The 53,727-nt window shown below is 62.4% G+C and carries 48 protein-coding genes and 2 pseudogenes; 31 read left to right on the forward strand and 19 right to left on the reverse strand.

Annotation, left to right across the window (positions count from 1 at the left end; genetic code table 11):
• Positions 1 to 103: 103 nt before the first annotated feature.
• Positions 104 to 3,589, reverse strand: coding sequence for an indolepyruvate ferredoxin oxidoreductase family protein (locus tag AC07VF_RS25005; RefSeq protein WP_495010037.1), 3,486 nt, complete (start codon positions 3,587 to 3,589; stop codon positions 104 to 106).
• Between the two features lie 212 nt (positions 3,590 to 3,801).
• Here AC07VF_RS25005 and AC07VF_RS25010 point away from each other — a divergent pair, with 212 nt between their 5' ends.
• The 3 genes from AC07VF_RS25010 to AC07VF_RS25020 all read left to right on the forward strand — a co-directional run bounded on the left by AC07VF_RS25010 (position 3,802) and on the right by AC07VF_RS25020 (position 6,545).
• Complete coding sequence (locus AC07VF_RS25010; RefSeq protein ID WP_065990584.1) at positions 3,802 to 4,269, forward strand: Lrp/AsnC family transcriptional regulator; 468 nt, start codon at positions 3,802 to 3,804, stop codon at positions 4,267 to 4,269.
• Between the two features lie 437 nt (positions 4,270 to 4,706).
• Positions 4,707 to 5,246 carry a FecR/PupR family sigma factor regulator gene (locus AC07VF_RS25015; protein ID WP_495010038.1) on the forward strand — a complete coding sequence of 180 codons (540 nt, stop codon included), beginning with the start codon at positions 4,707 to 4,709 and terminating at the stop codon, positions 5,244 to 5,246.
• A 156-nt stretch (positions 5,247 to 5,402) separates the two neighbouring features.
• Positions 5,403 to 6,545 (forward strand): M14 family metallopeptidase, encoded by a 1,143-nt coding sequence (locus AC07VF_RS25020; protein ID WP_495010039.1) that lies wholly within the window; start codon positions 5,403 to 5,405, stop codon positions 6,543 to 6,545.
• A 112-nt stretch (positions 6,546 to 6,657) separates the two neighbouring features.
• On the opposite strand, the gene AC07VF_RS25025 is transcribed toward AC07VF_RS25020, so the two are convergent.
• The 3 genes from AC07VF_RS25025 to AC07VF_RS25035 all read right to left on the reverse strand — a co-directional run bounded on the left by AC07VF_RS25025 (position 6,658) and on the right by AC07VF_RS25035 (position 10,183).
• Positions 6,658 to 7,203 carry a cytochrome b gene (locus AC07VF_RS25025; protein ID WP_192173918.1) on the reverse strand — a complete coding sequence of 182 codons (546 nt, stop codon included), beginning with the start codon at positions 7,201 to 7,203 and terminating at the stop codon, positions 6,658 to 6,660.
• On the reverse strand, positions 7,200 to 8,285 hold the full coding sequence (locus AC07VF_RS25030; protein ID WP_495010040.1) for a catalase family peroxidase: 1,086 nt from the start codon (positions 8,283 to 8,285) through the stop codon (positions 7,200 to 7,202). The genes AC07VF_RS25025 and AC07VF_RS25030 overlap by 4 nt, the downstream gene beginning before the upstream one ends.
• 302 nt (positions 8,286 to 8,587) lie before the next feature.
• Entirely contained in the window at positions 8,588 to 10,183 is a 1,596-nt protein-coding gene (locus AC07VF_RS25035; RefSeq protein WP_495010041.1) for a lactate dehydrogenase, read from the reverse strand.
• Between the two features lie 580 nt (positions 10,184 to 10,763).
• Here AC07VF_RS25035 and AC07VF_RS25040 point away from each other — a divergent pair.
• From AC07VF_RS25040 to tspO, 6 genes and pseudogenes are all read left to right on the forward strand, one after another.
• Entirely contained in the window at positions 10,764 to 11,198 is a 435-nt protein-coding gene (locus AC07VF_RS25040; protein WP_244656005.1) for a hypothetical protein, read from the forward strand.
• Positions 11,195 to 12,679: a DUF7125 family protein gene (locus AC07VF_RS25045; protein WP_495010042.1), complete on the forward strand. Its 1,485-nt coding sequence runs from the start codon at positions 11,195 to 11,197 to the stop codon at positions 12,677 to 12,679. Before AC07VF_RS25040 ends, AC07VF_RS25045 begins: the two co-directional genes overlap by 4 nt.
• A 10-nt stretch (positions 12,680 to 12,689) precedes the next feature.
• Positions 12,690 to 13,712 carry a sensor histidine kinase gene (locus AC07VF_RS25050; RefSeq protein WP_495010043.1) on the forward strand — a complete coding sequence of 341 codons (1,023 nt, stop codon included), beginning with the start codon at positions 12,690 to 12,692 and terminating at the stop codon, positions 13,710 to 13,712.
• A gap of 86 nt (positions 13,713 to 13,798) precedes the next feature.
• Positions 13,799 to 14,047: a hypothetical protein gene (locus tag AC07VF_RS25055; protein ID WP_282373476.1), complete on the forward strand. Its 249-nt coding sequence runs from the start codon at positions 13,799 to 13,801 to the stop codon at positions 14,045 to 14,047.
• A gap of 65 nt (positions 14,048 to 14,112) precedes the next feature.
• Positions 14,113 to 14,208, forward strand: a pseudogene (locus AC07VF_RS25060) (aromatic alcohol reductase); the annotation flags it as partial.
• A 112-nt stretch (positions 14,209 to 14,320) separates the two neighbouring features.
• Positions 14,321 to 14,761 carry a tryptophan-rich sensory protein TspO gene (gene tspO, locus AC07VF_RS25065; RefSeq protein WP_495010044.1) on the forward strand — a complete coding sequence of 147 codons (441 nt, stop codon included), beginning with the start codon at positions 14,321 to 14,323 and terminating at the stop codon, positions 14,759 to 14,761.
• Positions 14,762 to 14,767: 6 nt separating this feature from the next.
• On the opposite strand, the gene AC07VF_RS25070 is transcribed toward tspO, so the two are convergent.
• On the reverse strand, positions 14,768 to 15,973 hold the full coding sequence (locus AC07VF_RS25070; RefSeq protein WP_495010045.1) for an MFS transporter: 1,206 nt from the start codon (positions 15,971 to 15,973) through the stop codon (positions 14,768 to 14,770).
• 105 nt (positions 15,974 to 16,078) lie between these two features.
• Between AC07VF_RS25070 and AC07VF_RS25075 the strand changes: the two genes are divergently transcribed.
• Positions 16,079 to 16,627: a TetR/AcrR family transcriptional regulator gene (locus AC07VF_RS25075; protein ID WP_192173925.1), complete on the forward strand. Its 549-nt coding sequence runs from the start codon at positions 16,079 to 16,081 to the stop codon at positions 16,625 to 16,627.
• 90 nt (positions 16,628 to 16,717) lie between these two features.
• Entirely contained in the window at positions 16,718 to 18,007 is a 1,290-nt protein-coding gene (locus AC07VF_RS25080) for a leucine-rich repeat-containing protein kinase family protein (RefSeq protein ID WP_495010046.1), read from the forward strand.
• Positions 18,008 to 18,161: 154 nt separating this feature from the next.
• Here AC07VF_RS25080 and AC07VF_RS25085 read toward each other — a convergent pair whose 3' ends face one another.
• The 7 genes from AC07VF_RS25085 to AC07VF_RS25115 form a co-directional block, all read right to left on the reverse strand.
• Positions 18,162 to 18,866 (reverse strand): YebC/PmpR family DNA-binding transcriptional regulator, encoded by a 705-nt coding sequence (locus AC07VF_RS25085; RefSeq protein ID WP_192173927.1) that lies wholly within the window; start codon positions 18,864 to 18,866, stop codon positions 18,162 to 18,164.
• A gap of 192 nt (positions 18,867 to 19,058) precedes the next feature.
• On the reverse strand, positions 19,059 to 19,832 hold the full coding sequence (locus AC07VF_RS25090) for an enoyl-CoA hydratase (protein WP_346630407.1): 774 nt from the start codon (positions 19,830 to 19,832) through the stop codon (positions 19,059 to 19,061).
• A gap of 85 nt (positions 19,833 to 19,917) precedes the next feature.
• Positions 19,918 to 21,108 carry an acetyl-CoA C-acyltransferase gene (locus AC07VF_RS25095; RefSeq protein WP_495010065.1) on the reverse strand — a complete coding sequence of 397 codons (1,191 nt, stop codon included), beginning with the start codon at positions 21,106 to 21,108 and terminating at the stop codon, positions 19,918 to 19,920.
• A gap of 37 nt (positions 21,109 to 21,145) precedes the next feature.
• A complete protein-coding gene (locus AC07VF_RS25100) occupies positions 21,146 to 21,913 on the reverse strand; it encodes a 3-hydroxyacyl-CoA dehydrogenase (RefSeq protein ID WP_495010047.1) in 768 nt (255 codons plus the stop codon).
• 131 nt (positions 21,914 to 22,044) lie between these two features.
• Complete coding sequence (locus AC07VF_RS25105) at positions 22,045 to 23,439, reverse strand: DHA2 family efflux MFS transporter permease subunit (RefSeq protein ID WP_495010048.1); 1,395 nt, start codon at positions 23,437 to 23,439, stop codon at positions 22,045 to 22,047.
• A 40-nt stretch (positions 23,440 to 23,479) separates the two neighbouring features.
• Positions 23,480 to 24,151, reverse strand: a complete 672-nt coding sequence (locus tag AC07VF_RS25110; RefSeq protein WP_495010049.1) for a TetR/AcrR family transcriptional regulator — start codon at positions 24,149 to 24,151, stop codon at positions 23,480 to 23,482.
• An 88-nt stretch (positions 24,152 to 24,239) separates the two neighbouring features.
• Complete coding sequence (locus AC07VF_RS25115) at positions 24,240 to 26,168, reverse strand: bifunctional sugar phosphate isomerase/epimerase/4-hydroxyphenylpyruvate dioxygenase family protein (RefSeq protein ID WP_495010050.1); 1,929 nt, start codon at positions 26,166 to 26,168, stop codon at positions 24,240 to 24,242.
• 202 nt (positions 26,169 to 26,370) lie between these two features.
• Here AC07VF_RS25115 and AC07VF_RS25120 point away from each other — a divergent pair, with 202 nt between their 5' ends.
• A complete protein-coding gene (locus tag AC07VF_RS25120) occupies positions 26,371 to 27,711 on the forward strand; it encodes an MFS transporter (protein ID WP_192173933.1) in 1,341 nt (446 codons plus the stop codon).
• A gap of 11 nt (positions 27,712 to 27,722) precedes the next feature.
• Here AC07VF_RS25120 and AC07VF_RS25125 read toward each other — a convergent pair whose 3' ends face one another.
• Positions 27,723 to 28,610 carry a DMT family transporter gene (locus tag AC07VF_RS25125; protein WP_192173934.1) on the reverse strand — a complete coding sequence of 296 codons (888 nt, stop codon included), beginning with the start codon at positions 28,608 to 28,610 and terminating at the stop codon, positions 27,723 to 27,725.
• Positions 28,611 to 28,832: 222 nt separating this feature from the next.
• Here AC07VF_RS25125 and AC07VF_RS25130 point away from each other — a divergent pair, with 222 nt between their 5' ends.
• Together AC07VF_RS25130 and AC07VF_RS25135 are read left to right on the forward strand one after the other, a co-directional pair.
• Positions 28,833 to 29,744, forward strand: a complete 912-nt coding sequence (locus AC07VF_RS25130) for a LysR family transcriptional regulator (protein WP_495010051.1) — start codon at positions 28,833 to 28,835, stop codon at positions 29,742 to 29,744.
• A 271-nt stretch (positions 29,745 to 30,015) separates the two neighbouring features.
• Positions 30,016 to 30,780: a 2-keto-4-pentenoate hydratase gene (locus AC07VF_RS25135; RefSeq protein WP_495010052.1), complete on the forward strand. Its 765-nt coding sequence runs from the start codon at positions 30,016 to 30,018 to the stop codon at positions 30,778 to 30,780.
• 329 nt (positions 30,781 to 31,109) lie between these two features.
• Here the strand turns inward: AC07VF_RS25135 and AC07VF_RS25140 are convergent, their stop codons facing one another.
• A complete protein-coding gene (locus tag AC07VF_RS25140; protein WP_495010053.1) occupies positions 31,110 to 32,018 on the reverse strand; it encodes a LysR family transcriptional regulator in 909 nt (302 codons plus the stop codon).
• Positions 32,019 to 32,126: 108 nt separating this feature from the next.
• Between AC07VF_RS25140 and gcl the strand changes: the two genes are divergently transcribed.
• The 3 genes from gcl to AC07VF_RS25155 all read left to right on the forward strand — a co-directional run bounded on the left by gcl (position 32,127) and on the right by AC07VF_RS25155 (position 35,812).
• Positions 32,127 to 33,902, forward strand: coding sequence for a glyoxylate carboligase (gcl, locus tag AC07VF_RS25145; protein ID WP_495010054.1), 1,776 nt, complete (start codon positions 32,127 to 32,129; stop codon positions 33,900 to 33,902).
• Between the two features lie 65 nt (positions 33,903 to 33,967).
• On the forward strand, positions 33,968 to 34,750 hold the full coding sequence (gene hyi, locus AC07VF_RS25150; RefSeq protein ID WP_423571288.1) for a hydroxypyruvate isomerase: 783 nt from the start codon (positions 33,968 to 33,970) through the stop codon (positions 34,748 to 34,750).
• A gap of 159 nt (positions 34,751 to 34,909) precedes the next feature.
• Complete coding sequence (locus AC07VF_RS25155) at positions 34,910 to 35,812, forward strand: 2-hydroxy-3-oxopropionate reductase (RefSeq protein ID WP_495010055.1); 903 nt, start codon at positions 34,910 to 34,912, stop codon at positions 35,810 to 35,812.
• Positions 35,813 to 36,029: 217 nt separating this feature from the next.
• Here the strand turns inward: AC07VF_RS25155 and AC07VF_RS25160 are convergent, their stop codons facing one another.
• Positions 36,030 to 37,352, reverse strand: a complete 1,323-nt coding sequence (locus AC07VF_RS25160) for an OprD family porin (RefSeq protein ID WP_282372333.1) — start codon at positions 37,350 to 37,352, stop codon at positions 36,030 to 36,032.
• Between the two features lie 637 nt (positions 37,353 to 37,989).
• Between AC07VF_RS25160 and AC07VF_RS25165 the strand changes: the two are divergent.
• The 5 genes and pseudogenes from AC07VF_RS25165 to ada form a co-directional block, all read left to right on the forward strand.
• Positions 37,990 to 38,499 (forward strand): annotated as a pseudogene (locus AC07VF_RS25165) (MCP four helix bundle domain-containing protein); the annotation flags it as partial.
• A 423-nt stretch (positions 38,500 to 38,922) separates the two neighbouring features.
• Positions 38,923 to 39,627 (forward strand): methyl-accepting chemotaxis protein, encoded by a 705-nt coding sequence (locus AC07VF_RS25170; protein ID WP_442969486.1) that lies wholly within the window; start codon positions 38,923 to 38,925, stop codon positions 39,625 to 39,627.
• Between the two features lie 222 nt (positions 39,628 to 39,849).
• Positions 39,850 to 40,236, forward strand: coding sequence for a copper homeostasis periplasmic binding protein CopC (gene copC / locus AC07VF_RS25175; RefSeq protein WP_192173942.1), 387 nt, complete (start codon positions 39,850 to 39,852; stop codon positions 40,234 to 40,236).
• A 4-nt stretch (positions 40,237 to 40,240) separates the two neighbouring features.
• Positions 40,241 to 41,104: a copper homeostasis membrane protein CopD gene (gene copD / locus AC07VF_RS25180; protein WP_495010056.1), complete on the forward strand. Its 864-nt coding sequence runs from the start codon at positions 40,241 to 40,243 to the stop codon at positions 41,102 to 41,104.
• A gap of 108 nt (positions 41,105 to 41,212) precedes the next feature.
• A complete protein-coding gene (gene ada / locus AC07VF_RS25185) occupies positions 41,213 to 42,310 on the forward strand; it encodes a bifunctional DNA-binding transcriptional regulator/O6-methylguanine-DNA methyltransferase Ada (protein WP_346630422.1) in 1,098 nt (365 codons plus the stop codon).
• A 56-nt stretch (positions 42,311 to 42,366) separates the two neighbouring features.
• On the opposite strand, the gene AC07VF_RS25190 is transcribed toward ada, so the two are convergent.
• Positions 42,367 to 42,642: a type II toxin-antitoxin system RelE/ParE family toxin gene (locus AC07VF_RS25190; RefSeq protein ID WP_495010057.1), complete on the reverse strand. Its 276-nt coding sequence runs from the start codon at positions 42,640 to 42,642 to the stop codon at positions 42,367 to 42,369.
• Positions 42,642 to 42,914 carry a CopG family ribbon-helix-helix protein gene (locus AC07VF_RS25195; protein ID WP_122537276.1) on the reverse strand — a complete coding sequence of 91 codons (273 nt, stop codon included), beginning with the start codon at positions 42,912 to 42,914 and terminating at the stop codon, positions 42,642 to 42,644. Before AC07VF_RS25195 ends, AC07VF_RS25190 begins: the two co-directional genes overlap by 1 nt.
• Before the next feature lie 234 nt (positions 42,915 to 43,148).
• On the opposite strand from AC07VF_RS25195, the gene AC07VF_RS25200 reads away from it, so the two are divergent.
• The gene (locus AC07VF_RS25200) at positions 43,149 to 43,598 is read left to right on the forward strand and encodes an Xre family toxin-antitoxin system antitoxin (protein ID WP_282372338.1); all 450 of its coding nucleotides are present in this window, start codon (positions 43,149 to 43,151) and stop codon (positions 43,596 to 43,598) included.
• A complete protein-coding gene (locus AC07VF_RS25205) occupies positions 43,598 to 44,041 on the forward strand; it encodes an RES family NAD+ phosphorylase (RefSeq protein WP_346630424.1) in 444 nt (147 codons plus the stop codon). The genes AC07VF_RS25200 and AC07VF_RS25205 overlap by 1 nt, the downstream gene beginning before the upstream one ends.
• Here AC07VF_RS25205 and acuI read toward each other — a convergent pair whose 3' ends face one another.
• Together acuI and acuR are read right to left on the reverse strand one after the other, a co-directional pair.
• Positions 44,042 to 45,025, reverse strand: coding sequence for an acrylyl-CoA reductase (NADPH) (acuI, locus tag AC07VF_RS25210; protein WP_495010058.1), 984 nt, complete (start codon positions 45,023 to 45,025; stop codon positions 44,042 to 44,044). It lies immediately after the preceding gene.
• Between the two features lie 48 nt (positions 45,026 to 45,073).
• On the reverse strand, positions 45,074 to 45,712 hold the full coding sequence (gene acuR, locus AC07VF_RS25215) for an acrylate utilization transcriptional regulator AcuR (RefSeq protein WP_495010059.1): 639 nt from the start codon (positions 45,710 to 45,712) through the stop codon (positions 45,074 to 45,076).
• Between the two features lie 92 nt (positions 45,713 to 45,804).
• Here acuR and AC07VF_RS25220 point away from each other — a divergent pair, with 92 nt between their 5' ends.
• From AC07VF_RS25220 to AC07VF_RS25250, 7 genes are all read left to right on the forward strand, one after another.
• The gene (locus AC07VF_RS25220) at positions 45,805 to 46,881 is read left to right on the forward strand and encodes an NAD(P)H-dependent flavin oxidoreductase (protein ID WP_192173951.1); all 1,077 of its coding nucleotides are present in this window, start codon (positions 45,805 to 45,807) and stop codon (positions 46,879 to 46,881) included.
• A gap of 165 nt (positions 46,882 to 47,046) precedes the next feature.
• Entirely contained in the window at positions 47,047 to 47,814 is a 768-nt protein-coding gene (modA, locus tag AC07VF_RS25225) for a molybdate ABC transporter substrate-binding protein (protein WP_495010060.1), read from the forward strand.
• On the forward strand, positions 47,815 to 48,501 hold the full coding sequence (gene modB, locus AC07VF_RS25230) for a molybdate ABC transporter permease subunit (protein ID WP_495010061.1): 687 nt from the start codon (positions 47,815 to 47,817) through the stop codon (positions 48,499 to 48,501).
• Complete coding sequence (gene modC / locus AC07VF_RS25235) at positions 48,498 to 49,586, forward strand: molybdenum ABC transporter ATP-binding protein (RefSeq protein WP_495010062.1); 1,089 nt, start codon at positions 48,498 to 48,500, stop codon at positions 49,584 to 49,586. Before modB ends, modC begins: the two co-directional genes overlap by 4 nt.
• Positions 49,587 to 49,682: 96 nt before the next feature.
• Positions 49,683 to 50,753 carry a DNA topoisomerase IB gene (locus AC07VF_RS25240; RefSeq protein WP_346625954.1) on the forward strand — a complete coding sequence of 357 codons (1,071 nt, stop codon included), beginning with the start codon at positions 49,683 to 49,685 and terminating at the stop codon, positions 50,751 to 50,753.
• Positions 50,750 to 50,923: a hypothetical protein gene (locus AC07VF_RS25245; RefSeq protein ID WP_495010063.1), complete on the forward strand. Its 174-nt coding sequence runs from the start codon at positions 50,750 to 50,752 to the stop codon at positions 50,921 to 50,923. The genes AC07VF_RS25240 and AC07VF_RS25245 overlap by 4 nt, the downstream gene beginning before the upstream one ends.
• 37 nt (positions 50,924 to 50,960) lie before the next feature.
• Positions 50,961 to 53,627, forward strand: a complete 2,667-nt coding sequence (locus AC07VF_RS25250) for an excinuclease ABC subunit UvrA (RefSeq protein ID WP_495010064.1) — start codon at positions 50,961 to 50,963, stop codon at positions 53,625 to 53,627.
• The last annotated feature ends 100 nt before the right edge of the window (positions 53,628 to 53,727 follow it).

Consider the following 53,727-nt stretch of genomic DNA (forward strand, 5'->3'; position numbering starts at 1 on the left):
CTTTCTGGTCATGTAGAACTCCTCGATAAATGTATTTTCCACTTATCGAGGTGTCCGGGGAAATTAGACCACTGCAAAGGCCTGAACGACCTCCTCCCATTCGTCACGCCGCTACTTCATACAACTTCAGCACTTCAACCTCGCCACTGACCAAACTCTGGCGCATCCGCGCGGCTTGCAGGGCCGCCGCCTTCATCGCGCTTTCCTTGACGTGACCATAACCGCGAATGCGTTCCGGAAGCCGTGCCAGACTCAGCGCGGTATGGCGGTTGCTCGCACTGAGGTGGCCAAGGATCAGCTCGATGTCGCCCACATAGGCATCAATCAACTCACGCTCCTGCCGACGCTCGACGCTGCGGCCGAACGGATCGAGCACCGTACCGCGCAGGAATTTGAACCGTGCCAGGACGTCGAAGGCCTTCAACATCCACGGCCCGAAACTGCGTTTGCGCGGGGTGCCGTTGTTCGGGTCGCGCTTGGCCAGCCAGGACGGCGCCAGGTGAAACTCGATGCGGTAATCGCCTTCGAACTGCGCTTCAAGCTGACGGGTGAAGTCGCCATTGCTGTACAGCCGCGCCACTTCGTACTCGTCCTTGTAGGCCAGCAGCTTGAAGTAGTTGAACGCCACCGCCTCGGTCAGCGCAGGCGGCTGGCCGGGGAACAGCCGCGCTTCGGCATCCCGCACCCGATTCACCAGCGTCAGGTAACGCTCGCTCAACGCGCCGTTCTGATAGGCGATCAAACCATGAACGTTGCGTGTGACGCGCTCTTCCAGGGTCAGGTGTTCGGGATCCGGCGCTGGCTGGGTCTGCGGATTGGCCGCTGCTTGCACTGCCGGCAGGTCAAACGCCGCACGACGCCCCCATAGAAACGCTTGCTGGTTCAGATTGACCGCCACACCGTTAAGCTCGATGGCTTTTTCAATGGCAGCAGAGGTCAACGGAATCAGCCCCAGCTGAAAGGCATAACCCAGCATAAAGAGGTTGCTGGCAATGCTGTCGCCCATCAATTTGGTCGCCAGGTCCGTCGCCTGCACAAAGTGCGTTTTCTCGGCGCCGACGGCTTCGCGGATGGTCTGCATCATCGCTTCAGCCGGGAACTCGGCGTCGGGATTGCGAGTGAATTCAGCGGTCGGCGTCTGCTGACTGTTGATCACCGCATGGGTTTTCGCACTGTTGAGCTTGGCGATCGCATCGGGCCCCGACGCCACCAACAGGTCGCAACCGAGCAGCAGATGCGCCTCACCTGCGGCGATGCGCACGGCGAACAGGTCTTCCTGCCGCGCGGCGATACGAATGTGGCTGACCACCGGGCCGAACTTCTGTGCCAGACCGGCCTGGTCTAGCACGCTGCAGCCCTTGCCTTCCAGATTCGCCGCATAACCCAGCATCGCGCCAACGGTGGTCACGCCCGTGCCACCCACACCCGGCAGCAAAATGTTGTACGGCTCAGCAAGGCTCGGCAGCGTCGGCTGCGGCAGTTCAGCGAACGCCTGGGCCTGCTTGGGCAACTGTGGCTTGCGCAGCTTGCCGCCATGCACCGTGACAAAGCTCGGGCAGAAGCCTTCGACGCAGCTGAAGTCCTTGTTGCATGCGCTCTGGTCGATTTCGCGCTTGCGCCCTTCCGGGGTTTCCTTCGGCAGCACCGACAGACAGCCCGACTTGACGCCACAATCGCCGCAGCCCTCGCACACGGCCGGGTTGATGATGGCGCGCTTGTCCAGATCGACCATCGTCCCGCGTTTGCGGCGGCGGCGTTTTTCAGTGGCGCAGGTCTGGTCATAGATGATCACCGACACGCCTTTGAACTCACGCAGTTCGCGCTGCACGGCGTCCAGGTCGCTGCGGTGGTGGAAGGTGGTGATCGGCGCGAACTGCTCGCGGCTCGGGTATTTCTCTGGCTCGTCCGAGACCAGCGCAATGCGCTGCACGCCTTCGTTGAACACCTGACGGCTCAGTTGATCGACGCGCAGAATGCCGTCGATGGGCTGGCCGCCGGTCATGGCGACGGCGTCGTTATAGAGAATCTTGTAAGTGATGTTGACCTTGGAGGCGACCGCCGCCCGCAGCGCCAGATGCCCGGAGTGGAAGTAGGTGCCGTCACCCAGGTTCTGGAACACGTGGGAGGTTTCGGTGAACGGCGCCTGTCCGATCCAGGTCACGCCCTCGCCGCCCATCTGGGTGAACGTCTCGGTTTCCCGGTCCATCCAGATGGTCATGTAATGGCAGCCGATCCCGGCCAGGGCGCGACTGCCCTCCGGTACGCGGGTTGAGGTGTTGTGCGGGCAGCCTGAGCAGAAATGCGGGGTGCGCTGGGTGTTGAACAGCGGCGCGGCAAGGGCCTTTTCCTTGTCGGCCAGAAATTGCAGGCGCGCGTCGATTTTCGGGCTGCTGTAAATCGGCGCAAGGCGTTTGGCGATGACCCGGGCGATCATCGCCGGCGTCAGTTCAGCCAGGTTCGGCAGCAGCGAACGGCCTTCTTCATCGAATTCACCGACCACGCGAGGACGCTGATCCACCGGCCAGTTGTACAGCTGGCCGGTCAGCTGGTCCTCGATCACGCTGCGTTTTTCCTCGACCACCAGGATTTCATCCAGCCCTTCCGCAAAGCCGTGCACCGACACCGGCTCCAGCGGCCAGCTCATGCCGACCTTGAGCACGCGTATACCCACCGACGCGCACAGGTCCTCGTCGATACCCAGTTCTTCCAGGGCCTGACGCACATCGAGGTAAGACTTGCCGGTGGTGATGATGCCCAGACGCGGCTTCGGCGAATCGATCACCACTTTGTTGAGGTTGTTGGCCCGGGCAAACGCGCGGGCGGCGTAGATCTTGTAGGTGTTGAGGCGCGCTTCCTGAGCGAGGGGCGGGTCGGGCCAGCGAATGTGCAGGCCGCCTTCGGGGATCTGGAAGTCTTCGGGGATCTGCGTCTGGATGCGCAGCGGATCGACTTCGACCACGGCCGAGGAATCGACGTTTTCGGCGATGGTCTTCATCGCCACCCAGCACCCGCTGTAGCGCGAAAGCTCCCAGCCGATGATGCCGTAATCGAGGATTTCCTGGACGTTGCTGGGGTTCAGCACCGGAATCATCGAAGCGATGAAGGCGTGTTCGCTCTGGTGCGCGATGGTCGAGGATTTGCAGCCATGGTCGTCGCCGGCGAGGATCAACACGCCGCCCTTTTCGGCGACGCCCGCCGAGTTGCCGTGCTTGAACACGTCGCCGCAGCGGTCAACGCCCGGGCCTTTGCCGTACCAGAGGGCGAAGACGCCGTCGTATTTGCCGTGGGGGAACAGATTGACTTGCTGACTGCCCCAGACCGCCGTCGCGGCGAGCTCTTCGTTGACGCCGGGCTGGAAATGAATGGCGTTCTGCTGGAGATATTCCTTGGCGTCCCACAGGCTCTTGTCGAGGTTGCCCAACGGCGAGCCGCGATAGCCCGAGATGAACCCGGCGGTGTTGAGCCCGCGGGCTTCGTCGCGCTGCTTCTGCAGCATCGGCAGGCGGGTCAGCGCCTGGGTTCCGGTCAGGTACAGATTGCCGGTTGCGAGTCGGTACTTATCGTCCAGACGAATATCAGCCAGGGACATTCAGGCACTCCTTTATTTTTATTAGTGCGTTTTGAATGCGGCGCCAGCGGCATTTTACAGCCTTGCCAGCGCCTCGCCGCCAGGACGGTTCAGCCCAACGGTCACAGACAAAATACTGCCTGCCCGACGCAGGCTTTTTCTTCCTAAATCGGCGCGAATCTGCTCATATCGTGCATGCCCATTCCTGTTCAAGAATAAAAAAGGGTCAATTCATGCAGGTCAAGCTCAGCCCCATCGATCGCAAGATCCTCCGTCTGTTGCAACACGACGCCAATCTCTCCGCTGCCGAGATCGCCGAGCGCGTCGAACTCTCGCAATCGCCCTGTTGGCGGCGCATCAATCGCCTGGAAGAAGAAGGCATCATCGAGCGCAAGGTGGCCCTGCTCAACCCGGCCAAGCTCGGGCTGACCATGACCGTGTTCGTTGACGTCAAGCTGTCCGGACACGGGCGCAAGTACCTGACGGAGTTCGAGGAGGCGATCACCGGATTTCGCGAAGTGCTGGAGTGCTACACCATGGCCGGGGACATGGATTTCTTGCTCAAAGTCGTCGTGCAGGACATCGCCAGCTACGAGCGTTTTCTGCGCGACCACCTGCTGCAGAGCCCCCATGTGCAGGAGGCGCATTCGAACATAGCGATGAGTGTGGTGAAGCGGACAACAGAATTGCCGATTGACTGAGCTGCCGAGGACTGAGGCGGAGGCAAAGATCGCCCACGCAGAAAAACTCTTTTCACCGGCGGGCGAAAAAAGCATTGACTCTCAAATGGGAATGATTATTATTGAGCGCAACCGGTCGCGAGACTGGTTGGTAACCCAGAAGCCTTAGGTCGGCTTCCGGATTATCTCCTCATCAGGCTAATCACGGTTTTTGACCCGGCTTATGGCCGGGTCTTTTTTTTATGCCCTTTTCGGGTCTGGGTTCGGTCGGGTGTTGCGTCTTCAGGCTAATGAAGAGGGTTCGACAGTGATCTGCCTTTTCGATGGCGCGCATCATAGCAAATGGATCGAGCGATGGGCCGTTGAAGCTGTCAAAAACTGACACATTCAGTAAAAACCTCCACATTCACGACGTTGTTTTCCGCGACCGCCGCTATTCAAACAGTGAGCAAGACGCCATGACTCAGCTCCTCGACTCGTTGATGACCGCCTCCCCCGTGTCGCCCTCCCCGGGCGCGAGCGCCGAAACTGATCTTTACCGACGCCGCCTTCAGCGCCTGCCGCGCAGGGTGCTGCAAATATTTCTGCTGAGCCGCCTCGACGACTTTTCCTACACCGATATCGCCCACCTGCTTGACGTGGACATCAGCACAGTCGAACGCTGCATGACCGTTGCGCTTGAGCATTGCGTCAGCGAGCCCGCCGAACATGATCCCGCCCGCGCGATTCTGCTGCAGGCCCTGGGCTGGTACGTGCACCTGCAAAGCCCCCAGGCCACTGCCAGTCAGCGCATCGAGTTTCGTCACTGGCTCGACGCGGATCCTCGACACCTGGCGGCGTTTCAGCACAGCGAGCAGTTCTGGCGCACGTTGCATGCACCCGCCGCGATCCTCGGCGCCAGTGGCTGGCATCGGCACAAACCGCGGGTCTATTTCGGCTGGTTGCTGGTGACGATGTTGCTGTGCGGCCTGCTGGTCACCGCCGAAGCCTATAGCTGAAGCCGCCCCTGACTCTTTGGCGAACTATTCTGTCGCCGTCCCCCTAGCGGTTGCGTGTAAAGTAATTGTCATAACAGCCCAGCGAGGCAATCAGGTCTGGCCTGCTTGCCTCCCCGATGGCTTCGTAATGGCAGATCATGCAATCAGGACGCTCCCGTGACTCAAACCGCCCTTTCCATCTCCGCCGATTTTGACAGCGGCAACATCGTCGTGCTCGACGCCAGTCATCCCAACGCCGTGCAACTGGCGATCCGTCCCGATACCCGCAGCGCGCATTTCCAATGGTTCCATTTCAAGGTTGACGGCCTGCAGATCGGTCAGCCCCACGGCTTCAGCCTGACCAACGCCGGCGAGTCGAGCTATAACCGCGCCTGGACCGGCTACAACGCAGTGGCCTCCTACGATCAGAAAAGCTGGTTCCGCGTGCCGAGCCAGTTCGACGGCAAAGCGCTGAACTTCGAGCTGACGCCCAGCGAATCCCAGGTGTGGTTCGCCTACTTCGAACCCTACAGCCGCGAGCGCCACGACTGGCTGGTGGATCAGGCGCTGAACAAGGCCGGCACCGAGCTGCTGGCCACCGGCAAGAGCGTCGAAGGCCGTGATATTCCGCTGCTGCGCAAGGGCGACGGCGCGGCGGGCAAGCGCAACATCTGGATCATCGCGCAACAGCACCCCGGCGAGCACATGGCCGAGTGGTTCATGGAAGGCATCATCGAGCGGCTCCAGCAAAACGACCCTGAGCTGCAGGCCTTGCTGGCCTCGGCGGACCTGTATCTGGTGCCGCACATGAACCCGGACGGGTCGTTCCACGGGCATCTGCGCACCAACGCCCAAGGCAAGGACCTCAATCGCGCCTGGCAGGACACGACCCCCGAGCTGAGCCCGGAAGTGTTCTTCGTCAAAGAGCAGATGGAAAAATACGGCGTGGACATGTTCCTCGACGTACACGGCGATGAGGAAATTCCCTACGTCTTCACCGCCGCCTGCGAAGGCAATCCGGGGTACACCGACCAGCAAGCGCAACTGGAAGCTGACTTCCGCGCGCGGTTGAGCGGCTTGACCCGGGACTTCCAGAGCAAATACGGCTATCCGAAATCGGCGCCGGGCCAGGCCAACATGAACCTGGCGTGCAACAGCGTCGGCGAGCGCTACAAGTGCCTGTCGCTGACGCTGGAAATGCCGTTCAAGGACAACGACGACGCCCCCGATGTCGTCACCGGCTGGTCGGGCCAGCGCTCGAAACAGCTGGCCCGCGATGTGCTGACCACCCTGGGACAGATGGTGTCCGTCTTGCGCTGAACCGCCGCCTGATGTCGACAGGTTGACCTGCGTCCATAAACGACATCGCCAGCGGGGTTAAGCCCACTGGCGATGTCGTCTGCCTTATTCGCAACGGTCAATCACGGCAACATCAACCCCGCGATTTACCCCGCAGCATGCTGTCGAGCACCTCATCTCGCCTCACCCAGCCGTGAAACAGCGCGGCAGCCAGATGCGCCAGAATTGTCAGGAAGAACAGGTACGCCAGATAGGCGTGGGCCTTGCGCAGCAGCGCGAAGGTTTCCGGGTTTGCCGCGACGATGGACGGCAGGCGCACCGAACTGCCGAGCATGACCGGATCCCCGGCGGCTGAAATCATCGCCCAGCCAATCAGCGGCATCGCCAGCATCAAGCCATACAGCACGTAATGGGACAGCTTGGCGGCCAGCGCCTGCACGGCCGGCAAGTCAGCCGGCAACGGCGGCGTTTGAGTAGTGACCCTGACGACAATCCTGACGATGACCAGCAGCAGAATCGCGATACCCAGGGGCTTGTGCAGGTTCAGCAGCCATTCGTGGCGCTCGGACACCGAAGCCACCATGCCGGCGCCGATGAACAGCATGGCGATGACCATTAGGGCCATCAGCCAGTGCAGCAGGCGCGCCAGTGGGGCGAAATGCTTGACGGGCGTACTCATGGCTGTTTCTCCTGGGCGGGCTCGGCTTTCAACTGATCGACTTCAGCGGTACGGCGCATGTAGGACGCGGCGTAGGCCGCCGAGCGCGCGGCGAGCAGCGGGTCATCCGAGCCTTCGATGCCGCTGGGCAAGATCAGCGGATCGTAATTGATGTCGCGGCAGTCGCCATTCAGTTGCGGGCTGTCGGAATTGACCACCAGGGTCCCGGCATCCACGGTCTTGTGCTCGCCGGTCCAGGCTTTGGACGCGTCGTTGGTCGGGTCTTGGGGGTTGGCCAGCGTCAGCATCAGCTTCCAGCGTTGTGGGCCGCTGGCCAGTCTGTCACTGAGGTCCTTGTCCAGATATTCCTTGGCGTCAGGCGCCGGCGCTGCATCGGTGGCTTCCGGCACCAGACTCCAGCGCACAGGCTGGCGCTTGCCGCTGGCGTCCACCAGCACGAAGGCGTTGACGCTGTTGTAGGTCTCGGTGACGAAACTGGCCGAAGGCTTGGCCGTCTTGACCCACGCCAGAAAAGGCTGGGCTTCCGGGTGTGCGGCGAAGAACGCAGGGGGCTTCGCCGGGTCGGGTTTGCCGGTCTTGGGGTCAGGCCCGGTGGCGATCTGCAGGTCAATGAACGCTTCAGGCGTCGCGACCGGAAACACCGGCATGCTGTTCATGCCCGTGCGCCATTGCTGGCCGTTGGGCTGGGTGAACTGCACGGCGAAACTGCGCAGGGGCGCAGCGCTGTCGGGGGAATACGGGTTGCCGGTGGGCACGGCCAGACGCCCGATCACCGGCGTGCGCCCGCTGGCGAACACTTCGGCTTTGGACAGGCTGGCCGCGGCACCGTTGCTCTCGAAGTAGCCGGCCACGCAGATGCCTTTCGGGTGGTTGCGACGGTAACCGGGATGCACACCGTTGTTGCGTTCGAACACGTCAACGACCCGCGCGGGGGTCAGTCGCTGGGGGGCGAGGCTGCCATTGACGTAGGCGAAGGCGCCCGCGACGACCAGAACGATCAGGCCAATGCCGGCCAGGCGTGCGAGTTTTTGGGAATTACTGAGCGGCGGTTTGCGGGGATACGGTGGCTCACGGTCAATCATCGATCACACTCCGGGCTTCTCGCCTCTGGGGACATCAAGGTGCTTGGCACGCTTTGTTTATAGCCGGATGCTTGAGGTTTGTCAGGTTGAGGACATCGAGCGCCTGGCGGCTGGAGCAAGGCCGGAATCTGAGGCTGATCCCACTGGCGCCTTCCCGGCTGAAGCGGGTCCCACAAAAAGCATCGTGCGCGGCCAATGGTTCTGGCAGTGTCTCGATATGAGGAACGACGCGCACTTAGTGGTACCGGCTTTGGCCGGGAAAGCGTAGGACGGCGCGCCGCAAAACCAAGGCTATACCGCTATCAGCCATCCAGCTTCGACGGATCGCTCTGCAGCAGCACCTTGGCGTGAATCCCGGCCAGGGTGCCTTTCAGCGTCGACGCGCCACGGCCCTGCTTCGCCTCTTTGTCCTGTTGCAAGGCCTGCTGCAGCACGCTGAGGAAGTTCTGGGTTTTGGAGGTGGAGGTCGGCGTGTGGGTGTCTTTCTCCAGGCGGCCCATTACGTACTTGGCAATGCGCGTCGACTGGCTGGCGGACTGACTCAGCGTCGCATCGACCAACTCACCTTTTTTATAGCCGATGCTGGTCTTGCTGCTGGCCTGGTCGCTGACCTGGTAATACAGGTAATTCTGTGTTGTCGGATCGGTGCTCAACGCCAGCTTTTGCCCGCCTGGCAGGGGCTTGTGGTAACTGGCGGTCAGCTGCGACTGCTGGTTCTGAACGATGGTCCGGTTCATCTGATCGCGTCCCTTGGACTGGGTGGTCTGCGACAAGGTGTAAGCAAAGGAATCGAGCTCACCGGGGTGGCCCGGGTTGCCCTCGACGCTCTTCTCGCTGACCGACGCGCTGAAGTCGCCGAGGCCGGTCAACAGGCCGTGGTCAGTGTCGGCGAGCTCGATCGAGTTGACGGTCTGCGGCGCCGAGGAAACGCGGGTGTCCGGGTACTGGCTGTGCAGGGTTTTGAAGGCGTCCTCAAACATCGACAGCAACTGTGCATCGCCGTCGCCACGCTTGCGCGCCGCCTCGATCTGGCTGACATAGCCGTCCAGCGCCTTGGCCTGCTGAGCGCTGTCACCACGAATGGCCGCGTTTTTCAGGTCAACCGAAAGGTCGAGATTGCCCAGCGCGCCACTCATGCGCACCGAACGCTGGTCGGCGTCGGCATGCAGTTCAAGGGTCTGGGCGCTGCCGTCTTCCAGCTTGAGGCTGGTTTTCAAATCCACGGAGGCGAAGGCCTTGGCGTCGAAATGGGTCAGGGCGTCGAGTTTCAGGGTCGGCGGCTTGGCTGTCAGGCCGTCGATGGCCGACTGAAAGCCGTCCGCCATGGCGTTCAGTGCGTTCAGCTCGTCGTCGCTGAGTTCGCCGCCGCTCACCTGGGCCTGCACCGCGAGGCCATCGTCCTGACTGGCAAGGCTGAGCTCGATGGTTTTGCCGCTGGCGGTTTTCAGGGTGAGGCTGATGCTGTTGGCCGGATTACTGTGCAGGCGGTCCTGGGCGGCGGCGAGTTCCGCCGGCTCCAGCGCTTTGCCGGTCGTCGAGCGCAGCACCGATTGGGAAATGTTCTGGCCGGTCTGGGCCAACTGACTGAGCAACGTTGCGCCCAGGCCTTGGAAACGCCCCGCCGTGGCGGAGGTGCTGAAGTTGCCCGCCATCGCCAGCGAGACTTTGTCCTGGCGGGTGTACTCCCAGGCCGGCGGGACGTTGCCATCCCCCATCAGCCCGCGGACGTTGTAGGTCAGCGGCTCGCTGACCTTGGCGTCCTGGCCCAGCATGACGACGGACGACGGCGAGGCGCTGGTGGTGCCAGCAACGGCGCTGTCATTCACCGCGACGGTGGCCGCCGGTTTGACCACCGGCATCAATGCCGCGGATGAGGTGACCGAAGAAATCGCTGACATGGCACTTCCCTGTTCAAGTGAGTAATAGACTTCCTGAACAGGGTGTCGGCGGACGCCTTTGTAACTTTAGCGATACAAACCCGGGGCATTCCCGCTACACAGTGAACGCGGCACGCTCGGCCAATGAGGGGTACGCCGAGAAGATGATGCGTGGGGATTGTCCATTCAACTGACCATGCAAAAAATTCAGTCGGACACCTTTACGCTATCGATCATAAATAAACAGCGAGCACTTATTCCCCGTCCTGTAACTTACGCAGTCACTCGTTTGATTGAATAGTTATGGCGTGCTCAAACTTCACACCCTCCAAATGAATAACCATCCGCGTTATCCAACCTGCCCCGAGAGCCACCGATACATTCATAGTCATCCCGATGGATAGAATTAAAACAACGCCGGGCGTTGACCAAACCGCTAGCCGTGAAACTCGCCTCCAATTGAGTCTCCCCCACCTTTGATCGGCGGAACGGGCCCGGTGAAGCCTGAGGGCCTGCGCGGCAGAGCGCCGCACGCTTCATGCGTCTGTCTGTTCGGGCAAGAACGTGTACTATCCACCGACACCTACCAGAACTTAATCCCATGTTTGCCGATAGCGAAGCAGGCCAACGAATTGCCACATGCCTGACCCATCGGGTCAATGGCAGCGCGGAACTTTCCGAGGTCGCTGAAGCAATTACTTCGATGTTCGAGGACATTAATACCTCCCTGACCCCAATCATAGGGCCGAAAGGTGTTGCCGCCCTGCATCGCCGCAGCCTTCATCTCTACATATCAAAGCACCCGCTGGCTGGAGACAACTACAAGATGCTGGCCGTGGGCATGGATCTTCAACAATTGAAGGCGTTACTGGCCGAAGAATCGATAGCCGACGCGCTCTTGTTCGGCCAGGAAGTTCTGAACACTTTTCACGCATTACTTGCCACGCTGATCGGACCATCACTCGCTGCACGGCTGCTCCTTGACGTGTGGGAACACTCTTTCAGCGGCCCGCCTGCCCAGGACATTTCACGATGAGTAGTAAAGTCACGATCAACCGTCTGGCAACGGGCGTACCGGGATTCGACGAGATTCTGGGTGGCGGCCTGCCGGAGTTTTCCTTCAACCTGATCGCCGGTCCGCCCGGCTGTGGCAAGACCACGCTGGCCCATCAGATGATGTTCGCCCTGGCCACGCCCGAACGCCCGGCGATCTTCTTCACGGTGCTCGGAGAGCCGCCATTGAAGATGCTGCGCTACCAACAGCAGTTCAGCTTTTTCGACGAAGAAGCGGTGAACCGCTCGATCCGCTACGTCAATCTGGCGGATGACACCCTGGCTGGCGATCTGGATGAAGTGCTGCGGCGCATCGTCGCCGAAGTCGAGGCCCACAGCCCTGCCCTGGTGTTTGTGGACTCGTTCCGCTCCGTCGTGCTGGCCAGCGAAACCGACTGCAATCCCAAGAACAACCTGCCGCAGTTCGTGCAGCAGCTGGGGATGCTTATGACCACCTGGCAGGCGACGACCTTCCTGCTGGGGGAGTATTTCAACGAGCTCGACAGCAACCCGATCTTCACCGTTGCCGATGGGCTGATCTGGCTGCGCCAGAGCGTTCAGCGCAACTCCATGGTGCGCAAGATGGAGATCATGAAGATGCGCGGCCAGCCGACGCTGCCCGGGCTGCATACCTTCCGCATTGCCGATTCGGGCATTACGGTGTTTCCACCGGCCGCGGTCACGCTTCAGGACCGCGCCGCGCTCAACCACAGCAGCCCTCAGCAGCGTCTGAAGATGGGCGTGCCGCATCTGGACGATATGCTTGGCGGCGGCCTGCCCCGGGGCTATTCGTTGCTGGTTGCCGGCCCTTCCGGCTCTGGCAAAAGCCTGCTGGCGGCGGCCTTTCTCGAAGAGGGTGCGCGCAACGGCGAAACAGGCGTGATCGCCGTTTTCGAACAGCGACCCAACCACCTGCATAACGCCGAACTCACGCGTCTGGTGCACATGGACAAAGTAGGCGTCGTCGACCGACGGGTGCCGGACCTGTCCATCGACGAGATTGTGCAGCAGCTGCTCAGCGAAATCCGCCGGCTGGACGCAACGCGTGTGGTCATCGACTCGCTGTCCGGGTTCGAGCTGGCCGTGGCGCCCGCCTTCCGCGAAGACTTCCGCGAATCCCTGTCGCGAATGGTCAATGCGTTGACCAGCACCGGGGTCAGTGTATTGATGACCTCGGAACTGGAAGACCGCTACACGGATCTGCGCTTCAGTCCTTACGGCACGGCCTTTCTTACGGATGCCATCATCGTCCAGCGCTACATTGAGATCGACAGCCGCTTGCAGCGCATCATGGCGGTGGTCAAGGTCCGGGCCAGCGCTCACTCGGATGAACTCCGGCTGTACCGCATCGACGACAACGGCTTGCAGATCGGCACCCGTCTGCATAATCAGGAAGGGCTGCTGGGCGGACGCCCGACGCGGCTGTCGCCAGGGGTGGCTGAAGCGGGAGACAACATTCGATGAGCGCATTGCCATGAGCGAATTCGACAGCAAGGACGCAACCGGAGGCACAGACGCCGACCGAGAATTCGAGCGACTCGCGCAGAAAAAGGAACGGGCCCTGGCGCACCTGGCGTTCCTGCGCCGAGAGCTGCACGAGGCCGAGGCCTCTGCCGGCGCCGGGCTGCATATCGAATTGCTGGTGGAAGCCAATCAGAAACTGGTGCTGGCGGCGTTGGCGGCGCAGACGCAAGCGCCCGCTGCCAGTGCACACGCTGATGTCTATCAAGATCTGCGCGAGGCCAACGAGCATCTGGTGATTTCTGCGCTCCACGCGCAGACGTTGCAAGCCCAGGCTGAACAGGCGCTTGCCCAGCAACGCACGGCCATGGCCTCGGTAGCCCATGAAATGCGCAACCCGCTGACGCCCATCAGCATGATTGCCGAACGCATGGTGCGCACGTCCAGCGACAGACTGCCGGAAATGCGCAACCTGATCGAAGGTCAGGTGCAGCATCTGTCGCGCATGGTGGAAGACTTGCTCGACGTCTCCCGCGCAAGCACCGGAAAGCTGCGCCTGAGCTATGCCCACCTCGACATCGTGCAGATCATTCAGGAAGCGGTGGACGCCTGCGCGCCGCTGATGCACAAGAAAAAACTGCACATGGACGTCAGCCTTCCCGACGCGCCGGTACGGGTCAACGGTGATCACATCAGGATCGTGCAGATCTTCACCAATGTGCTGACCAATTCGGCCAAGTACACCCCGTGCGGCGGCAACATCGAACTGCGTGCCGAGACCGTTCCCGAGGGCTTGAAGATCGTCGTCTCCGACAACGGCATCGGCATTTCCGCCCAGGCATTGCCGGTGATCTTCGATCCTTATGTGCAGGACACCCAGGCCATCGGTTTCAATGGCTCGGGCCTGGGCATCGGGCTGACGGTGGTCCGGCAGCTGGTGGAAGCCCATGGCGGCAGCGTTACCGCCCACAGCGAGGGCGAAGGCAAGGGCTGTCATTTCACTATTTTGTTTCCACTGGTGGGATCTGCGCTGTAACTCGGCCACAATACGCCCCCGATCCCAGGCTCCAGGGCTTCACGCCTTTCGGTTCGCCGCCAAACCCAACCCCCCAGGACTGAGCAATGCCTCAAGAGCGAATCGCTGCACTTCGGCTTCCCAAACCCATCCAGGGTGCGATCGACGATCTGGTGCGCGCGTTGAACGCCGCCACCACCAAGGAAGACCTCGAACGCGAGGCCGCCATGGAAATCAGTTTCATCCTCAGCCTGGAGACCAGCAGACGTCTTCGCCCGGCAGACGTAGAAACGCTGTACATGATCTTCGACGACGCCGTACAGGAACGGCTCAGCCAACTGGCGGATCAGTCCTGACCGGACGGCTCGCCGCCTCCCTCGCTGGCACGTCACACCGCTGCTTTGTCATACCGCCGCCGCGCCGCCGTAAACCCCTCCGCCTGTTCGCCGAGCAACTGGATGTGCGCGACCTGTTGCGCGCTCAGTCCAGGACTGGATGGGTGATCATCTCCACGGGCTGGCTCGCGATTAATCTCTCTGGGCAGATACGGATTTTTCCGGCGCAGACGCATCCAATGCCGAGACGGCCCCAGGGCCTGCACCTCAAATGGTTTCAGCAAAGGACCCCACATGACTTTTTACATTTACCTCATTGCCTGCTGCGCGGCGGCCAGCACCGGCATCATTTTCAAACCCGGCAGCTGGTATGAATCGCTGCAAAAACCACGTTTCACCCCGCCCAACTGGCTGTTTCCGGTGGCCTGGACGACCATTTATCTGCTGCTGGCCTGGGCCGGTTATCGCCTGACCCTGACCCCCGGCAGTGAGACAGTTCTGGCGTTGTGGGCCGCGCAAATTGCCTTGAACACGCTGTGGACGCCGGTGTTCTTCGGCGCCCACCGGATCATGGCGGGCATGATCATTATCTTGCTGCTGTGGCTGGTGGTTGCCGCCATGGTGGTGCTGGGGATCCAGCTGGACCTCATCACCGGGCTGATCCTGTTCCCCTATCTGGTGTGGCTGACCGTGGCGTCGGCGCTGAATTTTTCGATTCTGCGTCATAACCGATAACGCGGATCAGGCAGCCCTGGCGCGGCTGGCTCGCTGAATCAGCAGACCGGCCAGCGCCGACACCGCCAGCAAGACCACCACCCCGCCATAGACATTCGTGGTGGTCACCAGTCCTGCCGTCTTGATCGACACGCCGGCCAGCAACGCCGGTATGCAAAACGCCAGATAACTCAAGGCCAGAAACGCTGCCATCAGCGCACCCCGCTCGTGGGCGTGGGCCAATGGCAGCAACAGCCGCAGGGCGCCGAGGAAACTCGCCCCGAAGCCAATCCCCGCCACCACGGCGCCGGTGAAGAACAGCCACAGCCAGCCCAGGTTCACCGCCGCCAGAATCACTGAAACCCCGATCGCCAGAAAACTGCAGCCCACCAGCAATGCCAACCGGGGCGCGCGCAGGCGCAGGTTATGGATCGAAATCGCGCCACTGATGGTCAGCGCTGCCACGGCAAAACCGCCGTTGAGTACCGAGGTCGAACCGGTCGCGGCAGTCAGCAGCGACGGGGCCAGCGACAGAAAAAACCCGCCCAGCGCCCAGGCGGCGATGTCCGCGGGCAGCACCAGCAACAGCGTCCCCCTCGCCTGGGCCGGTACGGCGAGCCGCGGCCGCAGGGTTTTCAGCACGCCCGGCTGCGGCGTCACTGTTTCAGCGACCCGCAACAGATACGCCGCCTGCCCGACGAACGCCGCCAGAAGCAAACCATAGGCGAGGCCCATGGGCAGCGGCGCGTATTCCACCAGCGCACTGGTGCCAAGGGCGCCCAATGCCATGCCGAACATCGGCGTGATGCTGTTGAGCAGCGGACCCTGCTGCGCGTCACTGTCGAGCATCGCGGCACCCAACGCGCTGGTGGCGATGCCCGTCGCCACGCCTTGCAGCACCCGCGCAACGATCAGCCAGCTGACGTCGGTGGCAGCGATGAACAGCAGCATCGAGACGATCTCCAGCAGCAGCCCGATGAAGATCACCGGACGGCGACCGAGGTAATCCGACAGAGAGCCGAACATCAGCAGCGTCGCCAACAGGCTCAAAGCGTAGACGGCGAAAACCACCGTCAACAGCGCCGAGGAAAAGCCCCACGCCTGTTGATAGAGGTGGTAAAGCGGCGTCGGCGCACTGGACGCGGCGAAGAAACACAGCAGCACGAAAGCCAGAAATACCAGGTGGCTCCGCCCCCGACCATCGACTTGCGGGTTCTGCAAAGAATCAGACACGAGTACACTCTCCCGAAAAAGCACGCCACTAAAGCTATTAGTTAGCTTTAGCAGTGTGCGAGCAGCGTCTGCTTAAAGCAAATACTTTGTGTTAGGGTCCGCACCATGGCTATCAAAGAAGGCATTCGCACCGGCGGCCGCAGTGCCCGGGTGCAGACATCGATTCACGCGGCGGTCCGCGATCTGCTCCAGGAGCAGGAGCGTTCGGCCCTCAGCGTACCCATGATTGCGGCCCGCGCAGGTGTCACACCGTCCACCATTTACCGGCGCTGGGGCGACCTGACTTCACTGCTGGCAGACGCCGCCGTCGAGCGTCTGCGCCCCGACGAACCGGTGGATTGCGGCAATCTGCGCGATGACCTGCGCACGTGGGTCGAGGTCTATCTCGAAGAAACCAACTCGGCGCCGGGCCGCGAAATGATGCGCGACGTGGTCGCCAGCAGCGCGACCCTGTGCTCGGGAAAGTGCCTGAACATGGTTCGCGATCAACTGCAGATCATCATCGACCGCGCCCGGGAGCGCGGTGAACAGAGTCCTTCGGCGGATGATCTGGTCGATGCCGTCGTCGCACCCATGGTCTACCGCATCTTGTACGCCGAATCGGCGCCGTCCCTTGAGCGCATGCATCAATTGCTGGACCGCTGCCTGAATTAATCCCTCACCCGTCGCGCTCGTCGCAAACGAGCAACGACCGGGTTGACTGGTTATCATGGCCGCCCATTGATCACAGGCGCCCTTCCCCCCATGCACACCCTTGCAGACCTGCGTGCCGGCAAACTGGCAGGCATCACGCGGCTCAATCTCAGTGCCGACCTCAGTGAATTTCCCGAGGAGATTTTCAGCCTCGCCGATTCGCTGGAGGTGCTGGACCTCAGCGGCAATCGGCTGACTGACCTGCCCGCCGACCTGCACCGGCTCAAGCGCCTGAAAATCCTGTTCTGTTCGAATAATCCCTTTACCCGCCTGCCGGAATGCCTGGGCCTGTGCGAGCAGCTGTTCTTCGTCGGCTTCAAGGCCTGCGAGATCGCCGATGTCCCCGTCAACGCGCTGCCGCCTTCGCTGCGCTCTCTGGTGCTGACCGACAACCGTATCGAAACCCTGCCTGAAGCCATCGGCGACTGTGCGCACCTGCAGAAGCTGATGCTCGCGGGCAACCGGCTGCGGCAATTGCCGGAATCACTGGCCCGCTGTCAGCGCCTGGAACTGGTGCGGATCGCGGTCAACGATTTCCATGAACTGCCGCGCTGGTTGCTGGAGATGCCCGCGCTGGCCTGGCTGGCGTTTGCCGGCAATCCGTTGAACGACATCCACACCGAAGCGCCAATCCGGCAGATCCCGTGGCGGCAACTGAAGCTGCAACAGGTGCTGGGCGAAGGCGCGTCCGGGGTGATTCAACAGGCCCAGTGGCGCGGAGACAAGGACGCGGCGGCGCTGGACGTCGCGGTGAAGCTGTACAAGGGCGATGTCACCAGCGACGGCTCGCCGTTGAACGAGATGCAGGCGTGCATTGCGGCGGGTCATCATGCTCATCTGATTCCGGTGCTCGGGCAGATTCTGGACCACCCGCAGGGCGCTCGTGGTCTGGTGATGGAGCTGATTTCGCCTTCCTTCGTGACCCTTGCGCGTCCACCGACCCTTGAATCCTGCACGCGGGACAATTACGTCGACACCCGGCTGACTCTGTCGATCGTGAAGCGTATGGCCGCCGGGATCGCAGCGGCGTGCGCACATTTGCACGGGCATGGGATCAACCACGGTGACCTGTACGGCCACAACATCCTCTGGAACGAAAGTGGGGACAGCCTGCTGGGGGATTTCGGCGCAGCGGCGTTTTACCCGGATGAAGAAACGGGACGCAGGCTGGAGCGCGTTGAAGTGCGCGCGTTCGGGCTATTGCTGGGGGAATTGCTGGACTGCTGCGGGGATAGCGATTCGCAGGTTGCCGGGTTGCGGGAGCTGGAGCGGCGTTGCGTGCAGGCGGATGTGATGCAGCGGCCCGGCTTTGCGGAGATCGAGCAGCAGTTTAGTCAGTAGGACCCAATCCAGAGCACGCCGCATAACCTGTGGGACCGGCTTCAGCCGGGAAGAGGCCAGCGTGGACACCCTCGATTTCGCAGTGTGCCCATCGACGCATTCCCGGCTAAAGCCGGTCCTACAACGACCGATTCAGATAATTGGCCCGGTAGCCTTATCCGGCCAAGCCGACGTACACGTTTTGCACGTCATCGTGGCTGTCGATCGCTTCGAGGAAGGCTTCCACTTCGGCCATCTGCTCGTCGCTCAGGCCTTCAACCGGGTTTTTCGGGCGGTAGCCGATTTTGGCGGATTCAACGGTGAAGCCGAACTCGGGCAGCGCCTTGCACACGGCGTCGAGGTCGGTGGTGTCGGTGTAGAACGTCGCAACGCCCTCTTCGCCTTGTTCAACGTCCTGAGCGCCGGCTTCGATGGCGGCTTCCTCGGCGTCCGCTTCGGGTGATGCAGCAACCGCATCGATCATCCCCAGGTGATCGAAATCCCAGGTAATCGAACCCTCGGCACCCAGTTGTCCCTTGCGGAACAGCACGCGGATTTCCGAGACGGTGCGGTTGATGTTGTCAGTCAGGCATTCAACGATGACCGGCACTTTGTGCGGCGCGAAGCCTTCGTAGGTGAGTTTCTCGAAGTGAACGTGCTCGCCGAGCAAACCGGCGCCTTTCTTGATGGCACGCTCCAGCGTTTCGCGCGGCATCGAGGCTTTCTTGGCCTGCTCGACCACCAGACGCAGGCGCGCGTTCATGTCGGGGTCAGCGCCGGAGCGTGCGGCAATCATGATCTCTTTGGACAGCTTGCCGAAAATACGCCCCTTGGCGTTGGCTGCCGCTTCTTTGTGTTTGACCTTCCACTGTGCGCCCATGATTGCTCTCTTGTTCCGGTGGCGATAAATCGCTCGGATCCGACGCGTCTTGCGCGTCGGGCCGATGGCGATAAACGCTGAAAATAGGGTGATCGAAGATGACAAGCCGGGGGTGAACCTCGGCGACCGGCGCATTTTATACACGCTGGCGCCAGAAGACACCCCTGAGACGCGCCACCGCCCTGACCTGAATCAGCGATGCTTGAACGCCGGTTCGCGCTTCTCGATGAACGCCGCCATGCCTTCCTTCTGGTCCTCGCTGGCAAACGCTGCATGAAACACCCGGCGTTCGAAACGAATCCCTTCGGCCAGGCTAACCTCAAAGGCGCGGTTCACGCTTTCCTTGACCATCATGGCCGCCGGCAACGACTTCGCGGCAATGCCGGCCGCGACGTTGAGCGCCTCCTCCAGCAACTGGTCCTGGGGCACGATGCGCGCGACCAGCCCGGCACGCTCCGCTTCGACGGCGTCGATCAGGCGCCCGGTCAGGCACATTTCCATGGCCTTGGCCTTGCCGACCGCGTGGGTCAGGCGCTGGGTCCCGCCCATGCCCGGCAGCACGCCCAGCTTGATTTCCGGCTGGCCAAAGCGCGCGTTGTCGGCCGCCAGGATGAAGTCGCACATCAGCGCCAACTCGCAGCCCCCGCCCAAGGCAAAGCCCGAGACGGCAGCAATGATCGGCTTGCGGCGACTGGCCACCCGATCGCTGTCACTGAACAGGTCGTCCAGATAGATCTGCGGGTATTTCAGCTCGGCCATTTCCTTGATGTCAGCCCCGGCAGCGAAGGCTTTTGCCGAGCCAGTCAGCACGATGCAGCCGATGCCATGATCGCGTTCCAGCTCATCGAGGGCATGGTTGAGTTCGCTAATTAGCTGCGCATTGAGGGCGTTAAGGGCCTCTGGACGATTGAGGGTCAGGAGTGCAACGCGACCTTTGACATCTTTGCGGATTGTCGTGTAATTCATTGTTTTATAGACCTTTTATTATGTAGAACGCCAGTCAGCCGTTATCACAGATCTAACCTGCGAAACATGGCGCAAGCCATTGATATCAAACGACAAGCTCGACTGCCATTGCCGTTGCTTCGCCGCCGCCGATGCAAATGGCCGCGACACCTCGCTTCAGTCCACGCTGCTTCAACGCCGACAGCAAGGTCACCAGAATCCTCGCCCCCGACGCGCCAATGGGATGGCCCAACGCGCAGGCGCCGCCGTGCACGTTGACCTTGTGATGGGGCAGTTCCAGGCGGGCCATGGTGACCAGCGCGACGACGGCGAAGGCTTCGTTGATCTCGAACAAGTCCACATCCCGGAGGGACCAGCCGGTCTTGCTCATCAGCTTGTCGATCGCGCCCACTGGTGCGGTCGGAAACAGCCCCGGCTCATTGGCGTAAGCGGCGTGGCCATGGATGACCGCCAGCGGCGTGAGGCCACGACGTTGTGCTTCGGACTGGCGCATCAGGGTCAAGGCCGCGGCGCCATCGGAGATCGAGCTTGAGTTGGCGGCTGTCACGGTGCCGCCCTCGCGGAACGCCGGTTTCAGCAACGGGATCTTATCCAGCTTCGCTTTGGGCGGCTGTTCGTCCTGGCGAATGGTCTTGCGCTCCTTGCCGACGGTGACCTCCACCGGGACGATTTCAGCGTCGAACCAGCCGCGCGTCATGGCCTCCTGCGCCCGGGTCAGCGAGGCGACTGCAAAACCGTCCTGGGCTTCCCGACTGAAATTTTCAAGCCCGGCGCACGTCTCGGCAAACGTGCCCATCAAGCGGCCTCGATCGTAGGCGTCTTCGAGGCCGTCGAGGAACATGTGATCGATGATCCGGCCGTGGCCCATGCGGTAACCGCTGCGGGCCTTCTCCAGCAGATACGGCGCGTTGGACATGCTTTCCATGCCACCGGCGATCACCACGTCGGCGCTGCCAGCCAGCAACATGTCGTGGCCAAGAATGGCCGCCTGCATCCCCGACCCGCACATCTTGTTCAGGGTGGTGCACGTCGTGGCCTCGCTGAGCCCGGCGCCCAATGCCGCCTGACGGGCCGGCGCTTGTCCCAGCCCGGCTGGCAATACACAACCGAACAGCACTTCGTCGACCTGCGCGCCATCGATGCCCGCGCGCTCGACGGCGGCGTGGATGGCAGCGGCGCCCAGTTGCGGCGCGGTCAGGCTCTGGAGATCGCCCTGAAAGGCGCCCATGGGCGTGCGCACGGCGCTCACGATCACCACGGGGTCGTCGTTCAACATCTGGCGTTTGTTCAAAGACATGATGGGGTTTCCTCGATTAGCGAGCGGCCATGCGCAAGGCGCCGTCCAGGCGGATCACTTCGCCGTTGAGCATGCTGTTTTCGATGATGTGGCGGGCCAGTGCCGCGTATTCCTCGGGCTTGCCCAGGCGTGGCGGGAATGGCACGCCGGCGGACAGGCTTTCGCGCACTTGCGGGGTCATGCCGGCCATCATGGGGGTTTCGAAAATGCCCGGAGCGATGGTCATGACGCGGATGCCGTAGCGGGCCAGTTCACGGGCGGCGGGCAGGGTCAGGCTGACGATGGCACCCTTCGAGGCCGCGTACGCCGCCTGGCCGATCTGGCCGTCGTAGGCGGCAACCGACGCCGTGTTGATGATGACGCCACGCTCACCGCCGGCATCGCCCGTGCTTTCGGCGATGGCTACAGCGGCGAGGCGTAGCAGGTTGAAGCTGCCGATGAGGTTGACGTTGATCACCCGGCTGAAACTGTCGAGGCCGTGTGGACCTTCTTTGCCGAGGATTTTCTCTGCGCCGACGATGCCGGCGCAGTTGATGACGCCGTTGATCTGGCCAAACGCGCTCAGCGCCGCATCCACCGCGGCCTGAACAGCGCTCTCCTGGGTGATGTCGCTGACGCTGGCGCGGGCCTTGTCGCCCAGTTTTTCCACCTGGGCCGCGAGCGCCTCGGCGTTGACGTCCACCAGCATCACGCTGGCCCCTGCGTCGATGAGCATCTGCGCGGTGGCCGCACCCAGCCCGGACGCGCCGCCACTGACCAGAAATACCTTGCCTTGGATCTGCATGATTGTGTCGTCCTTACACTTTTATTGTTGGAGTGGCGAAATACTCCGCTCTGCCGCGCCGATGAGCAATGGTCAAAGCGCGCAGAACGTCTGGTGGTTTTGGCCAGTGGCGCTTCGTGTTTGCCAGCAGGTCAGGCCTTGGGTTGCAGCAGCGCTGCACCGGCTTGGGCCGACACCCGGCGGTTATCCAGCAGCGCCAAGGCCGCGATCACCGCGACGCCAATAAACGTCAGCTGGAAATCAGCGGTCATCGCCTGCCCGTCGTTGCCATGCAGGGCCATCGCGCCACGCAACAACAGTGCAGCGATCGCGACGCCCAGGCCCATACTCAACTGGAAGCACATGCTGAACATTGTCGACGCATCGCTCATCTGCGTTTTGGGCACGTCGGCGAAACCCAGCGTGTTGAACGCGGTGAACTGCATCGAGCGCGACAGCCCGCCGATGAACAGGATCAGCAGGATCATCGGCCAGCCCATGGCCTGATCGAGCAGCGCGCAGGCGGCAATCGCCGCCACACCGATGCAGCCATTGACCAACAGCACCTGACGAAAGCCCCAGCGCTGCATGATTGCGCTGGTAAAGGGTTTCATCGCCAGGTTGCCCGCAAACACCCCCAGCACCAGCAGCCCGGCGTCGAACGCGGACAGGCCGAAACCCAGCTGAAACATCAGCGGCAGCAGGAACGGCAGCGTGCTGATGGCGATCCGGAACACCGAACCGCCCAGCAGACTGACGCTGAAGGTGCGGATGTGCACCACCGCGACGTTCATCAGCGGCTGCGGATGCCGACGCATGTTGCGCCAGGCCAGCGCGCCGCAGACCATGCCGAGCGCCGTTACCGCAAGTCCCGGCCACTGACTGCCATGGCCCTGCCCCAGCCGTTCCATCCCGAACAACAGCGCCGTGCAGGCCACGCCCAGCAGCAGGAAACCTTTCAGGTCAAACGGCCGAGTGCTGACTTCATTGCGCTTGGGGATGAGGATGAGGGTGGCAATCAGTGCCATGACGCCGAGGGGCAGGTTAAGGTAGAAAATCCACGGCCACGACGCGTGGGTAACGATGAACCCGCCCAGGGGCGGCCCGAGTATCGGCGCCACCAGCCCGGGCCAGGTGATCAGCGAAATGGCCCGCACCAGGTCTTTCTTTTCAGTGGCGCGCATGACAGCGAGGCGCCCGACCGGGACCATCATTGCGCCGCTCATGCCTTGCAGGACCCGGGCGGCGACGAACGTCTCAAGACTGTCGCTGATGCCGCACAGCATCGAAGCCACCGTGAACAGCACGATGGCGCCGCCGAACACCCGGCGTGAACCGAGTCGGTCGGCCAACCAGCCGCTGAGGGGAATGAACGCGGCGATCGCCAGCATGTAAGCGCTCATGCCGATATTCAGGTCCACCGCCGCGACGCAGAAGGTCCGGGCCATTTCCGGCATGGCCGTGGCGATCACCGTGGCGTCAAGGTTTTCCATGAAAAAAGTGACGGCCACCAACAAGGCGATCAGCGTGGATTGGCGTTGCGACATCGTCGGGTCCTCAGGCGAGCGTGGCGTTGAACGTGCCGGGTCACGGCAGCAGGTAGCGCATCACCGAATCACAGATCATCGCCTTCTGCCGCGCCTTGACCGCTTCGTCTTCCAGGTCGATCTGGAAAATCTCGGAAAAGGTATGGCGGTTCGACACCCGATAGAAACAGAACGAGCTCATCAGCATGTGCAGATCAACAGCCTGTACGCCTGGGCGGAACACGCCGTCCTGCTCGCCGCGCCGCAAGGTGTCGTCCAGCGCCTGCAAGACGTTCCGGCTCAGCTCGCGGATGGTCGGAGACTGTTTGACGTTGGCGCCGTTGTGGATGTTTTCGATGCACACGATGCGCACGAAATCGACGTTGCGGTCGTGGTGATCGAAGGTGAATTCCACCAGCCGCCTGACCGCTTCTTCCGGCGCGAGCACGCCGAGGTCAAGGCTGCTTTCCGTGGTGCGAATGTCGCCGTACAGCTTCTCCAGCACTTCGGTGTACAGCTGCTCCTTGCTGTTGAAGTAGTAATAGATCATGCGCTTGGAGGTTTGCGTGCGTTCGGCGATCGCATCAACGCGGGCGCCGGAGAGCCCTTGGGCGACGAACTCGGCGACGGCCGCCTGGAGGATGCCGTCGCGGGTTTTCTCCGGATTGTTCTTGCGGGACTTGCGCGGGGCGTCTACGGGCGCTTCGGCGAGGCTGTCTTCAACGGTTTTCATGCGGGGCTCACGACCACGGTGGAATCGCGGGATTATGGGCTGCGCCTGTGCGTTACGGAAGCGGTGCGTGCCGATGCGCTGCACGTCATCAGAACCGTGCGGAGCCGCTGCGGGCCCTGGCCATTGCCGCCAGGCGCACTGCCGCATTCGCCTCGCCATACCCAGCGTAACCCTTCCTGCGCTGGAGGATTTCAAAACAGAAACGTCCCTCGAACGCCTCGGTGCAGGCGTGAAACAGCTCGCCACCGTCGGCATCGCGGTCATACAGCACGTTGTGGCGCGCCAGTTCGCCAAGGAATGCGTCGTCGAAACCGAACCGCGCCCCCAGGTCATCGTAATAGTTCTGGGGAATGGCCAGCCACGGCACGCCTGCCGCTTTGGCGCGGGCAACCTGGGCGAAGATGTCGTCACAGGCAAAGGCGATGTGATGAACGCCAGAGCCACCGTAGCTCGACAGTGCGTGGGAGATTGCCGTGTTGCCGCGATCCGGCGTGTTCAGCGGCAGGCGCACGTTGCCGCAACGGCTGCGTAACGCCCGGCTCCTCACCAGACCGTGGGGATCAGGCAGCAGCTGGTCGGCATCGGCCACAAAATCCAGCACGCTTTTGTAGAACAGCACCCGGCTGTCCAGGCTGTCGGCCGGCAGCACCATGGCCACATGATCGATGCACTGCAAACCGCTTTGCGTCGGAGACTGCGGGCTCAGGATGAAGTCCCTGTCCCAGCTCGATTGCCCTGGTGCGGCAGGCTCGACCAGGTAAATAAGGCTGCCGTCCGGCGCACGCACCGCCGGGAGCTCCCGATCATCAGGCCCCACCGGCCCCCTGTAGATTTCGGCATTGAACTGACGCGCCCGCTCCAGCGCGTCAGCGCTGTTGTCCACCCGCAACCCCATGGCGCGCAGCGACGGGCCGGGGGCTTCAAGGGCTGAGTCAGCGAAGGAAGCGGCAGCGAAAGGCATCTGAGGTAAGGACAAGCGCTCCGCGTTCAACACGATATTGATATCGCCCTGCCCCAGCATGGTCATGGCTTTGCTGCGGTGCTGACCCAGGGTGCCGAAGCCCAGGCCATGCAGCCAGCTCCCCAGCCGCGCCCCCTGGCCATCCTCCACGGTAAACTCGAGAAACTCGACGCCGTTGCAGGCGCTGGGTGCCGGCGGATGGAACAACACTGACGGCGCGACGGGTCGAGATGGCTGCTCCAGCAGCGCGCGGGTTTGCTCCTCCAGATACAGCAACGAACGCAGGCCGTCGGCGGCGTTGGCCCGAGTGGGCGCGGCGCGAAACACGTCGTTGAAAATCTCCAGCGACAGCGGGCCGGTGTAGCCGCTGCGCAAAATTGCCGCGAGAAAGCCGGGGCAATCGAACTCGCCCTGCCCCGGAAAACACCGGAAATGCCGGCTCCACTCCAGCACGCCCATGTTCAGCAGCGGCGCGTCGGCCATCTGCACGAAGAAGATCTTGTCGCCGGGAATCTGCGCAATCCCGCTCGGATCGCCCTTGAGCGACAGCGTGTGGAAACTGTCGAGCAGCACGCCGAGGGCGGGATGGTCGACCTGCCGGACGAGATCCCAGACCTGCTGCCATGTGTTGATGTGACGTCCCCATGCCAGCCCTTCATAACCCACGCGCAATTGACGCGCCCCAGCCCGCTCGGCGATCGAGCCAAGGTCATCGAGCAGCACGTCTCGCTCGCCCAGGGAATCGCTGGCGGTATTGCTGCACACCAGCATCAAGTCGGTGCCAAGTTCGTGCATCAGGTCGAATTTGCGTTCGGCACGGTCGAGGTTGCGCTGAAGATGCTCGCGGCGACAGCCCTCGAAGTCGCTGAAAGGCTGAAACAGGGTGATAGCGATGCCCAAGTCCGCGCAGAGCTGGCGCACCTGGCGCGGACTGCCGTCGTAACAGAGCAGGTCGTTTTCGAAAATTTCAACACCGTCAAACCCTGCGGCGGCAATGGCTTCCAGCTTTTCCGGCAGGGTGCCGCTCAAGGAAACGGTGGCGATCGATCGCTGCATGCGGGGGTGGCTCCTGAATAATCACATGGCGCCCGGCACGATGATGGGGCTCGAACCGGGCGGGCGTTCATGGGATTATTCGCGCCGCTGCATGGGACATCAACTGAAATGAACCATACGGTTAGTTTTATGACGCTATGCGGGGCCAAGGCCTTGGCCGCGCGGACATCACCATAACAATTTCAAAACAGGCTTGATGCTTATGCGGTCCCCTTCTGCTTCGCCTGCCCCGGTCGCCTCCCACCCTGCGCCCCCCCACGCCAGTGTGAGCGAAAAAATTCGCGGCGCCCTGGCCGTCGGCAAAACCCGTTGGGGCATGCTGGCACTGGTGTTCTTCGCCACCACCCTGAACTACATCGACCGCGCCGCACTCGGCGTGATGCAACCGATCCTGGCGAAGCAAATGAGCTGGACGGCGATGGATTACGCCAACATCAACTTCTGGTTTCAGGTCGGTTACGCCATCGGTTTTCTGCTGCAGGGGCGTTTCATCGATCGGGTCGGCGTCAAGCGCGCATTCTTTCTGGCGGTGCTGCTGTGGAGTGTTGCGACGGGCGCCCATGGCCTGGCCACTTCGGCAGCGGGCTTCATGGTCTGCCGGTTCATTCTCGGCCTGACCGAAGCGGCAAATTACCCGGCCTGCGTCAAGGTCACCCGGGTGTGGTTCCCGGCCGGCGAACGCGCCGTGGCCACCGGCATATTCAACGCCGGCACCAACGTCGGTGCGATGGTCACGCCCGCCCTGTTGCCGCTGATCCTCACGGTGTGGGGCTGGCAGGCGGCGTTCATCTGCATGGGCGCGCTGGGGCTGGTCTGGGTCATCACCTGGCGGCTGACGTATTTCAATCCGCAGGAACATCCCACCGTGCGCGCCAGTGAGCGGGCCTACATCAATAGCGAGGCCGAGCCTGAGACCGAGACTGAAGCGGAGAAAGTACCGCTCTCGCGGATCCTGAAGATGCGCGGCACCTGGGCCTTCGCCCTCGCCTACGCCCTCACCGCGCCGGTGTTCTGGTTCTATCTGTACTGGCTGCCGCCGTTTCTGAATCAGCAATACAACCTGGGCATCAGCGTGACGCAGATGGGCATTCCGCTGATGCTGATCTGGCTGACCGCCGATTTCGGCAGCATCGGCGGCGGCATTCTCTCCTCGTGGCTGATCGGCCGGGGCATGCGCCCGATGACTGCGCGCTTGCTGTCGATGCTGATTTTTGCGATGACGATCATTGGCGTGGTGTTCGCCGCCAACGCCAGCGGTCTCTGGGTGGCGGTGCTGGCGATCGCTCTGGCGGTGGGTGCGCATCAGGCCTGGACGGCGAACATCTGGAGCCTGGTCATGGATTACACGCCACGGCACATGATCAGCACCGTGTTCGGCTTCGGCGGCATGTGCGCGGCCATCGGCGGCATGTTCATGACGCAGATCGTCGGCGCCGTCCTGACCGCGACCCACAACAACTACAGCGTGCTGTTCACCCTGATCCCGGTGATGTACTTCATTGCGCTGATCTGGATGTATTTCATGGCGCCGCGCAAATCATGAAGCCGCTGTCGTCAGCCACCCTTCTTGCGCTGTTGCCACGCCGCCGCCAGGCCGCTGAGGCAGATGATCGCAATGCCGGCCTGGGCGACAAGGGATGGTGAGTGGTTGAAGACGATGTAGCCCCACAGCCCGGCGAAGACGATCTGGCAGTAACCGAACGGCGCCAGCATGGCCGGCGCGGCGAAGCGGAAGGCCTGGGTCAGCATCAGGTGCGCGACCATGCCGCAGGTGCCCAGCGCCAGCATGAAGGGGATGTGTTTCCACTCCGGCGACTGCCAGAAGAACGGCACGATGGCGCTCATCAACAGGCTGTTGAACAGCCCGGCGAAGAAGTTGCTAGTGGTCGGGCTGTCGTGGGCCGCGACCAGACGGGTCAGCAGCTGATAGCAGGCGAAACAGAACGCCGAGCCCAGCGGCAGCAACACCGCCGGCCGAAACAACTCGCCACCGGGATGCACGATGACCAGTACCCCGCTGAAACCCACCAGCACGGCGATCCATTGCCCGCGGCTGACCGTCTCCTTGAGCAGTGGCACCGACAGCGCCGTGACCAGCAGCGGCGCGAGGAAGTTGACCGCCGTCGCTTCGGCAATCGGGATGAACATCAGGCCACTGGTGAACAACAGACTGGTGCCCAGCAGGCACACCGCGCGCAACGCCTGCAAGCCCGGGCGCTTGGTGCGCAATACGCGCAGGCCGGACGACGGCATGAAAATGCAGGCCATCAGCCCGGTGTGCACCACATAGCGCACCCAGACCACCATCATGATCGGGTAGATGCCGGAGAGGTATTTGGACAGCGTGTCGTGACTGGAAAACAGAAAGGTCGCAAACAGGATCAGTGCGATGCCTTTCAATGGCTGGTTGACGCCGGAGAGTGGCGTGCTGGTGGTGCTCATCTGCGTTCCTTTGGCCTTGCGTGAATGCGGGTCTGTCCCTTGCCGTGTCGAGCGCCGGCCTTTCGTCGAGGAATCCAGTGTCAGCAAGAATATAGAAGGCGTCGCCGGAGCACCAAGCAAACATGACCGCCCGGGCGTTTTTCTGACTCTCAGGATCAGGCCTTTCCGCTCGCCCGGATTTGCCGCAGACTGCCGCTCTCGTTGGCTCGAAACGGACGCTCAGTGGACCGCATTCAGGAAATGACCCTTTTTGCCGCCGTCGCCGAAGGCCCCAGCTTCGCGGCGGTGTCGCGCAATCTGAATGTGTCCACGGCCACCGTGACCCGCGCCGTCGCGCAACTGGAAGCGCGGCTCGGCACCTTGCTGATCGTGCGCACCACCCGGCAGTTGCGCCTGACCGAAGCCGGCGTCCGCTTCGCCGACGACTGCCGGCGCCTGCTGGCCGATCTGCACGAAGCCGAAAGCGCCGCCGCCGGCATCCATGCCACGCCGCGCGGGTTGCTGACCATTACCGCGCCGCAGGTGTTCGGCGATTTGCACGTCACGCCGGTCATGACCGACTACCTGAGTCAGCACCCGGAGGTGCAGATCCGGGGCCTGTTGATGGACCGGATTGCCGGCCAACTGGAAGAAGGCATCGACGTGTCGGTGCGCATCGGCGAGATGCCCGACTCGTCGATGACGGCCATTCAGGTCGGCACCGTACGGCGCATGGTCTGCGCCTCCCCCGCTTATCTCGCCGCCCACGGCACGCCCCGGCACCCCCACGAACTCATTGAGCGCGAGACCGTTTCTGTGATGATCACCGGCCGCAGCCCCGCGTGGAGCTTCCGCATCGAAGGCCAGCACCAGGAAGTGAAAGTGCAGTCGCGGCTGTCGATGACTTCGTTCACCGCCTCCATTCATGCCGCCATTGATGGCTGGGGGCTGACCCAGGTGCCGTCCTATCAGATTCGCCGACACCTGCAGGCGGGCACCTTGTGCGCCGTGCTCGAAGACTTCGAGGTCACGCCGATGCCGGTTTACGTGGTCTACGTCGAGGGGCGACGGGGGTCATCCAAGGTGCGCTCGTTCGTTGATTTCTGCGTGCAGCGTTTGCGCGCGGACCTGCATTACAGCGCCGGGCCGGGTTGATGGCGGGACACTCCCACAAGTCCTGCACCCACCGAAAATCCCGAGCCGAACACCACCCCGTGGGAGTCGAGCTTGCTCGCGAAGGCTTACTTTCAGTCCCCAGAAAAGTGGCTGAATGCATCGACTTCTTCGTGAGCAAGGTGGAGCGCCACCCCGGTCTCTCCCTACCTACTGAAATAGGGTTAGAGTGGTCGCGCTGGCTCCGTCATCCTTCGACACAGCAACAAAAGGAACGGGGCGCTTTCCATCAATTGCCTGAAGGAAGACCCGCGTGAATCCATCGTCTCACCCAGCGAACATTGCCGAATTGATCGTCGCCGCCATGGGCGCCGGTCAGAAAATCACTGAAATCCGTCCTGAATACGTGCCCGACGATGCGGCCAGTGCCTACGCGCTGCAACGCGAGATTCTGCGTCTGCGCGACACCACCGTGGGCGGCTGGAAGGTTGGCGCCAAGTCGCCGACCGGGCCAATCAATGGCGCGCTGTTGCCGGACGACGGTATTTTTGCCAGCGGCAGCCAGGTTGAGTGCGTCGACTATCCTTCGCCGATTCTGGAGCTGGAGATCGCGTTTCGTCTTGGCCGCGAATTCACCCCTCGCGACGAGGCGTATTCGGATGAAGACGTGCTGAGCAGCATCGCGACGATGGGCGCGACCATTGAAGTGGTGTCGAGCCGGTTCGCGGCCTGGCCGAAGATCGAGCCATTGCTGGCCCTGGGCGACCTGCTCAACCATGGGGCGTTGGTCATCGGTGAGTTTGTCGACTACGACGCCAGCTTTCCGTTTGTCGAGCCTGCGCTGAGCTTCACTTATGGCGATGAAGACATTGTGCCGGGCGATGGAGCGAATCCGGCCGGTGACCCTCGGCGGTTGCTGCCGTGGCTGGTCAATCACCACACGCAGAATGGGTTGAGCGTGACGCCGGAGATGGTGATTACGACCGGTTCCTATACCGGGATGTACAAGACCCGAGGGCCGGGTCTGGCGGTTGGCGAGATTCGCGGGCTGCCACCGGTGTCGGTGGAGTTGATTTAGGTTCCTCGATCGCCATTGGTGGGACCGGCTGAAGCCGGGGAGACGTCGGTGCATCCAACCTATCTTCAGCGCCAGTTACGGCCCCTTCCCGGCTAAAGCCGGTCCCACTAAAAGCAGCGTGCGCCTTCTGGCCTGTTCCCGACTGAAGCCGGTCCCACTAAAAGCAGCGCGCGCTTTCTGGGCTGTTCCCGACTGAGGCCGGTCCTACCAAAAGCAGCGTGCGCTTTCTGGCCTGTTCCCGGCTGAAGTTGGTCATGCCGACCGCGCACGACCTGTGGGACCGGCTTTAGCCGGGAAGCCTTTGATTTGGGTGCTTCGGGGATCGTTGCTCATCCCTGGTGCCAATACCCCGGCCGGTTGTAGACCTCTTTCAGAAACGCGATAAAAAACCGCACTTTCGCCGGCAGGTAATGCTGCTGCGGGTACACGCCCTGGATGTCGTAGCTGGGCAAGGCGAATTCGTCCAGCACGGTGACCAGCGCGCCACTTTCAACCTCGTTCTGAATCTCCCACGTCGAGCGCCAGCTCAGGCCCAGCCCGCGCTTGGCCCAGTCATACAACAGCTCGCCATCGTTGCAGTACAGGTTGCCCGCAACCTTGATCGCCACCGGCTTGCCCTCGCGCTGAAACGTCCAGCCGCGATGCTGCCCGCCCTGCAGGTTGAACGACAGGCAATTGTGCTGCGCCAGGTCCTCAAGCACCTGGGGAAACCCATGCTCGGCGAAATACGCCGGAGAGCCACAGACCACGCGTTTATTGGCGTACAGCTTGATGGCGACGTAGTTCGGGTCCAGCACCTCGCCGATGCGGATGCTCATGTCATAACCCTCACGCACCAGATCAACCACGTTGTCAGTGAGGTTGAATGACAGCTGCAAATCCGGAAACCGCGCCTGGAATTCCGGCGCATGGGGCGCCACGTGCTGACGGCCAAACCCGGCGGGCGCCGAGACCACCAGATGGCCCCGCACGCTGCTTTCGTTCTCGCTGATGCTGGCGTCCAGCTCCTCGAACGACTGCAACACCAGCTTGGCGTTCTCCAGGTACGACTCGCCGGCATCGGTCAGGGTCAGGCCCCGCGTCGAGCGATGAATCAGCTTTACGCCCAGGCGATCCTCCAGCGCGCTCAATCTCCGGCCCATGATCACCGGCGTCACCCCCTCCGCCAGCGCCGCGGCGGCAAAACTGCCACGGGTGGCCACCAGGACGTAGCTGCGCAATTCCGTATAGCGATCCATTCGATACTCCAGATACCGATAGAACGGATAAAAACAGCCATTCACAAAACATCGGATTCAAATCAGGCTGTTTACGTACAAAAACTATCGAGTTCAGGAGACTAACAAATGACCGTCATGAGAGCCATCGAAGCCGCCGTTCTGGTGATGCGTCGCGAAGGCGTCGACACCGCCTTCGGTATTCCGGGCGCTGCGATCAACCCGCTGTACGCCGCCTTCAAGAAACTCGGCGGCATTGACCACGTGCTGGCGCGCCACGTCGAAGGCGCTTCGCACATGGCCGAGGGTTACACCCGCGCCATCGCCGGCAATATCGGCGTGTGCATCGGCACCTCGGGCCCGGCCGGCACCGACATGATCACCGGTCTGTATTCAGCCTCCGCCGACTCGATTCCGATTCTGTGCATCACCGGCCAGGCGCCGCGCGCACGGATGCACAAGGAAGACTTCCAGGCCGTGGACATCGCCAGCATCGCCGCGCCGGTGGCCAAGTGGGCGACCACGGTCATGGAGCCGGGCCAGGTGCCCTATGTGTTCCAGAAAGCCTTTCAGTTGATGCGCAGCGGCCGACCCGGTCCGGTGTTGATCGACCTGCCCTTCGACGTGCAGATGGCCGAGATCGAATTTGACATCGACGCCTACGAACCGCTGCCGGTGGTCAAGCCCCAGGCCAGCCGCAAGCAGATTGAAAAAGCCCTGGCGATGCTCAACGCCTCCGAGCGTCCGCTGATCGTGGCCGGCGGCGGCATCATCAACGCCGATGCGTCGGACGCGCTGGTGGAGTTCGCCGAGCTGACCGGCATTCCGGTGATCCCGACGCTGATGGGCTGGGGCACGATCCCCGACGATCATCCGCAGATGGCCGGCATGGTCGGGCTGCAGACCTCTCACCGCTACGGCAACGCGACGATGCTGGCGTCCGATCTGGTCCTCGGCATCGGCAACCGCTGGGCCAACCGCCACACCGGCACCGTGTCGGTGTACAGCGAAGGGCGCACGTTCATCCACGTCGACATCGAACCGACGCAGATCGGCCGTGTGCTGACGCCGGATCTGGGCATCGTTTCCGACGCCGGCGCAGCGCTGGAGATGTTCATCGAAGTGGCGCGCGAGTGGCACACCGCCGGCAAGCTGAAGGACCGCAGCCAGTGGCTCGCCAGTTGCCAGGAACGCAAGCGCACGCTGCAGCGCAAGACCCATTACGAGAACATCCCGGTCAAGCCGCAGCGGGTGTACGAGGAGATGAATCAGTATTTCGGCAAGGACACCTGCTACATCAGCACCATCGGCCTGTCGCAGATTGCCGGCGCGCAATTCCTCCACGTCTACAAACCGCGTCACTGGATCAACTGCGGACAGGCCGGGCCGCTGGGCTGGACCATTCCGGCGGCGCTGGGCGTGGTCAAGGCCGACCCGAGCCGCCAGGTGGTCGCGCTGTCGGGGGATTACGATTTCCAGTTCATGATCGAAGAGCTCGCCGTCGGTGCGCAGTTCAAGCTGCCGTACATCCACTTGGTGGTGAACAACTCGTACCTGGGCCTCATCCGTCAGGCCCAGCGCAATTTCGACATCGATTACTGCGTGCAGCTGGCGTTCGACAACATCAACGCGCCTGAGCTGGAAGGCTATGGCGTCGATCACGTCGCGGTTGCCGAGGGCCTCGGCTGCAAGGCTATCCGCGTCCTTGACGCGGCGCACCTGCAGGCCGCCTTCGCCGAAGCGTCGAGCCTGATGCAGCAGTACCGCGTGCCGGTGGTGGTGGAGATCATTCTCGAACGCGTCACCAACATTGCGATGGGCACCGAGATCAACGCCATCAATGAATTCGAGTCCCTGGCCGAGAGCGGCGCCGACGCCCCCACCGCCATCAGCCTGCTGGACTGATCGCGCCTGGTTGCTCCAAACAAGAGCTCCCAACACGAACCCGGAACACGAACAAGGAGTACGTCATGCCCCGTTTATGCGCCAACCTGTCGATGCTGTTCACCGAGCTGGCATTTCTGCAACGTTTCGAAGCCGCCGCCGACGCCGGGTTCAGCGGCGTCGAGTACCTGTTTCCCTATGACTTCAGCTCCGCCCAGATCAAGGCCGAGCTGGACCGCAACCGCCTCACTCAAGTGCTGTTCAACTTGCCAGCCGGGGACTGGGCCAAGGGCGAGCGCGGCATCGCCTGTCACCCCGACCGGGTCGAGGAGTTCTATGCCGGCGTTGACCTGGCCATTGCGTACGCCAAGGTCCTGGGCAACACCCAGATCAATTGCCTGGCGGGGATCAAGCCCCAGGGATTCGACGACGGGCTGATCGAGAAGACCTTCGTCGACAACCTCAAATACGCCGCCGACCGCCTGCAAGCCCAGGGCATTGATCTCGTGATGGAAATGATCAACACCCTGGACATTCCGGGGTTCTACCTGAACACCACCGCCCAGGCGCTGGCGATTCGCGAGAAGGTCGGCAGCCGCAATCTGTCGCTGCAATACGACATCTACCACATGCAAATCATGGAAGGCGACCTGGCCCGCACCCTCGAAAATCACCTGCCGGCGATCCGTCACGTGCAACTGGCGGACAACCCGGGGCGCCACGAACCGGGCACCGGCGAGATCAACTACGGCTTTCTGTTCAAGCACCTGGACCGGCTGGGTTATCGCGGCTGGATCGGCTGTGAATACAAGCCGCTGACCACCACCGAAGCCGGGCTTGGGTGGCTGAAAACCCATAATTTGATCTGATACCGATTCTTGTAGGAGTGAGCTTGCTCGCGATTGCGGTGGGCTGTTGACGATGCGGTGGCTGATAAATCGCATCGCGAGCAAGCTCACTCCTACAGGGAGAAATATTGAGGCATGTACGCACCCCGTCTGCCTCCTACAAACAAGGGAAAAAATCTCATGGCTAACATCGGATTCATCGGCACCGGCATCATGGGCCTGCCCATGGCAGAAAACCTGCAGAAAGCAGGTCATCAATTGATTCTCTCCCGGCACTTCATTGCCCCGCCCGCGTCCCTGGTGGAGGGCGGCGCGACGGTGCTGGCCAACCCGCGGGAAGTGGCGCAGGAAGCGGAATTCATCATCGTCATGCTGCCGGACACCCCGCAGGTCAACGACGTGCTGTTCGGCGAAAACGGTCTGAGCGAGGGCGTCGATAGCCGCAACGTGGTCATCGACATGAGCTCGATTTCCCCCTCGGCAACGAAAGCCTTCGCCGAGAAAATCAACGCCACCGGCGCGCAGTACCTCGACGCACCGGTGTCGGGCGGCGAAGTCGGCGCCAGGGCGGCCACGCTGAGCATCATGGTCGGCGGCGAGCAGGCGACATTCGAGCGCGCCCTGCTCCTGTTCCAGACCATGGGTAAGAACATCACCCTGGTCGGCGGCAACGGTGACGGCCAGACCGCCAAGGTCGCCAACCAGATCATCGTCGCGCTGAACATCCAGGCCGTGGCCGAAGCCCTGCTGTTTGCCTCGAAAAACGGCGCCGACCCGGCCAAGGTGCGGGAAGCGTTGATGGGAGGTTTTGCCTCGTCGAAGATTCTTGAAGTGCATGGCGAGCGGATGATCAAAGGCACGTTCAACCCGGGCTTCAGGATCGCGCTGCATCAGAAGGATCTGAACCTCGCCCTTGAAGGTGCGCGGGAGTTGGGCCTGAACCTGCCCAATACGGCCAACGCCCAGCAAGTGTTCAGCACCTGCGCGGCGTTGGGCGGGAGTGGCTGGGATCACTCGGGGCTGATCAAGGGGCTGGAACACATGGCGAATTTTTCGATTCGTGGGGATCACAGGCCTGACTGACTGGCATTGAGAGGTGTGTCGTCCAAACCGGCCTCTTCCCGGCTAAAGCCGGTCCTACTAAAAGCAGCGGCATGCACTGTGTGGGACCGGCTTTAGCCGGGAAGAGGCCCGCCCTGCTGATACATATCCCGGCCAGTCACAAGCAAAAAAGCCAGGCCTCCTTTCGGACAGCCTGGCTTTCTTGGGCAGCGGGGATTCAAATCACCCCGCCTCCCGATCAGAAAATATTGATCGGATAATCGGCAATCAAACGAAATTCCTTCACGTCGCCGTCAGGCTGGTCGCCGTTGGCGGTGTGCCAGGCCTGCCGCATGCGCAGGGACAAATCCTTCGCCGGACCGGACTGCACTACATACTTCGCTTCGAGGTTGGTTTCGTGGTGGTCGCCGTCATCGCCATAACCGGTGTAAGTGCTGTTCGATGGAATATGGGACCCATCGATGTCGTCACCGTGAATATAACGGACCATGAAACTCAGCCCCGGCGCGCCATAACTCGCCATGTTCAGGTCATACCGCGCCTGCCAGGACTTTTCCCCCGGGCCGTTGAAGTCGGAATACTGAACCGAGTTCGCGAGCAGTATCGAGTCGCCAGTGTCGCCCGCGCCGTTATTACCGAAGGCCACATAATCGAACGGCGTGTCGCCATGCACTTTCTGGTAGGCCAGGGTCACGGTATGAGCGGTCAGGAATGAATAGGCCGCCGCCAGCGACCAGGTCGTGTTGCTGATATCGCCCGCCTTGGCGGCACCGCTGTCGTTGGTGCGATAGATATTGAAATCGAAGTTCAACGACTGCTGATCAGAGATCGGCAAGGTGTAGTTGGCATTGCCGTAGTACTGATGCCAGACATCCTTGAGGTCCGAGCCGTAAAGGCTGACCGACAGATTATCGGTGAGCGCATATTTACCGCCAGCGTAGTCAATGCTGCTGGCTTCGACGTTGGCATACGCCGCCCAGATGCCGTGATCATTGTTGGTGGTGATCGGGCCGTTGCTGCCGGTGAAGTGGCCGCCGTCGAGTTCCAGGTTGGCGATGTCGCTGCTCAGCAGGTTAAAGCCAGTGGCGGTTTGCGGGAACAGGCGTGAGCCGCCCGCGGCAAACACTGGCGCCTGGGGCTGCAGATTGCCGTAGCGCAATTCAGTCTTCGAGATGCGCATCTTCAGCGCCCCGCCGGCTGTGCCGTATTCATCCTGGGGATTGCCATGGCTGTCCACCGGCAGGTTGCCAGTGCCGGTGGTCCCGCCACCGCCATCCAGTTTCAGGCCCCAGTAACCGTAGGCATCAACGCCAAAACCCACAGTGCCCTGGGTGAAGCCGGAGCTGAAATTACCCAGCACGCCCTGGGTCCAGTCCTTGCTGTCGTCCTTGCCGTTTTTGTTGTCCCGGTTGAAATAATAGTTCTTCAGGTGAACGGTCAGACTGCTGTCGTCGACGAAGCCCTTGGCCTCCGATTGATCACTGACAACTGCTGCCGTTGCCAGTTGACTGACGCCCAGCGATACCGCCAGCGTCATCAGATTCCATTTCACGAAAGTCATTGTTATCCCCTGTCTCGATTAAGGCCCAGCGCGTGCGCCCCCGAATGCGGGGCACTGTTTCAAGTTGACACGACGATTCAGCGCTGAAGCGGGCGTTGCGGCAGATGGAAGCGAAACACACATGCCAGTGACTGGACGGCTGTTCCAGCCAATGGAGCACATTGATTATTGTTGATACACATTCTGGCCAGGTCATACCACGCACTTGAAGGCCGAAAATCTTGTAGCACTATCCGACCGGCGGAATTCCCAACGAGTCTTGATAGTCACTATCAATCTTCGTAATAGTCGAAAACTTTAAGCCAGTGTTACCGTCGTCGGCGATGAAGAACACGACTCAATTGCCGGATGACTCCGCAGCATCAGGCAATCGAATCATGCTCCGCTTCATCATTCCTTTGGTAAGACTTTTAGCCACCTCACGTCAGTGCGGTGGCTTTTTTTATGCCCTCGTTCTACCGGACGTTCGCGACATGTCCCCGAACACCCAACGGCGGAAAAATTCCTTGTAAAAGGACCAACGGGCTCTATTGCTTTAATAGCGAAAATATTTCGGCACTGCTCTGAAAACTCCGATATAAAGCGCACCAAGTAATAGCGTTCTAATATCACGAACGCCATCATTTCAGGTGCCCTTATGTTCAAAGATCTTTCAATTGCCAAGCGCCTGGGACTGGGCTTCGGGCTTGTCCTCGCGCTGATGATTCTCGTCACCCTGGTGGGCGTTAACAGGGTTCATCTGATGGAATCCGCCCTGACCGACGTCAGTGAGGACGCCACCGTCAAACAGCGCTACGCGATCAACTTCCGCGGCAGCGTGCATGACCGCGCCATTGCCCTGCGCGATGCCGTGCTGGTGCGCAACGACGCAGGCCTTGCCACGCACTTGCGTGACATTGAGCGCCTGGACGGCCTTTATCAGGCCTCGGCCGCGCCCATGGACCGCATCTACCAGACCAAGGGTGCGTCGCCCCGTGAGCAGGAGCTGCTGGCCAACATCAAGACCGCCGAACGCACGGCACTGAGCGCCACCGAGAAACTGCTGAAGCTGCGTCAGCAAGGCGAGATCGACCAGGCCCAGACAATGCTGATGGAGCAAGTGTCCGGCGCCTACAAAGACTGGCTCGCCCGTATCAACGCACTGATTGACCTCGAAGAAGCGTCCATTGGCGGGCACATCACTTCGGTACGAGCCACGGCCTCGCAATTCGCTTCGCTGATGCTGCTGGCTACCGGCATCGCCGTGGTGTTGGGCATCATCGCCTCGCTGCTGATCATCCGCAGCCTCAAGTCGACCCTCGGCGCCGAACCCCACCAGGTCGCGGCTTCAATCCGTCGTCTGGCGGCCGGCGAGCTGACCGACAAGATTGAAACGTCCTACCCCGACAGCGTCATGGGTGCGCTCAAGGCGACCAACCTGCACCTGTCGGCCACCATCACCGAAGTACGCTCTGCCGCATCAGCGTTGACCCACTCCTCCGCCCAATTGCTGTCCAGTTCCGACAGCAACAGCGAGCAGATGCGCCTGCAAGCCAGTGAAACCCAGCAGATGGCGACGGCGATCAATCAGATGGCCACCACCGTAAAAGAAGTCGCGGGCTACGCCGACCAGGCCGCCAATGCCACCCAGACGGCTGACCATGAAGTCGAAAACGGCAAGCGCGTGGTCGAAGGCACTGCCCAGGCAATGGACCAACTGGCGCGCAAGCTGGAAAGCGCCGCTGACTCGGTGGGCCAGGTGTCCAGCGACAGCCGCGCCATCGAAAACGTGGTGGCGGTGATCAACTCCATCGCCGAACGCACCAACCTGCTGGCGCTCAACGCTGCCATCGAGGCCGCCCGCGCCGGTGAAGCGGGCCGCGGTTTCGCCGTAGTGGCCGACGAGGTTCGTTCTCTGGCCAATCGCACTCAGGAATCAACCCAGGAAATCCGCGACATGGTCGGCCAGTTGCAAACGGGTGCGGTGAAGACCGCCGACCTGATGCGCGAAAGCCGCGAAATGGCCCAGCGCACCGTCGAGCAGACCCACGAAGCGCAGACCGCGCTGGTGAAGATCCGCCACGAAGTCGGTGCGCTCAACGACATGAACGCGCAGATCGCCAGCGCCGCCGCGCAGCAACGGGCGGTGGCCGATGACGTCAGCGTCAACATCAACCGCATCCACGATTCCGCACTGGAAACTGCGGTCGGCTCCAACCAGGTCGCACGCTCCAGCCGCGAGCTGTCGACCCTGGCCGACGTGCTCACCGACCGCGTGAGCTTCTTCAAGGTCTGAGCCTGCAAGGCTGCGTCGTTCAGGCGACGCAGCCATTTACGCCATCACCCCGCCGCGCTGATTTCCTCGTTAAAGACGTCTTGATTCCGACGCTGCCCCCGGCTTAATCGCTGGAGTCCTTCTGCACTTTCTGGTCTAGTAGCGATCCGATCATCGCGAGTCGACTGCCGTCGATTCCATCATCCATTCGCTGCAACTGCCGCCCTAGCAAAGGTCCCGCCGATGTCTGCCCACCGTTTCAAGCACGCCCTCTCCTGCCTGTCCCTGCTGGCCTGTCTGACCTCCACTGCCGCCTTCGCCCACGCCCATCTTGAAAGCCAGCAGCCGGCTGCCGACAGTGAAGTGAGCGCACCCAAAGAGCTGCGCCTGATCTTCTCCGAAGGCGTCGAAGACACATTCACCAAAGTCGTGATCAGCCTGGACGCGCCCGATACGCCGACTGAAATCATCCAGACGCGCAACGTCGAAACCGATCCCAACGACAAGAAAGTCCTGATCGTGACCCCGGCCGTGCCGATGGTCCCGGGCAAATACAAGGTGGAATGGCACGCCGTGTCGGTGGACACCCACAAGAGCGAAGGCACCTATCGCTTTCAGGTGACGCCATAACCCCATGCACGAAGGACTGATCCTGTGCCGGTTCATCCACTTCGGCGCAGTGCTGTTGCTGTTCGGGATCGGTGCGTTCCGCAGCCTGTTGTTTGTCCCGCACCTGCGCCCTTTTGAGGCCAGCCCCGCGGGACCTCCGCTGAGTCGACTGCTCGGCTGGCTTGCCGTTGTGGCCTTGGCGAGCGCAGTGGCCTGGCTGATGCTGACGGCTGCTTACCTGAGCAGTGACTGGAGCAGCGCAATCGATCCGTCCACGGTCGGGCGGGTACTCGGCAATACCTGGTTCGGGCACGTGTGGATCGTCCATTTGTTGTTAAACGCGCTGGTTGTCATCCTCAATCGCCGGGCGAAGCCGAGTGTCATGCTGGTCCTCAACGCCCTGTTGCTGATGACGTTGGCGCCGGTCGGTCACGGCGCGATGTTTGAGGGGCTGAAAGGACAGTTGTTGATCCTCAATCAGATGCTGCACCTGCTCGGCGTCGGCACCTGGCTCGGCGGGTTATGGATGCTGGCCTGGCTGCTGAGGGCTGATCATGGCGTCGATCTCGCGGCGGTATTGCGGCGTTTCAGCGGCATCGGCTACGGGCTGGTGGCGGTGATCATCGCCACGGGCCTGATCAACGTTCGTGCGCTCAGCGGCGGGTTCTGGCCTGCACCTGCGCTTGCCGGGTTTGGCCTGGTGCTGGCGGTCAAAGTCGTGATGGTGTTGGGCATGCTGGCGCTGGCGGCGCTGAACCGGCAACTGGCCCGGGCGGCTGATCTGCCGGTTCAGCGCCTGAAGTTGAGCCTGTTTCTGGAATGCCTGTGTGGCGCCGGTGCGCTGGCGGCGGTGTCGTTGCTTGGCACCTTGCCGCCGATGCTGGGCTGATGTGAATGCGAGGTCCTGCGTACAGAGAGTTTGAACGCAAGACTCGGAGTGTCGTCCTCCATCGCAGCGATTAACGTACAGGCCAGTAAACCGTCAGAGAGCCCGCCAATGAGCCGCCAGCCGCGTAATCCGTCACCCGAAAGCGTCGAGTTCGATCCGCGCTGGAGCGCCGTGCTGTCCAGGGACGCCAGCGCCGACGGGCTGTTTGTCTACGGCGTGCGCACCACCGGCGTCTATTGCCGCCCGAGCAGCAGCGCGCGCTTGCCTCGCCCGGAAAACGTGGTGTTCTTTGACAGTGCCACCGAGGCCGAAGCCGCCGGGTTTCGCCCGAGCAAACGCGCCGCCGCCGACCGCACCGGTCTGGCTGAGCAGCGTGCTGCCGTGGTCGCTGGCGCCTGTCGACTGATCGCCGAAGCGGAGTTGCTGCCGACCCTCGCCGAGCTGGCCGTCCACGCCGGCATGAGCCCCTGGCATTTCCACCGCGTGTTCAAAGCCGTCACCGGCCTGACACCCAAGGGCTACGCCAATGCCCACCGCGCCGACAAGGTGCGCAGCAAACTGACGGACAGCGGGCGCATCACCGACGCCCTGTACGACGCCGGTTTCAATTCCAACAGCCGCTTTTACGAAGCCAGTGCCGGATTGCTGGGCATGAGCCCCACCGACTACCGCAAGGGCGGCGCCGCGCTGGAGATTCGGTTTGCCGTCGGCGAGTGCTTTCTCGGTGCGATTCTGGTGGCCCGGAGTCCGCGCGGCGTGTGCGCCATTCTGCTGGGCGATGACCCCAATCGATTGGTGCAAGACCTCCAGGATCAGTTTCACAGCGCCACGCTGATCGGCGGCGATGCCGACTTCGAGCGGCTCATGGCTGAGGTGGTCGGGTTTATCGAGGCGCCGAAGCTGGGCCTGAACCTGCCACTGGATTTGCAGGGCACGGCGTTTCAGCAGCGGGTGTGGCAGGCCCTGGCGCAGATACCGCCGGGCACGACCGCCAGTTACGCACAAATCGCCCGGCAAATCGGTGCGCCGACCGCCAGTCGTGCGGTCGCCCTCGCCTGCGGGGCAAACCGGATTGCCGTGGCGATTCCCTGTCACCGCGTGGTGCGCAGCGATGGCGGGTTGTCGGGTTATCGCTGGGGTGTGGAGCGCAAGCGCGCGTTGCTCACTCGTGAAGGTCAAGGAACGGAACCACAGCATTCACGCTGAGCTATTTTGATTGGTTTCAGCCCAGCTCAAACTTCAGTTCCGCTGCTTCCACGATCCTATCGATCCTCGCGGGTGTGCCACAGACGCAGCAGATAGATTGTCGAATTGGCTATCTCGTAGCGCATCTCGTAATGGCCGATCTGGATTCTGCGCACATCCCTCGGTTCAAATTCTTCAAGGCGTTCGCCAATGCGTGGATTAACGAGCAGCGTAGTCGGTGCTGCCGTGAGTTGCTGCACGGTTCGTGCGGCGGCAGGCTGATTGGCCGCTGCCAGAAACTCATAGAGCCGGGCAATGTTGGAAAGCGCCTTGCTCGTCCACTTCAGTTCCATCAGCGTGGAACCGGCAACGGCGTGTCGGTGCTAAGGCTATCAGCCCAGGCCTGAACGGTCTGGTGGTCAATTACGTGACCAGCATCAACATCAGCCAATGCCTCGCGAGTCAGGCGACTGCGCTCTTCTTCCTGATCTATCCAGGCGGACAGGGCCTGTTTGACGATCCAGTTTTTGGAGCGTTCCAGCCGCTCCGCCATCAAATCGACTTTTTGTGCCAACGCCTCAGGAACGTGAGCCGTCACCGATCGGGTCTTTGCGGAAGTTGCCATGATAGGACGGTCCTGATTAGAGAATGATTTAAAGTTAATCATAGTGAGTCATTAAAAATCGTCAAGAACAGGGTCAGCTGTCGGATTGCGCTGTACGCCATCCGTTAGGCGTTTCCGGCTAAAGCCGGCTCCACTAGGGAAGCAAAGCATGCAAACGCCGGTAACAGCTTCTCGCTTGAGAAACCCTGACAGCGGCGTAAGGTCCCTGCACCGGATCTCACAAGGAGCATGGACGTGCCTTCGACTCTTCAAGCAGCGATAACCGACACCGCCCCCTCATTCTGGTTGATCGCCGACCAGCTCAACGCACGCAACGAAACCGAGCGGCTGGACTACATCCGCTCGGGCTTCCCGCCCGGCTGGGTCAAGGTGCTGCGCAATGCCTTCCGCCTCAGCAACAGCCAGCTCGAAGCCTTATTGGCAACTTCGGTCTCCACGCTGGAGCGCCGCCAGCGTCAGCAACGACCGCTGGACATCGTCGGCTCCGAACGCCTCGACCGGGTCGCCGCCCTCGCCACCCACGCCGCCGAACTCTTCGAAGACCAGAACACCGCCCGCCGCTGGATGATTGCGTCCAACCGCGCGCTCAATGGGCAGACGCCTATCGCCCTGTGCGAAACCGAAATCGGCGCACGCCAGGCACGTCGGGTGCTCAGCGCCTTGCAGCACGGCGGGGTCGTCTGATGCAGGCCTGGAGGATCAGCAAGGCAAATGCCGCGAACGATCTGTCCGGCACGGGCGCCGCGCAGTTCGGCGGGCGCTGGAATCATGCCGACCAGCCTGCCCTCTACCTGGCGCTGAGTGCGTCAGGCTGCGCGCTGGACACCCTCGTTCAGTGCGCGAGCCTGCCGCAGCCGGGTTTCCAGCTGGTTCACCTGCAGTTGCCGGATGACCCGGCACTGTATTGGCAGCCTGCCCTCTCGCAACTGCCGCCCGGCTGGGACGTCACGCCGGCAGACCGGCCCAGCATGGATTTCGGCAGCGCCTGGCTGGAGCGGCGTGAGCAACTGGGTTTGATCGTGCCCTCCGCAATCATCACCCACACGCGCAACCTGCTGCTCAACCCCCGTCACCCCGCCATGGCGCAGGTCAGGGTGCTCGACGTGCGCCCTTTCACCTGCGGCTGATCAGCGCTGGGTGTCGACCACGATTCTGCCGCGCACCTGCCCGTCCATGAGCTGGTGTGCGGTTTCAATCACCTCACTCAAGCCGATCTCCCGGCTGATCAATGGCAGCAGCGAGACATCGAGATCCCGGGCCAGACGCGCCCAGGCGTCGATGCGGTCCTGGCGCGGGCGCATGACGCTGTCGATGCCGGCCAGCGTTACACCTCGCAGAATGAACGGCGCCACCGATGCCGGAAAGTCCATCCCCTGGGCCAGGCCGCAGGTCGCCACCGTGCCCCAGTACCGTGTGCTGGCGCAGATATTGGCGAGCGTGTGACTGCCCACCGAATCAATCGCCCCGGCCCAGCGCTCTTTGGCCAACGGGCGGCCGGGCTCGGCAAGGGTCGCGCGGTCGATGATGTCAGCGGCGCCGAGGGACGTCAGGTATTCGCTCTCGCTCACGCGGCCGGTGGAGGCCACGACGCGATAACCGAGCTTGGCCAGCAACGCGATGGCAAAACTGCCGACACCGCCGTTGGCCCCGGTCACCAGCACCTCGCCCTTCTCCGGCGTCACGCCGTTTTTCTCCAGTGCCATGATTGCCAGCATCGCGGTATATCCCGCCGTGCCGATGGCCATAGCCTGCGCCGGTGTAAAGGCGCTGGGCAGCGGGATCAGCCATCTGCCTTGCAGCCGCGCCTGTTGTGCCAGACCACCCCAATGGCCTTCGCCCACGCCCCAGCCGTTCAGCAACACCTGATCGCCAGGTTTGAAGTCCGGGTCGCGGCTGTCCTCGACGGTGCCGGCCAGATCCACGCCGGGCACCATTGGGAACTGCCGCACGATCGGCCCTTTGCCGGTGATCGCCAGGCCGTCCTTGTAATTCAGCGTGCTGTGGCTGACGCGCACCGTGACGTCGCCCTCGGGCAACTGACCGTCATTGATGTCCGCCAGCTCGGCACGGTAGCCGTTGTCGTCTTTGTTGATCAGGATGCCTTTGAACATTGCCCCTCTCCTATTTAGACCGCTCGTCTATAACCAAACCTGAAAACATCAGCGCGGCAAGCCGCGCAGAAATCCGATGATGAAGGTGTTGAGCGGCTGCTCGTTCTGCACCAGTCGAGCCCGCAGCACGGCGCCCTCCCAGCCGATCCAGAAATACGCCGCCAGCTCTGAACAATCCGTGCGCGCCGGCAGTTCTCCTGCGGCAATCGCCGCCTTGAAGCAGACCGTCAGGCGCGCCTGCCAATCGAGGAAAACCTTTTCCAGCGCCTCGCGGAAACCCGCTGGCAGGACGCTCACTTCCTGGCCCATGTTGCCGACCAGACAGCCGCGGCGGAACTCATAGCGGGCGATGTTGACCTTTGATTCCTGAACGAACCCGGCCAGCCGCTCCAGCGGCGACAGGGTTTCATCCAGCATCCAGCGATCAAGGCGCCGGGCAAAGTACCCGGCGTAGCTGTCGAGCACCGCGAGGCCGAACACCTCTTTACTGGCGAAGTAGTGATAGAAAGAGCCTTTGGGCACGCCGACGCGTTTGAGGATGCCGTCGATGCCTGTGGCCATGAAGCCCTGCTCGGTCAGCACCTCGACGCCGCAACGGATCAGCGCCTCGCGGGTGTCGAAGTCATCGGGGCGCGCCACTTTGGGTGGGCGGCCGGGGCGTCGTGGTTTTGCAATGATGTCGTTCATGGGGTTGCATATTAGACCGAGCGTCTATTAAATCAACTGCAACTTTTTAAGTGCTGCTTTTTAACAGCCTTTTCGCTATGGAGACTCTGCCGATGATCGCCTGGCCCGACACCCGCCTGCTCAAACTGCTGGACATCGAACTGCCCATTCTGCAAGCACCCATGGCCGGCGCGTCCGGCTCAGCGATGGCCGTCGCAGTCGGCAAAGCCGGTGGGCTTTCCTCGCTGCCCTGCGCCATGCTCACCCGCGCGCAGATTCGCGAAGAAGTGGCGAGAATACGCGCGAGCACTCACGCGCCGCTTAACCTGAATTTCTTCTGCCACTCGACTCCGCCCGCCGATCCGCAGGCGGATGCCGACTGGAAAAACCTGCTCAAGCCCTATTACGACGAACTGGGTGCAGACTTCGACGCGCCGACGCCCACGTCCAACCGCGCACCGTTTGACGAAGCGGCCTGCGCCTTGATCGAAGAACTGAAGCCTCAAGTGGTCAGCTTCCATTTCGGTCTCCCCGAGGCTGCGCTGCTGGCGCGGGTGAAGGCGACTGGCGCGAAGGTGTTGTCTTCTGCAACCACGGTTGAAGAAGCGATTTGGCTCGAAGCGCGGGGCTGCGATGCGATCATCGCCATGGGCTACGAGGCCGGTGGGCATCGCGGCATGTTCCTCAGCGATCAGCTTCACACCCAGGTCGGGACCATGGCGCTGGTGCCGCAGATTGTCGATGCCGTGAAGATTCCGGTCATCGCGGCCGGTGGCATTGCCGACAGTCGCGGGATTGCCGCTGCGTTCATGCTCGGCGCGTCCGCCGTGCAAGTGGGCACGGCCTACCTGTTCACCCCGGAAGCCAAGACTTCCGCGCTGCATCAGGCAGCACTGAGCCGGGCGCAGGATAGCCAGACCGCTATCACCAACATTTTTACCGGCCGCCCGGCCCGGGGCATCGTCAACCGCATCATGGCTGACATCGGACCCATGGCCGATGCCGCGCCGGCCTTCCCCACGGCGGGCGGCGCGTTGATGCCGCTGCGCAGCAAGGCCGAAGCCCGGGGCGACGACGGTTTCATGAACCTCTGGGCGGGTCAGGCAGTGGGCATCAAGCACTCGCTGTCGGCGGAAGAACTCACCCGGACGCTGGCCATCGCCGCCCTGGAACGGCTGGCCGGGCGCTGAGCCGGTGACTTAAGCCGCCGATTTAAAACGCAGCGCGGCAAGATCCGGCTTCCGCGCAGGGAAGAGTCGCTATATATTTCGCTGCATAGCGTTTGACCGGCGTCCGGTTGGCGTTCTTCCTCACCCCCGTTTGCCACAGCCCGTTCCCCACCCCGGAGCCGTTCCATGCGCGCAGTTTCACACCGCTTCACCCTCACCTCACTGGCCATCGCCTTTGTCGCGCTGTCCTCGGGCACCGCGTTTGCCGATGAAGTCCAGGTGGCCGTCGCGGCCAATTTCACCGCGCCGATCCAGGCCATCGCCACGGATTTTGAAAAGGATACGGGCCACACACTCGTGGCCTCGTTCGGCGCGACCGGCCAGTTCTACACCCAGATCAAAAATGGCGCGCCGTTCGAAGTCTTCCTCGCCGCCGATGACACCACTCCGGCAAAACTTGAGAGCGAAAACGAGACGGTGAAAGGCTCGCGCTTCACCTACGCCGTTGGCACCCTCGCGCTGTGGTCGGCCAAAGACGGCTACGTCGACGACAAAGGCCAAGTGCTCAAGGACGGCAAATTCCAGCACTTGTCCATTGCCAACCCGAAAGCTGCACCCTACGGCCTCGCCGCCACTCAGACCCTGGACAAACTGGGCCTGACTGACGCGACCAAAAGCAAGATCGTCGAAGGCCAGAGCATCGCCCAGGCCTATCAGTTCGTGCACACCGGCAACGCGGAACTGGGTTTCGTCGCCCTCTCCCAGGTGTTCAAGGACGGTAAGCTGACCGGGGGCTCGGCGTGGATCGTTCCGGCCAACCTCCATGAACCCATCAAGCAGGACGCCGTGATCCTCAACAAGGGCAAGGACAACGCCGCCGCCAAGGCGCTGATGGACTACCTCAAGGGCCCGAAGGCCGCCGCAATCATCAAGTCCTACGGGTACCAGCTGTAAATGCTGCTGGGCAGTGCCGACCTCGCGGCCATCTGGCTGACGCTGAAACTGGCGTCCCTCACCACCGTGATTCTGCTGATCGTCGGCACGCCCATCGCGCTGTGGCTGTCGCGCACCCGCTCCTGGCTGAAAGGCCCGGTCGGCGCGGTGGTCGCCCTGCCCCTGGTGCTGCCGCCCACGGTGATCGGCTTTTATCTGTTGCTGTTGCTCGGGCCGAACGGCGCGGTCGGGCAACTGACCCAGAACCTGGGGCTCGGCACGCTGACGTTCAGTTTTACCGGGTTGGTGATCGGCTCGGTGCTGTATTCCCTGCCGTTCGTGGTGCAGCCGTTGCAGAACGCTTTCGCCGCCATAGGCTCGCGCCCCCTTGAAGTGGCGGCCACGTTACGCGCAGGCCCTTGGGACACGTTCTTCTCGGTGATCCTGCCGCTGGCGCGCCCTGGCTTTATCACCGGGGCGATTCTGGGTTTCGCTCACACCGTGGGTGAGTTTGGCGTGGTGCTGATGATCGGTGGCAACATCCCGGAAAAAACCCGGGTCGTGTCCACGCAAATCTATAACCACGTCGAATCCATGGAATACGCCCAGGCCCATTGGCTGGCCGGGGCGATGCTGGTGTTTTCCTTTGTGGTGCTGCTGGCGCTGTACTCCAGCGGCAAGGCGCGTTCGGCGTGGAGCGGCGCATGAGTGCGAACATTGAAGTGCGCCTCCAGGTGGATTACGCCGAGTTCGCCCTGGACATCGACCTCAATCTGCCCGGTCGCGGCGTCACGGCGCTCTACGGCCATTCCGGTTCTGGCAAAACCACTTGCCTGCGTTGCATCGCCGGGCTGGAAAAGGCGGCCGACGGTTATATCCGTGTCAACGGCGAGGTCTGGCAGGACAGCGCCAACCATGTCTTTCTCCCCCCACACAAACGCCCCTTGGGCTACGTGTTCCAGGAAGCCAGCCTGTTCCCGCACCTCGACGTCGAGGGCAATCTGCGCTTCGGGCTCAAGCGCATCCCCGAGCGCGACAGGCGCATTACGCTGCAACAGGCGACGTCATTGCTGGGCATCGATCATCTGCTCAGCCGCGCGCCCGACAAACTGTCCGGCGGCGAGCGTCAGCGGGTCGGCATCGCCCGGGCGTTGCTGACCAGCCCGCGCCTGCTGCTGATGGACGAACCCCTGGCGGCGCTGGATGCGCAACGCAAGAGCGAAATCCTGCCGTACCTCGAACGTCTGCATGACGAGCTGGATATTCCGGTGATCTACGTGAGTCACGCCCAGGATGAAGTGGCTCGACTGGCCGATCATCTGGTGCTGCTCAGCGAAGGCAAGGCCTTGGCCAGCGGCCCCATCGGCGAGACCCTGGCGCGGCTGGATCTGCCGCTGGCGATGGGTGACGACGCGGGCGTGGTCATCGAAGGCAGCGTGCTGGCCTATGACGCTGCGTATCAGCTCATCACCGTTCAACTGCCGCACAGCGAACTGAGTATCCGCGTGGCCCACTCGGCATTGCAGCCCGGCAAGCCGCTGCGCCTGAAGGTGCAGGCGCGGGACGTGAGCCTGAGTCTGCAACCCGACGCTCAAAGCAGCATCCTCAATCGCCTGCCGGTCACGGTCATCAAAGAGATCGCCGCTGACAACACCGCCCATGTGCTGGTCCGCCTGGATGCCGACGGCTCGCCGCTGCTGGCGCGGATCACCCGCTATTCCAGGGATCAGCTGCAATTGGCACCCGGTCAACGGCTGTGGGCGCAGATCAAGTCGGTGGCGCTGCTGGCCTAGGCCCGATCCATCGCACTCGTCAGAACGCAATTATTCGGCACGACTGCGCAGCGCCACGGTCAATGCAAAAAGACCCCGCGTTCAGGACTGCCTTTCATGCCGGACACAATTCACAGCGAAGACCTGCCCAAAGATCTGCACTACGTCGACGACAGCCAGCCCGGATTCAGCCGCAAGATCCTGCGCGGCAAGTTCGCCTACTTCGACATTGACGGCCAGCGCATCCGCGACGAGGACGAGATCAAGCGCATCAACGCGCTGGTGATCCCCCCGGCTTACACTGACGTGTGGATCTGCGCCGACCGCCAGGGCCATCTGCAAGCCACTGGCCGCGACGCCCGCGGGCGCAAGCAGTACCGCTATCACCCGCGCTGGCGCGAGATCCGCGACGAGAACAAATACTCGCGGATGATCGCCTTCGGCCAGGCGCTGCCCAAGGTGCGCAAGCAGCTGGAAACGCAACTGGCGAAACCCGGCATGGGCCGCGAGAAGGTCATGGCGGCGGTGCTGTCGCTGCTGGACCAGACGCTGATCCGTATCGGCAACAGCCAGTATGCCCGGGACAACCGCTCCTACGGGCTGACCACGCTGCGCAACAAACATGTCGACGTGAAGGGCAGCAAGATCTACTTCGAGTTTCGTGGCAAGAGCGGCGTCGAGCACCGGCTCAGCGTCACCGACCGACGCCTGGCGAACATCATCAAACGCTGCATGGAATTGCCCGGCCAGAACCTCTTCCAGTACCTGGACGACGACGGCCAGCGGCATACCGTTTCTTCCCACGACATCAACCAGTACCTGCACACACTGACCGGCGCTGACTTCACCGCCAAGGATTACCGCACTTGGGCCGGCAGCGCGATGGCCCTGGCGACCCTGCGCAAGCTGCACTGGGAACCGGAGGCGGACGCGAAGAAACACGTCGTGTCCATGGTCAAGGAGGTCGCCAGATTGCTGGGCAACACCCCGGCCGTCTGCCGCAAGTGCTACATCCACCCGGCCGTGCTGGAAGCCTTCGCCATGGGCGAACTGGCCAAGCTGCCGCGCATCCGCCAGCGCAAGGGGCTGCGTCTGGAGGAAGTGGCGCTGGCCGGTTTCCTCCAGGGCCTGCAGGCCGCCGAGGTCATTCGTGAAGCATCCGAAGAACTGACAGGAGAAACAGCATGACCCCCCATGACGCTCATATTCCCGGTGAAAAACTCAACGACCCGGACGCGCGCCCCGCTGACGTGGCCGACGACCGCGACCGCACCGACGATGTGCGTGAAGACGAGCCGCTGACCGGCGGCGACCACGATGACGCCGGGCACACCCCCACGGTGCCCCTCGCCGAGTAAACCCGTTCTTGCATTTCAGGATTCAAAGGCCTCACCCATGACCACACCGCCGCACCTGACAGACGACGCCCGCCCTTCTTCCTTCACCGTAGATGCCGACCGTCCCGGATTCGTCCGGGTTCGCGGTGCCCGCGAGCACAATCTCAAGGACGTGGACGTCGACATCCCCCGCGACGCGCTGGTGGTGTTCACCGGCGTGTCGGGGTCGGGCAAATCCTCGCTGGCGTTCTCCACCCTGTACGCCGAAGCCCAGCGCCGCTATTTCGAATCCGTCGCGCCCTACGCCCGACGCCTCATCGACCAAGTGGGCGTGCCCGACGTCGACTCCATCGAAGGCCTGCCGCCCGCCGTTGCACTGCAGCAGCAACGGGGTACGCCGAGCACGCGCTCTTCGGTCGGCAGCGTGACCACCCTGTCCAGCCTGATCCGCATGCTCTATTCCCGCGCCGGCACCTATCCGCCGGGCCAACCCATGCTCTACGCCGAGGACTTCTCGCCCAACCTGCCCCAGGGCGCCTGCCCCGAGTGCCATGGCCTGGGCCGGGTCTATGAGATTCCCGAAGAACTGATGGTGCCGGACGATTCGCTGACCATCCGCCAGCGCGCTATCGCCGCATGGCCCTTGGCCTGGGGCGGTCAGAACCAGCGCGACATCCTCGTGACCCTGGGTTACGACGTCGACACCCCGTGGCGCGACCTGCCGAAAAAGGACCGCGACTGGATTCTGTTTACCGACGAACAGCCCAACGTACCGGTCTACGCCGGCCTGACGCCTGAAGAGACGCGTCTGGCGATCAAGCGCAGGCTCGAGCCGAGCTACCAGGGCACCTTCACCGGCGCCCGCCGCTACGTGCAGCACACCTTCGCCACCACGCAGAGCGCGCTGATGAAAAAGCGCGTCTCGCGGTTCATGCGCGGCAGCCCGTGCCCGTTGTGCGATGGCAAACGCCTGAAGCGTGAAGCCCTGTCGGTGACCTTTGCCGGCCTCGACATCGGCGAGCTGGCGCAAATGCCGCTGTTGCGGCTGGCCGAGGTCTTGCGCCCCGTGGCAGCCGGCGTCTTCGATGATGAAGATCGCGACAGCGCCGTGCTGGATCGCGATCAGAGGGCCAAGGCGAAAAAGAAGCGGGTCAGTGCAGGCGGCGCGGCCCACGACGCCGCGCCCGACGTACGCGCGACGCCCAACCTGTCTGTCGAAAAGCGCCTCGCCGCTCAGCGCATTGCGCAGGATCTCTTGGCGCGGGTGAGCACCCTCACCGAGCTGGGGCTCGGTTACCTGGCGCTGGATCGCAGCACGCCGTCGCTGTCGTCGGGTGAATTGCAGCGCCTGCGCCTGGCGACACAGTTAGGCTCGCAACTGTTCGGCGTGATCTACGTGCTGGACGAGCCGTCGGCGGGTCTGCACCCGGCGGACAGCGAAGCCCTGTTTACAGCGCTGCAGCAGCTCAAGGCGTCCGGCAATTCGCTGTTCGTCGTCGAGCATGACCTGGAAACCATGCGCCGCGCCGACTGGCTGATCGACGTCGGCCCCGCCGCCGGGGAGCATGGCGGGCACGTGCTGTACAGCGGCCCTCCCGCAGGCCTGGCCGAGATCGAGGCGTCGCAAACGCGGCGGCATCTTTTCGCCGAACACACGGAGTTGCGCGCCGCAAGAAGGCAGCCCACTGACTGGCTGCGCCTGGAAGGCATCACTCGCAACAACCTCAACGAACTGAGCGCAGAGTTTCCGCTGGGCTGCTTCACCTCGGTGACCGGCATCTCCGGCTCGGGCAAATCCAGCCTGGTCAGCCAAGCGCTGCTGGAACTGGTGGGCGCGGAGTTGGGACGCCCGGTCGCGGAAGTCGAAGCGGAAGAATCCAGCCTCGAAGACGACGCGCCGCAACCCACCGGCGGGCACATCGCTGGCGGATTGAGCGCGATCAAGCGTCTGGTGCAGGTCGACCAGAAACCCATCGGCCGCACCCCCCGCTCCAACCTCGCGACCTACACCGGGCTGTTCGACAACGTGCGCAAACTGTTCGCCGCGACGCCCGATGCGCAGAAGGCCGGCTACGACGCCGGACAGTTCTCGTTCAACGTCGCCAAAGGCCGCTGCCCGGTGTGCGAAGGCGAAGGGTTCGTCAGCGTTGAGTTGCTGTTCATGCCCAGCGTCTACGCGCCCTGCCCGACCTGCCACGGGGCGCGCTACAACCCGGACACCCTGGCCATCAAATGGAATGGTTTGAGCATCGCCGACGTGCTGCAGCTGACGGTTGAACAAGCGGTGGACGTGTTCGCCGAACAACCCGGCGTGCTGCGTTCGCTGACGGTACTGCGTGATATTGGTCTGGGCTATCTGCGTCTCGGTCAGCCTGCGACTGAACTGTCCGGCGGTGAGGCTCAGCGCATCAAACTGGCAACGGAGCTACAGCGCAGTCAACGCGGCGCCACGTTGTACGTGCTTGACGAACCGACGACGGGCTTGCATCCCACTGATGTAGATCGGTTGCTGACGCAGTTGAATGCGTTGGTGGATGCAGGGCATAGCGTCGTGGTGGTGGAGCATGAAATGCGCGTGGTTGCCCAGAGTGACTGGGTGATCGACATCGGCCCGGGGGCTGGGGACAAGGGTGGGAATGTTGTGGCTGCTGGCACGCCTGAGTTGGTTGCGGAGGTGGCGGAGAGCCGGACGGCGCCGTTTTTGCGGAAGGTTTTGAGGGGGTGAAACGAAAAAGGCACTTGAGGTTGTGCAGTGGTCTAATTTCCCCGGACACCTCGATAAGTGGAAAATACATTTATCGAGGAGTTCTACATGACCAGAAAGC

The sequence above is a fragment of the Pseudomonas sp. GW821-FHT02H06 genome, assembly GCF_059421525.1.

Bases quoted from the DNA above. Each gene is read 5' to 3' on its own strand.
- copD (WP_495010056.1), top strand. From the start codon at position 40,241: ATGCACGAAGGACTGATCCTGTGCCGGTTCATCCACTTCGGCGCAGTG.
- AC07VF_RS25055 (WP_282373476.1), top strand. From the start codon at position 13,799: ATGCCTCAAGAGCGAATCGCTGCACTTCGGCTTCCCAAACCCATCCAG.
- hyi (WP_423571288.1), top strand. From the start codon at position 33,968: ATGCCCCGTTTATGCGCCAACCTGTCGATGCTGTTCACCGAGCTGGCA.
- modC (WP_495010062.1), top strand. From the start codon at position 48,498: ATGAGTGCGAACATTGAAGTGCGCCTCCAGGTGGATTACGCCGAGTTC.
- AC07VF_RS25240 (WP_346625954.1), top strand. From the start codon at position 49,683: ATGCCGGACACAATTCACAGCGAAGACCTGCCCAAAGATCTGCACTAC.
- acuR (WP_495010059.1), bottom strand. From the start codon at position 45,712: ATGAACGACATCATTGCAAAACCACGACGCCCCGGCCGCCCACCCAAA.
- AC07VF_RS25095 (WP_495010065.1), bottom strand. From the start codon at position 21,108: ATGTTGAACGACGACCCCGTGGTGATCGTGAGCGCCGTGCGCACGCCC.
- AC07VF_RS25220 (WP_192173951.1), top strand. From the start codon at position 45,805: ATGATCGCCTGGCCCGACACCCGCCTGCTCAAACTGCTGGACATCGAA.
- acuI (WP_495010058.1), bottom strand. From the start codon at position 45,025: ATGTTCAAAGGCATCCTGATCAACAAAGACGACAACGGCTACCGTGCC.
- AC07VF_RS25040 (WP_244656005.1), top strand. From the start codon at position 10,764: ATGTTTGCCGATAGCGAAGCAGGCCAACGAATTGCCACATGCCTGACC.
- AC07VF_RS25170 (WP_442969486.1), top strand. From the start codon at position 38,923: ATGGCCACCACCGTAAAAGAAGTCGCGGGCTACGCCGACCAGGCCGCC.
- AC07VF_RS25005 (WP_495010037.1), bottom strand. From the start codon at position 3,589: ATGTCCCTGGCTGATATTCGTCTGGACGATAAGTACCGACTCGCAACC.
- AC07VF_RS25090 (WP_346630407.1), bottom strand. From the start codon at position 19,832: ATGAATTACACGACAATCCGCAAAGATGTCAAAGGTCGCGTTGCACTC.
- tspO (WP_495010044.1), top strand. From the start codon at position 14,321: ATGACTTTTTACATTTACCTCATTGCCTGCTGCGCGGCGGCCAGCACC.
- AC07VF_RS25120 (WP_192173933.1), top strand. From the start codon at position 26,371: ATGCGGTCCCCTTCTGCTTCGCCTGCCCCGGTCGCCTCCCACCCTGCG.
- AC07VF_RS25190 (WP_495010057.1), bottom strand. From the start codon at position 42,642: ATGGAACTGAAGTGGACGAGCAAGGCGCTTTCCAACATTGCCCGGCTC.
- AC07VF_RS25115 (WP_495010050.1), bottom strand. From the start codon at position 26,168: ATGCAGCGATCGATCGCCACCGTTTCCTTGAGCGGCACCCTGCCGGAA.
- AC07VF_RS25105 (WP_495010048.1), bottom strand. From the start codon at position 23,439: ATGTCGCAACGCCAATCCACGCTGATCGCCTTGTTGGTGGCCGTCACT.
- ada (WP_346630422.1), top strand. From the start codon at position 41,213: ATGAGCCGCCAGCCGCGTAATCCGTCACCCGAAAGCGTCGAGTTCGAT.
- AC07VF_RS25195 (WP_122537276.1), bottom strand. From the start codon at position 42,914: ATGGCAACTTCCGCAAAGACCCGATCGGTGACGGCTCACGTTCCTGAG.
- gcl (WP_495010054.1), top strand. From the start codon at position 32,127: ATGACCGTCATGAGAGCCATCGAAGCCGCCGTTCTGGTGATGCGTCGC.
- AC07VF_RS25030 (WP_495010040.1), bottom strand. From the start codon at position 8,285: ATGATTGACCGTGAGCCACCGTATCCCCGCAAACCGCCGCTCAGTAAT.
- AC07VF_RS25050 (WP_495010043.1), top strand. From the start codon at position 12,690: ATGAGCGAATTCGACAGCAAGGACGCAACCGGAGGCACAGACGCCGAC.
- modB (WP_495010061.1), top strand. From the start codon at position 47,815: ATGCTGCTGGGCAGTGCCGACCTCGCGGCCATCTGGCTGACGCTGAAA.
- AC07VF_RS25035 (WP_495010041.1), bottom strand. From the start codon at position 10,183: ATGTCAGCGATTTCTTCGGTCACCTCATCCGCGGCATTGATGCCGGTG.
- AC07VF_RS25075 (WP_192173925.1), top strand. From the start codon at position 16,079: ATGGCTATCAAAGAAGGCATTCGCACCGGCGGCCGCAGTGCCCGGGTG.
- AC07VF_RS25140 (WP_495010053.1), bottom strand. From the start codon at position 32,018: ATGGATCGCTATACGGAATTGCGCAGCTACGTCCTGGTGGCCACCCGT.
- AC07VF_RS25110 (WP_495010049.1), bottom strand. From the start codon at position 24,151: ATGAAAACCGTTGAAGACAGCCTCGCCGAAGCGCCCGTAGACGCCCCG.
- AC07VF_RS25015 (WP_495010038.1), top strand. From the start codon at position 4,707: ATGACTCAGCTCCTCGACTCGTTGATGACCGCCTCCCCCGTGTCGCCC.
- AC07VF_RS25080 (WP_495010046.1), top strand. From the start codon at position 16,718: ATGCACACCCTTGCAGACCTGCGTGCCGGCAAACTGGCAGGCATCACG.
- AC07VF_RS25155 (WP_495010055.1), top strand. From the start codon at position 34,910: ATGGCTAACATCGGATTCATCGGCACCGGCATCATGGGCCTGCCCATG.
- AC07VF_RS25160 (WP_282372333.1), bottom strand. From the start codon at position 37,352: ATGACTTTCGTGAAATGGAATCTGATGACGCTGGCGGTATCGCTGGGC.
- AC07VF_RS25250 (WP_495010064.1), top strand. From the start codon at position 50,961: ATGACCACACCGCCGCACCTGACAGACGACGCCCGCCCTTCTTCCTTC.
- AC07VF_RS25010 (WP_065990584.1), top strand. From the start codon at position 3,802: ATGCAGGTCAAGCTCAGCCCCATCGATCGCAAGATCCTCCGTCTGTTG.
- AC07VF_RS25085 (WP_192173927.1), bottom strand. From the start codon at position 18,866: ATGGGCGCACAGTGGAAGGTCAAACACAAAGAAGCGGCAGCCAACGCC.
- AC07VF_RS25045 (WP_495010042.1), top strand. From the start codon at position 11,195: ATGAGTAGTAAAGTCACGATCAACCGTCTGGCAACGGGCGTACCGGGA.
- AC07VF_RS25205 (WP_346630424.1), top strand. From the start codon at position 43,598: ATGCAGGCCTGGAGGATCAGCAAGGCAAATGCCGCGAACGATCTGTCC.
- AC07VF_RS25125 (WP_192173934.1), bottom strand. From the start codon at position 28,610: ATGAGCACCACCAGCACGCCACTCTCCGGCGTCAACCAGCCATTGAAA.
- AC07VF_RS25245 (WP_495010063.1), top strand. From the start codon at position 50,750: ATGACCCCCCATGACGCTCATATTCCCGGTGAAAAACTCAACGACCCG.
- copC (WP_192173942.1), top strand. From the start codon at position 39,850: ATGTCTGCCCACCGTTTCAAGCACGCCCTCTCCTGCCTGTCCCTGCTG.
- AC07VF_RS25100 (WP_495010047.1), bottom strand. From the start codon at position 21,913: ATGCAGATCCAAGGCAAGGTATTTCTGGTCAGTGGCGGCGCGTCCGGG.
- modA (WP_495010060.1), top strand. From the start codon at position 47,047: ATGCGCGCAGTTTCACACCGCTTCACCCTCACCTCACTGGCCATCGCC.
- AC07VF_RS25025 (WP_192173918.1), bottom strand. From the start codon at position 7,203: ATGAGTACGCCCGTCAAGCATTTCGCCCCACTGGCGCGCCTGCTGCAC.